We start from the raw sequence: 56623 nt of genomic DNA on the forward strand, positions 1-56623 counted from the left end.
GCCCAGATCGCGGCGGATCATGTGCAGGCACAGGTCGAGCCCGGCGGCGGCGCCCGCCGAGGTGAGCAGCTGCCCGTTGTCGACGTAGAGCACGGCCGGGTCGACATCGACGGCGGGGTGGCGTTCGGCGAGCAGCGCGGCGGCGGCCCAGTGGGTGGTGGCGCGGTGGCCGTCGAGCAGTCCGGTGGCGGCGAGGACGAAGGCGCCCGTGCAGATGGAGGCGATCCGGGCGCCCCGGGCGGCGGCCTGGCGCAGGGCGTCGAGGACGTCGTCCGGGACGGGTGCGGCGGGGTCGGCGCAGCCCGGCAGGACGATGGTGTCCGCCCCGGCCAGCGCGTCGAGGCGCCAGGGGGCCCGCAGGGTGAACGCCCCGGCGTCGACCTCCTCGACGGGCGCGCACACCTGGACGCGGTAGGCGGAGCGGCCGTCGGGCAGCCGGGTGCGCTGGAACACCTCGATCGGCGTGGACAGGTCGAAGGGGATGACTCCGTCGAGGGCGAGGACGGCCACGGTGTGCATGCCTCAACCTTAGAAGAGCGCCCAGATCCGGGTCGGCCGCCTTCGATCGGAACGTCACGGGCCGACGCGCCCCGCAAAAATCATTGTTTTCGGCCACTGAGACCGGTGGATGTGCGGCCAACTTTGCGATTCGCGCTCCGATGTTCCATCATCGTGACCGCGCGTCAGTTCTTGGCGCGCCCTCAAGGAGTCAGGGGCACGGGGAACCCCCTGTACACCGACCGATCCCGCAGGCGGCGAAGCACTTGGCCTCGCCATGCCGCGGTGATTCCCGCCCTGTTCCGTACACCTAGGCAAAGGCCGCATGTCCGCCCAGCAGCTTTCGGACCTCATCCGGTTCGCCCGTCACAACTCGCCCTTCTACCAGGACCTTTACGCGTCCCTTCCGCCGGACGCCGACCGGCTCACCGACCTGCCGGTCGTGGACCAGGAGAAGTTCTGGGCGGCCAACACCCTCGACGACAACCGCGTCCTGACCGGCCCCCTCAGTGAGGCGACCGTCTACAAGACCGGCGGCACCACCGGGGCGCCCAAGTTCTCCGTCTACACCCGCGACGAGTGGCGCACCTTCGTGACCGCCTTCGGCCAGGGCCTGGTGGACACCGGGCTGCGCCCGGGCCACCGCGTCGCGGACCTCTTCTACGCGGGCGAGCTCTACGCCAGCTTCCTCTTCATCCTCGACTCGCTCGCCCACGCCCCCGTCGACAACGTACGGCTGCCCATCGGCGGCGCCGCGCCGCTTGAGTCGACGGTCCCGACCCTGCGCGACTTCGCGGCGCAGGTCGTGGCGGGCACCTCCACCACGCTGTGCCGCCTCGCCGAGCACATCCTGGCGGCGGGCCTGCGGCTCGACGCGGTGGAGCTGGTCCTCTTCGGCGGCGAGGCCCTCTTCGCCGACCAGCGGCGGCTGCTGGCCGCCGCGTTCCCCAACGCGGCGATCCGTTCGGTCGGTTACGCCAGCGTCGACGCGGGGCTGCTCGGCCGCCCCGTGCCCGGCCCCGACACCCGGGTGCACCGCGCCTTCACCCCGCACTCCATCGTCGAGATCCTCGACGACACCACGGGGGAGCCCATCACCGAGCCCGGACGGCCCGGCAGGGTCGTGGTGACCAGCCTGTTCCGCCGTCTGATGCCCGTCATCCGCTATCCCGCGGGCGACCGCGCCGAGTGGAGCGACACCGAGTCCGGCCACTTCCGTATCCTCGGCCGCGCCGAGGAGGGCGTCCGGGTGGGGCCGGTCTCCCTGTACTCGCAGGACGCCCAGGACGCCGTCGCCCAGGCGGACACCGGGGGCCGCATCGTCGGCATGCAACTGGTCGTGCGCCGCTGGGAGGGCCGCGACGGGCTGGTGCTGCGGCTCGCCACCGCCCCGGGCGACGACGACCCGGCCGCCCTCGAACTGCTCGCCAAGGCCGTCGTCACCGAGCTGGAGAGCGCCCGGCCGCTGTATCCGGACAGTGTGAGCACCGGATTCGTGCACCCGCTCTCCGTCGAGTGGGCGCGCCACCGCGACCTCGCCGTCAACCCGCGCTCGGGCAAGCTCTTCCGCGTCCTGGACGAGAGGCCGACCGCATGAGCGCCACCCTCGTGGAGGAGGGCCGCCGGCCGCTCGTCCTGCGCAACCGCGCCTTCGGCGCCGTGTGGCTGAGCCAGGTCCTGACCCAGGCCGCGGTCCGTATGTTCCAAGTCGGCGTCTCCTGGTGGCTGGTGGCCTACGCGGTCGACGGCGGCCGGGGCCTGGCCTCCGGTCTCTTCATGGCCGTGAGCACCCTGCCCGCCGTGGCCCTCGCCCCGGTGGTGGCCCGCGTCGTCGCCCGCACCGCCCACCGCTCCGTGCTGCGCACGGCCGCCGCGGTGGCCGGGGCCGTCGCCGTCGCCCTGGCCGTCTGGGCGTGGACGAGCGGTCTGCCACTGCCCGCCGTCTATGGCGCGACCCTCGCCCTGGCCACCTGCCAGGCCTTCTTCGACCCCTGTCTGACCACCTCGGTGCCCGAACTCGTCGACGACGAGGACATCGAGACGGCCACCGGCTTCGAGCTGTCCACCCAGTCCCTGGCCGGTCTCGGCGGGGCGCTGCTCGGGGCCGTGACCGTCGACCGCGCGGGCGTGGCCGGGCTCGGCGCGGGCTGCGGGGCCGCCTACCTCGCCGCGGCGCTGCTCGTCGCGGGCGTCCGCTTCCGTACCGCCGCACCCGGCGCCGAGGGCGAAGGGGACACGACGGCCGCGCCCGAGCGGCGCACGCTCCGCGACATCCTCGGCGGACTCCCGTACGTACGGCGGATCCTGATCTGCTTCACCGCGGCCAACCTGTTCACCACCGCCGTCTTCGTCGTCATCCCGCTCTACACCCGGACCGTCCTCGGCGACGGCGGCTCCACCGTGGCCCTCCTGGAGGCGTCCCTGGGGTGCGGCACGCTCATCGGCTCGTTCACCGGCGCCCGGGTGCCGGGGCGGCCCACCGTCACCGGCGCCTACTGCCTGGCGCTGATGGCGTTCGCCCTCGCGCTGCCGGGCCTCGTCGCGGGGCGACTGGTCTTCGCGGGGTGCCTGGTCGTGGCCGGCTGGAGCGTGGGGGTGATCGGGGTCCGCTTCGTGGCCCTGTTCCAGCGGCTGGTGCCCGCCGCCGACAAGCCCGGCTTCTTCGCGGTGATGCAGGCCGTCCTGGGCGCCTCCTTCCCGGTGGCCTCGCTGCTGTTCGGCCTGGCGGGGGACCACCTCTCGGCGCAGACGCTGTGCCTGGTGCAGGCCGCCGGTCTGCTGCCGGCCGCCGCTGCCCTGGCCCTGCTGGGCTCCCGTAACTCGCGGGAAAGCGGGGCGAGTTCGGCCGGTACCGCCGACCGCACCCCCGAGCCCGTCGGGGGCGAGCGATGAGCGCCCGTGTCGCACCGGCCACCGGCGCCGACATCGCCGAGCTGCGCCAGCTCTACTACGCCGTCTACGGACCCCACTACCCGGCCGGGCTCGGCACCGACCCGGCCGAGATGGCCCGGCTCATCCAGGACCCCGACTCCCTGTGGCTGGTGGCCCGCTGCCCGGACACCGGCGCCCTGGCCGCGTCGGCCGCCATCCACGGCGAGCCGGGCAGCCGGATCGGCCGCCTCGAAGGCCTCGCCGTGCACCCCGAGCACCGCTCCGGCGGCCTGGCCGCCACACTCACCGAGGCGCTGTGCGCCGGGATGCTGGACAGCGGGCGGCTGGACTCGGTGTACGCGACGGTCCGTACGGTCAGCGCCGGACCCCAGCGCGTCGTCGCCCGCAACGGCTTCCGCCCGTTGGGCGTCCTGCCCAACGCCGTGGATCTGAGCAGCCGCGAGAGCCTCGCACTCTACGCGCGTCACTCGGCCGGTGTGCTGGAGCGCCGCGTGCCGGTGACCGAGGTGCCCGCCCCGCTGCTGCCGCTTCTGAAGGCCGTGGAGAGCTGTCTGGGCGTCAGCTACGGGGACGTCCGCGCCACCGGACCGCTCCCGGCGGCCGGGCGCGGGCCCGTCGAGCGCCTTGAGATGATCGAGGCGCCCGCCTTCGTGCGCCGCCGCTTCCGCGAGCGCTTCCCCGGCACGGCCGGCTGGTTCTACCCGCTGCACACGCCCAACGTGCTGCTCACCCCCGACGACGGCCGGTTCGAGGTCTACGCGTACTTCAACCGCACCGGCGGCTACTGCTCGCTCCTGACCGCCCACCCCGACCCCGCCGCTGCCGCCGCCCACCTCGAACCCGTCACCCGGACCCTGACCCGGGCCGGGGCGGGCTATGTGGAGGCGCTGGTGCCGCTCGCACACCACCAGGCGCTCTCGGCGTTCCTGGCCCAGGGGTTCGTCGCGGGCGCGCTCTACCCGGCGATGCGCGCGGACGGCGACGGCTTCCACGACTACGTCGTGCTCTCGCGCACCACCGAGCAGATCGACTTCCGCGGCGTCGTCGTCGAGCCGCCCCTCCAGCCCTATCTCGACTGTTACCTGTCGGCCTGGGCGTCGACCTACCTGCCCACACTAGAGGTTGCCTCATGAACCCCCATCTCGCCCCGGTCGGCGTCCCCGACCCCGCCCTCCTGCCCCATGTGCAGGAACTGTGCGACCTGACCGACCCGTACGCCTGCGGGCCCGCCGAGGACGAGCTGTTCGCCGCGGCCATGGCGGAGACCAACGCCTGGCACGCCGAACGCTCCCCGTTCTTCCGCTCGCTGTACGAGGCGGCGCCGCCCGCGCAGCCGTACCGCGCCCCGCTGGTGCACGCCAACTTCTTCAAGCGCCACGAAGTGCTTTCCATCCCGCGCGAGGACGTCGACCTGCACCTGACCTCCTCCGGCACCACCGGCCAGAAGTCGCAGATGTTCTTCGACCGCTGGACCATCCGCTCCGCCCAGCGCATGGTCGCCCGCATCTTCCAGCGCAACGGCTGGATCACCCCCGACCAGGAGGTCAACTACCTCCTCTACAGCTACGAACCGGCACCCTCCCTCAACCTCGGCACCGCCTTCACCGACAACTACCTCTGCGACTTCGCCCCGGCCCGCACCGTCGAGTACGCGCTGCGCAACACCGGCAACGGCCACGAGTTCGACCCGTTCGGCTGCGTCGCCGCGCTGCGCCGCTTCGAGAACGACGGCGCTCCCGTCCGCATCCTCGGCTTCCCCGCCTTCCTCTACTTCACCCTGGAGCGGATGCGCGCCATGGGGCTGCCGCCCCTGCGCCTGCCCGAGGGCTCCCTGGTCGTCCTGGGCGGCGGCTGGAAGGGGCACGCCGACCGGCGCATCGGCAAGGACGAGCTGTACGCCCGCGTCACCGAGCAGCTCGGCATCCCCGGCGACCGCATCCGCGACACCTTCGGCTCCGTCGAGCACTGCATCCCGTACATCGAGTGCGACCACCACCGGCTGCACGCCCCCGTCTGGTCCCGCGTCGCCATCCTCTCCACCAGCACCCTGGAGCCCCTGCCGTACGGCGAGACCGGCTATCTGCACCTCGTCTCCCCGTACATCACCTCCGTACCGGCGCAGAGCGTCGTCATGGGCGACCTCGCCTCGCTGCACCCCGGCGACGAGTGCGCGTGCGAGCTGGGCACCGACTGGTTCACCGTCCACGGACGCGCCGGAGTGAGCCGCAACAAGAGCTGCGCGGTGGCCGCCGCCGAACTGATGAAGGGCATGTCGTGACCGTGCAGACCATGGACCGGGCAGACCAACACCACTACTGGCAGGGCGCGTTCATCGGGGACGAGGAGGCCGGGCGGCGCCTCGCCGCGCTGCCCGCCGCCGTCGAGGAGGCGCTCGCGAGCCCGCTGGAGACCGAGACGGTCCTTGCCGCCTGCGACGCGCTCGCCACGGCCCTGCGCGATGAGCGGAACCCGGTACGGAACCGGCTCGCGGGGCATCTGCCCGAGGGCGAGGACCCCGCCGTCCTCGGCGAGCTGGGCACCTACCTCAGCCGGACCGAGCTCACCCGCAAGCTGCGCCGCGAACTCGGCGGCACCGCTCCGGGACGGCTGAACCGGCCCGACGCCCGCGAGACGGTGTACGAGGCCTGGGCGCCGGTCGGCCTGGTCGCCCATATCGCGCCGGGCAACGCGGCCACCGTCGCCCCGCTCAGCATCGTCGAGGGCCTGCTCGCGGGGAACGTCAACATCCTCAAGACCAGCAGCGGCGACACCCTGCTCACCCAGCACCTGCTGGCCGAGCTCGCCGCGCTCGACACCACCGGCGCCCTCGCCGCCCGCGTCATCGTGCTGCGCTTCTCCTCCTCCCGCGAGGAGTGGCTGGAGCTGATGTGCGCGCCCGCCGACGCGGTCGCCGTCTGGGGCGGCGAGAGCGCGGTGGAAGGGGTCGCCGCCCATGTGCCGCCCGGCTGCCGCCTGGTGGAGTGGGGACACCGCATCTCCTTCGCCTACCTCACCCGCGACGCCTGGCACGAGCCCGCGACGCTGGAGGCGCTGGCGGCCGACGTGTGCCTGTACGAGCAGCAGGCCTGCTCCAGCCCCCAGGTGGTCTACCTCGACACCGAGGACGAGCAGGACGTCTTCACCTTCGCCGAGCGCTTCGCCGACGTACTGGCAGCCCGGCCCGCCGCCGTGCCCGGCCCCGACGGCCCCGGCATCGCCGAGCAGGCCGAGCTGACCACCACCGAGCTCGTCGCCCGCCTTGAGGAACACCTCGGTCTGACCCGGGTGTTCGCCGCCCCCGACGGCTCCTGGCGGGTCATGGCCGACACCCGGTCCGCCCTCACCGCCTCGCCGCTGCACCGCAGTGTGTGGGTCAAGCCGCTGCCGCGCGAGAAGCTGATCGGCGCCCTGCGCCCCATGCGCCGGTACCTGCAGACCGCGGGCATCGCGGCGAGCCCGACCGACACCGCCGAACTCTCCCGCGCCGCCTTCGCCGCGGGCGTCACCCGCGTCACCCCCGTCGGCGCCATGCTCAGCGGCTACTCGGGCGAGCCGCACGACGGCGTGTACGCGCTCCAGCGCTACAGCCGCCGCGTCGCGGTCCAGGCCGACGCCCGGTTCGCCACCACCGCCTGTCTGGACGACCTGGCCCGGCCGGTCGTCCTGCCGCCGCCCAGCGGCCCGCTGACCGGCAAGGAGGAGGCCCAGGAGCTCAACCGCCATGTCGCCAGGGCCGATGCCGAGCTGTACTTCCGCAGCGGCGGCAGCACCGGCGCCCCGGCGCTCTCCCTGTTCAGCTACGACGACTACGACACCCAGATGCACGCCGCCGCCCGCGGTCTGCTCGCCGCGGGCTACGACCCGATGGGGGACCGCACCGCCAACCTCTTCTACTGCGGCGGTATGTACGGCAGCTTCATCAGCTTCTTCTCCATCCTGGAGCGCCTCGGCGGCGTCCAACTGCCGCTCTCGGCCGGCCCCGACCACCGGGCCACGGCCCAGGCGCTGATCGACCACAAGGCGGACACCCTCTTCGGTATGCCCTCCTACCTGTGGCAGCTGCTGCACGAGGAGGCGGACGCGCTGCGCGAGTACGGCGGCATCCGCAAGGTGTTCTACGGTGGCGAGCACTTCACCGACGCACAGCGGCGCACCCTGCGGGACACCTTCGGCATCGAGGTCGTCCGGTCCATCACGTACGGCAGCACCGACCTGGGCCCGCTCGGCTACCAGTGCACCGAGAGCACCGGCGGCGTGCACCACCTCCACGCCGATCTGCACACCATGGAGATACTCGACCTCGCCGCCGACCGGCCGGTGGCGCCGGGCGAGACGGGCCGTCTGGTCTTCACCACGCACGCCCGGCGCGGCCAGCACCTCGGGCGTTATGTGATCGGCGACCTCGGCCGCGCGGTCGACGGCCGCTGCCCCTGCGGCAGCCACGCACCCCGCTTCGAGCTGCGCGGCAGGACCGGGGACGTGATGCGGGTGGCCACGTACTTCCTCAACCACCGCCGCTTCGCGGCCATCGCGCAGGAACGGACCGGCTACAGCGGCGAACTCCAGACCGTCCTCGCCCGGCAGGACGCCCGCGAACGGCTCACCGTCCGCGTGGAACGCTCCGGCGCGGTGGACACCGAGCTGCTGCGCGAGGCCTTCCTGGCCGACTACCCCGAGCTGCGCTCGGCCGTGACCGAGCGGCTCCTCGACCTCACGGTCGAGGCGGTGGACGGCGCGTCCCTGGACCGCAGCCCCACCAGCGGAAAACTGCGCTCGGTGGTGGACCTGCGCGTGTAGGTCTTCGCCTGTCGGCCCGGGCGCACCTCCCGGGCCGACAGGGACTCCGGGGGACCTGTCAGCGGTGCCCCAGCACGTTCACCACCCGGCCGTTGGGATCGCGTACGAAGAACCGGCGCACGCCCCACTCCTCGTCCTGCAGCGGATACACGATCTCCGCGCCGCTCTCCCGCACGGCCGCGTACGCCGCGTCCACGTCGTCCACCTCGACGCTCAGGTCGGGCACGACCGGCGCGGTCTTGTCCTCGGACATGAAGCTGACCTGCGCCGCCGGGGCGGACGGCGAGGCGAGCGTCATGATCCAGCCGTGGTTCATCACCTCCTCGAAGCCCAACAGGCCGTAGAACTCCCGGCTTCGAGGCACGGCTTGCGCCCCTTCCGACCGGATGTTGGGCACTACGCGGCGAACGGCCATCGCGATCTCCAAGTGGGAACAGGGGCGTCTCCGTCGCCCCAGGAGTATCAGAGGCGGCGCCCGCGCCCCGGGCACACGGGGCACCACCGTGACGGCTCACAGGACCCGGACGTGAGCCGGTCATGATCCCGGTGCGCTCTTCGCGTGCTCCTTGCCGCCCCTATCCGCCGCGACAGAGCGCCGACCATGCTCATACCTACCTTCCCGACGGCACCCGGCCCGGCTCTGTCCGCTGCTGCCGCACGTGTTCCCACGCCGCACCCTGGGCCGCTTGCCCGGTCGCGACAGTCCGCGACGTTCCTTCCCTCCACCGACAGAACGGAACGCCATGACCACACGTCCAGCGCCGGCCCGTGTGCTGCGCACCGACATCGCCGCGTCCCTCGTCGTCTTCCTCGTCGCGCTGCCGCTGTGCGTGGGCGTGGCGGTCGCCTCCGGCGTCCCCGCCGAACTCGGCCTGATCACCGGCATAGTCGGCGGACTGGTCGCCGGACTGCTGCCCGGGAGCAGTCTGCAGGTGTCCGGTCCCGCGGCCGGTCTGACCGTCCTCGTCTACACCGCCGTCACCGAATACGGCCTCGCCGCGCTGGGCGTCGTCGTCCTGATGGCAGGACTCATCCAACTCGCGCTCGGGGCCCTGCGGATGGGCCGCTGGTTCCGTGCCATCTCGCTTGCCGTGGTGGAGGGCATGCTGGCGGGCATCGGCCTGCTCCTGATCGCCGGTCAGCTCTACATCCTCGCCGACCGCAAGGGCCCCGGCGCGGGCGTGCCGAACATCACGGGCCTGCCGGGCCTGGCCGCGGAGGTCGCGCACTCCGCGACCGCACTCACGGCCCTTGCCGTCGGCGCGGGCACCCTCGTCGTGACGGCGGGCTGGAAGAGGCTGCCCGCCCGCTGCCGACTGCTGCCCGGCGCACTGGCCGCCGTGGGCGGCGCCACCGCCCTGACGGTCCTGCTCGGCCTGCCGGTGGCACGGGTGCGGGTGAGCGGCCTCGCCTCCGCCGTCCAGCCGCCGGGCTCCTCGGAGTTCGCGAAGCTCGCGGACACGGGGCTGCTGGCCACGGTGCTCGCGTTCGCGCTGATCGCCTCCGCCGAGTCCTTGTTCAGCGCGGCGGCGGTCGACCGGCTGCACACCGGGCCGCGCACCGACTACGACAAGGAGCTGATGGCGCAGGGGATGGGAAACACGGTGTGCGGGCTGCTCGGCGCCCTGCCCATGACCGCGGTCATCGTGCGCAGCGCCGCCAATGTGCAGGCAGGTGCCCGCACCAAGGCGTCGCGCGTGCTGCACGGCGTCTGGCTCCTGCTGTTCGCCGCGCTGCTGCCCGGCGCGCTCACCTACGTACCCACCGCGGCGCTCGCCGGTGTCCTCGTCCACGCCGGTTTCAAACTCCTGCCGGTGAAAGGGATGCTGGGGCTGTGGAGGTCCCACAGGGGCGAGGCGGTGGTGCTGGCGGCGACGGCGCTGGCGATCCTCCTCACCAACATGTTCGAGGGAGTCCTCATCGGTCTGCTGCTGGCCGTGGTCAAGGCCGCCTGGGAAACCTCCCACGTCCACATCGAGGTCACGGACGACGGGGCAGGGCTGGTCAGCGCCCAGGTGATCGGCAACGCCACGTTCCTGCGGCTGCCCCGCATCCTGGAAACGCTGGAGAAACTCCCCAAGGACCGGGCCGTACACCTGCATCTGGCCGGACTGCGCCACCTGGACCACGCGTGTCTGAACGCGTTGCAGAACTGGGCGGACGAACACAACCGGGCGAGCGGCGAAGAGGTGCGGCTGGTGCATCCCGCCTGAGAGGCCGGGACCGCCGCGCATGCGGCCACTCCTGCGAGGACATGCTCCTGCGTATGAAACGGAGCCGGACGCGTGCACTGGTGCTTGCGCTGCTGGCCGCCGCCTTCGTCGGCTACGCCCTGCTGTTGTGGCAGGGCCCGTGGTGGCTGGACGGCGACCGGCTGCGCCGGCGGGACCTCCAGCCGGCCGACGGTGTGGTGATCACGGGCTTCCGTACGGCACTGGTCGCCCTCGGCGCCGGGGCGGTCGCCGGGGCGGGCCTCTACTACACCGACCGTACGCTGCGACACACCCGCGACCGGGACCGCGAGCAGGCCGGGATCGCCCGGGACGGGCAGGTGACCGGCCGCTATGTGGAGGCCATCAAGCTGCTCGCGTCGGAGCGTACGGTCGAGCGCCTCGGCGGTATCTACGCGCTGGAGCGGATCATGCGGGACTCCGCCAAGGACCACCTCACGGTGGTCGAGGTCCTGGCGGCGTTCGTCCGGGACCAGGTGACGGTGTCCCCCGACGCGGAGTTGCCCCCTTCCGCGGCGCCGCCCGAGGAGTCCGTGCAGGCCGCCCTGACGGTCCTGGGCAGGCGGCCGCCGCTGGAGGAGCCGTTCCGCATCGACCTGCGGCGTACGGACCTGCGGGGAGCGGACCTCCAGGACGCCCGGCTGGCGCGCGTGCGCCTCGGCGGCGCCCACCTGGAGCGCGCCAATCTGATCGGCGCGCACTTGGAGGAGGCATGGCTGAGGGATACCTTCCTCGGTGGCGCCTGGCTCGGCCGGGCGCATCTGGAAGGCGCCGTCCTGAGGGGTTCCGACCTACGAGGCGCCAGCCTCAAGGAGACACACCTCGCGGGCGCGCGCCTGGTCAACGCGGACCTGTCGACGGCAGTCGGTCTGACACCGGAGCAGGTGGGCGGGGCGGTGCTCGAAGAGGGGACGAAGCTGCCTCCCGCGGTGGAGAGCAAGCTGCGCACAACCCCGTGAACACGGCGCCGGGCGCCGGGCGCCGTCGTCGGCATGCCTGAAACCGCATCAGGGTGGTACGCGTCCTTGTGGTGTGCGGAGCGTCCCGTTCCGTGAGTGGCTGTGTGGAGTACGAGGGTGAGGAGCCCGCTGTGTCGCGTTCCCGATTTCGCCGTCCCGCCGTCGCCGTCGTGGCCGCCGGTCTGACGCTGAGCGGTTGCGGTGGCGACCACTCGGGGGAGGCGGCGGCCACCAGCGGCGTTCCGAGTGCGTCCGCCACCGGGACCGTGCCGGACGGCGGGGGCAGCACAGGGCCGACGCCGTCGGGATCGGGCGGCGCCGCCTCCGGCGGGCGCTGCCGGACCGCCGGCCTCGGCTTCGCGATCGTGCCGACCAGCCGCGCCAAGAACCCCAACATCCAGTACGCGCTGACCATCACGCTTACCAACAAGGGCGCCAAGTCCTGTGTGATGACCGGGTATCCGGGCGTGGACCTCGCCGGGCCCCTGACGTGGTCGCTGGTCCGGCAGACCGCCGTACAGCCGCATCGGGTCACGGTGCGGCCGGGCGCCACCACCACCTTCAACATCTTCTACCTGCCCTATATCCAGGGCAGCGGCAACGAGTTCAAGCCCACTCGCATCGTGGTCACCCCGCCGGGAGAGACGCACTCCCACACCCTGCCGTGGCCGGTCGGATCGATCCTGCTCCAGGACGCGGCCACGCACCCCGGTACGTATGTGAGTCCGGTCGGCGCCAAGTAGGGCGGATGCGGGGGTCTCAGGAGAACGGGCGTTGGTCCGGGGGGATCTGGACGATGATCGTGGCGCGCTTCTCCGCCGGGGTCGCACCCTGGCGGCTGGCCCACGGTTCGTCGGAGCGCATCCACGCCGGGAGCCCCGGCGGGAGGTCCACCGAAGGGATGGTGGCGAGGTCGGCCGGGGTCAGGGTGCTGCCGTAGAGAGCGAGCGGGCGGCTCGTGTCGGGCGTGACCGTGCCGTGCAGCGCGTTGAGGGCGTCGTTCCAGTTCGTCAGCAGCTTGGCCATGGCCGCCGCCGGGTCGGTCCCGGAGCCCGCCGCGCTGTCGGGGAAGGTGGGATGGATGATGTGCTGGTAGGCGCCGGTGAACGCGGCGCCCGAGGGGGTCTTCCGCCAGGTCTGGTACGCGGTGTCCGCGAGGCCGCCCAGCGCGATCACGGCCTCGATGGGCTGGTGGGCGACGAGGGCGTCCAGCCAGCCGTGCCGGTACGCGGCGATGTTCTCGTCGTTGGCGTGGGCGTTGCCGCCGTGCTGCCCGAACACGCTGTACACATACGTGTTGACCATGACGTAACTCGTGTCGATGCCGAGTTTGGCCAGGAAGCCCTGGAAGCGGCGGCCCGCGGTGCCGACGAGGATCCGGCGGGTGATGGCCTCGTGGGAGGCCGGGTCCTGCCCGATGACCAGCACCCGGGCCGTGCCGTCGAGGCGCCCGCGGTGGAAGACCGGGCCCCACTCCACGCGGAAGTCGGCGGCCGGGTAGACGTCGGCGCCGGGGTAGTCGCGCACGAGCGTGGCGTACGGATCCTGTGCGTAACCGGGGTCGAAGGGGTGCATGCGCTGCTCCTACTCCATGCGGGCGATCAGGCATGACAGAAGGTGATCGCTGGATGACATTACGGCATGTTGTCTATTAAGTGATGTTCATCCGATATGCGGTGTTCATCCGTGCCTCTCGGGGGTGGCGAGAAGGGACCCGCATGTCGCCTGGAGCAGATGCCCCGGATACCGGCCGGTTCGCCCTGCGCGGACGGATCGTCACCCTCGACGCGGCAGGCACCGTGATCGAGGACGGCACCCTCTATGTGTCCGGCACACACATCGAGGCGGCGCTCCCGGCCACCGCGCCCGCCCCACCGGGCTTCGAGGCGGTGGTGCCCGTGGACACCCGGGGCTCGGTCTACCCGGGGCTGATCGAGCTGCACAACCACCTGCCGTACGACGTGCTGCCGCTGTGGCAGGTGCCGAAGAAGTACGGCAACCGCTCGCAGTGGGGCGGCAGCGGCAACCCCGCCTACCGCACCCTGGTCACCGGACCGATGAAGGTGCTCGGCCAGGACCCCCGCCTGATGCCCGCCGTCGTGCGGTACGTCGAGGCCAAGGCCCTGGTCAACGGCACCACCACCAGCCAGGGCATCGCCCTGTTCAGCAACGCGGGCGCCCGCCGTATGTACCGGGGCATCGTCCGCAACGTCGAGCAGACCGACGCGCCGGACCTGCCCGAGGCGGCCTCGCGCATCGCCGACGTGGAGGCCGGCGACGCCGAGAAGTTCCTGGCCCGGCTCAAGCAGCCGCACCGGCTGCTCCTCCATCTGGCGGAGGGCACCGACGCGGCCGCCCGGGCGCACTTCCAGGCCCTCCAGTTCAAGCCCGGCACCTGGGCGATCACCGAGAACCTGGTGGGTATCCACTGCACCGGCCTGACGGCCGACGACTTCACCGTCTTCGCCGCACACGGCGGCTCCATGGTGTGGTCGCCGCTCTCCAACCTCCTGCTGTACGGAAAGACCGCGGACATCGCCGCCGCCAAAGCGGCCGGTGTGCTGATGGGGCTGGGCTCGGACTGGTCGGTGTCGGGGAGCAAGGGGCTGCTCGGCGAGCTCAAGGCCGCCCGGCTGGCCTCCACCGCCGCCGGATCCGTGTTCAGCGACCACGAGCTGGTCGCCATGGCCACCCGCGACGCGGCCCGGATCCTGCGCTGGGACACGGCCCTGGGATCGCTGAGCGCCGGAATGCGCGCGGACTTCATCGTCGTCGACGGCGCCGGCGGCGACCCGTACACCTCGCTCATCGACGCCCGCGACAAGGACATCCGCCTGGTCGCCGTCGACGGTGTCGCCCGATACGGATCCCGTCGGCTCATGCACGCCCTGGCCCCGGGCGAAGTCCTGGAGCAGGTCCCCGGTATGTCGGCGGATCACGTACTGCATCTGCACGACGGCACGGCCGACACCATCGTGGCCGGGCTGACCATCGGCGACGCCACCGACCGGCTCACCGACGCGCTGGCCGACCTCCCGGCCCTCGCCGACGCCCCCGTCCCGCCGATCACCGCGTCGCCCGACGGGAGGGTGCGGTGGCGGTTGGCCCTGGACGAGATCGAGCCCACCGGCGCCGAGCTGCGACCCCGACTGCCGGTGCGGAGCGCGAGCGGCGCGACGCACCTGTCCGGGCCCGGCATCGGCGTGCTCACCGCCGCACCGGCCGAGCTCGAACCGGTGGTGCTCGACGCTCTGACCGCCTCCGGCGACCGCACCTTCCTGCACACCCTGGCCGACGAGGCGAACCTGCCCGCCGAGTACGCCGGCGCGCTGTCCCGACTGCTGACCTGACCACCCCGTGCCCGTGGAAACCCGTTTCCGGCCGACAAGGAGCCCCGCATGCTGGTCACCCAGCTCGCCCTCGTATCAGAGACCGATGAGATCACCTCCTCACAGCTCACCCGTGTGGCCGCCGCCCTCCAGAAGCAGGCCATCCGGGACTTCGCGCCGCTGTGGCAGATCCCCGCGTCCGTCGACGCCTTCGACAGCCTCCACGACGTGCCCGTCGGCTATTGGCCGATGATCGTCCGCGACGACATCGGTGAACCCGGTGCGGCCGGTGTCCACATGGACAAGAACGGTCAGCCGTTCTCCCTGATCCAGTACAGCGACAGCTGGTCGCTGACCGCCAGCCACGAAATGCTGGAGATGCTCTGCGACCCCTTCGGCAGCCGGGTGGTGGCGGGGCAGTCGCCGAAGAAGGACCAGGGAGTGGTGGAGTTCCTCGTCGAGGTCGCCGACCCGTCCGAGGCGCCCGAGAACGGCTACACCATCAACGGATTTCTGGTCTCGGACTTCTTCACCCCGCACTTCTACGACCCCGTCACCGCTCCCGGTGTGCGCTACAGCTTCACCGGCAAGCTCGACGCCCCGCGCAAGATCCTCGAAGGCGGATACCTGAGCTGGCGCGAACCGGTCAGCGACCACTGGTGGCAGCAGATCTGGTTCGATACGGAGAAACCCACCTTCCGCGACCTGGGCAAGCTGACCGCCCGTGGAGGCAGCCTCCGCTCCGCCATCGACGCGCATACGAAGACCAACGCGCGGATCGCCGCCAGCGGCCCGGAGTCCGAACGCTTCTCCGCCGCGAGGACACTCACGGCCGCCGTCCAGGCGACCACCGCCTCCCGCGCCGACCTCTGGCGCAGCCAGATCGACGAGCTGAAGGCCGGGCAGGTCACCGAGGGCACTTGGCAGGGCGGCAAGCACGACAATGGATAGCGCTCCGCGTACCGGCCCGCCCGGCAAGGAGGGGTTGAGATGGCTGAGAAGGACAAGCGCCGCCCGTCCGGTCTGAACGAGGGCGACACGTCCGGCCAGGACGCGACCGACCGAGAAGGCCAGGAGGACGGCCCGGCCGGGACCCCGGTGGAAGCGACCCGCTCGACACCGCCGGCACCCGGCAAGGAGAGCCTGCGCGAGGCCGTCCACCGCCGTATGCGCGAACTGGACGACCGCAGTGCCGAGGAGTCCGCCCCGGACGGCGGACTCGGACCGGAGGACGAACCTCCGGACTAGACCCGCGCGCCGTCCCGATGGTCCACGGCCGGGGGACCGTGGACCACCGGGACGGCACGCACCACGACCGACCTCACGAGGTGACCCGATGCCTCACTCCTCGCCGCCGTCCCCGACGGCTGCCCGGCCCGCCCGGCCCGTCACGGCCAAGCAGGGGTTCCTGCGGGCCTGGGCAGCGCTCGTTCCGGCGGCACTCGGAGGCGCCTACTTCCTGTGGCGCGCCCCGGACGTCGACATCGCCCGGCTCCAGCTCGCCGGTACGGCCACGGCGGCCAAGCAGGTGTACGACGGGCACGCCCCGGCCTTCCAGGACGCGCTGGTGGCCCATATGGTGTGGCTCGCCTGCGGCACCGCGACGCTGCTGCTCGTGTTCCTGATCGGGCACCACGCGTACTCCGGGCTGCGCGGCCGTCAGGTCTCCCACTGGGCGATGATCGCCACGTTCGCCGGTGCGGTGTTCGGTCTGGTCGAAAACGGTCTGCTCGTCGGCGCGTTGAGGGTGCACGGCGCCGTCGGTGACTGGCCGTTCGCCACGGCCACGGCGCTGGAGACCGTCAAGTGGCCGCTGCTCGGGGCCTCCACGGTCATCGGCGCGATGGTGTGGGCCACCACGGCGAGCCGCGCGGGCAGGGGGACATGGAAGGAGGTCGCGCGCGGGCGCGAGCAACCCGCGAACGCGGACGCGGACGACGAGCACCCCCACGTGGACGCGGACGACGAGCACCCCCACGTGGACGCGGACGACGAGCACCCCCACGTGGACGCGGACGACGAGCACCCCCACGTGGACGCCGACGCGCCCACCCCGTCGCCCCGCCACGAACACCCCACCTCCACCCCCGAGGTGGTTCCCCCGTGGCCCGTCGCGGAGGCCGACGGGCGGGTCTGGCCGACCGGGGTCACCCACCCGCACGCCGAGCCGGGCATCCCCTCGGCGCACTGGCGCTACCAGAGCACGACGGCCCCCGGCCGACAGCACGCGAAGCTGGGCTTCTGCGTCTCCGGGGGCGGCATCCGCTCGGCCACCGTCACCCTCGGCGCCCTCCAGGCGCTGCGCCGGTCGCTGTGCGAGGCCCGGTACCTGGTCTCCGTCTCCGGCGGCGGATACACGGTCGGCGCGATGCAACTCGCCCTGAACGACACCCTCACCTCCAGGGACGTGTTCGCCCCCGGCTCGCCCGAGGAGGACCATCTGCGGCGGCACTCCAAGTACGTCGCCGACGGCACCGGACAGTGGATGGTCGCCCTCGGAGTGCTGCTGCGCGGTCTGCTCGCGTCCCTGTTCCTGCTGGCCGCCGCGACCGGCACCATCGGGCTGGTGCTGAGCTGGGCGTACCACGAGGTGCCGGTGACCGACCTGACCCACCTCGCCAAGCCCGGCATCCGCTTCTGCGCCCACTGCACAGCCACGCCACCGCGCCCGTCGTTCCGCGACCCGGCGGTGTGGACGGTCGCGTACACGCTCGTCGCCGCCGCCGGGATCTGGCTGCTGTGGCTCGCCGCGTACGTCTGGGACCGCGCCGACCAGGTGGCCCGCTGGCTGGCCCGGGCCTTCCAGGCGTTCGTGGTGCTGACGCTCGCGCTGACCGCGGTGGTCGTCGTGCTCCCGCTGCTCGCCTGGTCGACGGTCTACCTCCAGACCCGGCACCAGATCAGCCGCCCCGACGTCACGGTGGGCGCGGGCCTGACCGTACTGGTCACCTATGTCGCGGCGCTGGTGGGCACCCTGTGGCGGCGGCGCCAGACCGTGCGCTCGGGGCTGTCCAAGGTGATGGAGGTCGTGCGGGGACGGTCGGGCCTGAGCCGTGCCGTGCCCAACGGCCTGCTGCAGTATCTGATGGTGTGGGTCGTGCTGGTCGTGCTCGCGGTCGTCTTCCTGTTCGTCCTCGGCTGGACGACGGCGACCGGCTGGGCCTGGCCGCTGTGGATGCGGATCTGCGTCCCGGCCGTGCTGCTGTTCATCGGCTCGCTCCTGGACCAGACGTGGATGAGCCTGCACCCCTTCTACCGCCGCCGGCTCGCCTCCGCGTTCGCCGTACGCCGGGAGATCCTGCCCGGCACGCACGGTACGCAGGTGGCCCGGCCGTACGACTTCGCCACCGAGACCACCACACTCAGCGAGTACGGCGCGCGCAAGGAGCACTTCCCCCAGGTCATCTTCGCCGGCGCGGCGAACCTCTCCGGCAGCGACCGCACACCGCCCGGCCGCCGGGCGGTCTCCTACACGCTCTCCCACGACTACGTCGGCGGACCCGATGTGGGCTACGCCTGCACCGCCTGTCTGGAGCAGCGCTCCAAGCGGCACATCGCGCGGGACCTGACCGTCCAGTCGGCCGTCGCGATCTCGGGTGCGGCCTTCGCCTCGGCCATGGGGGCCCAGGCCCGCACCTTCCAGACGCTGTTCGCCCTCTCCAACGCACGGCTGGGCAGCTGGCTGCCCAACCCCGGCGCGCTTGCCGAGCAGTGGAACACCCCGCGCTGGCCGTTGCCCCCGGCGCCGCTGATCCGCCGACTGCCGTATCTGCTGCGCGAGGTGTTCGGCCGCTACCCGATGGACGACCGGCTGCTGCTGGTGACCGACGGCGGCCACTACGAGAACCTCGGGCTGGTCGAGCTCCTGCGGCAGGGTGTACGGACGGCGGTCTGCATCGACGCGAGCGGAGACATCCCGCCCTTCGCCACCACCCTGGCCCAGGCGATCGCGCTCGCCCACGAGGAACTGGGCATCACCATCACCCTGCACGAGCCGACCGGCCTGGTCCCCGGCAGCAGCGACCCGCTCCAGCCCCCCAGTGTCCTCTCCGAGCTCAACGCCCGTCTGTCCCGTACGTCGGTGGTCACCGGCGACATCACCTACCCCGAGGACCTGGACATCGACGGCCACCGGGACCGCCGCGGCACCCTGATCGTGGCCCGCACCACGCTGACGAAGGACCTGCCGTACGAACTGCTCTCGTACGCGGCGGCCAACCCGGTCTTCCCGCACGACAGCACCAGTGACCAGTGGTTCGACCACCGGCAGTTCGACGCGTACCAGGCCCTCGGGCGCTGTATGGGGGAGCGGGTGCAGGAACTGATCGACGGGGCGGAGGCGTCCTGAGGGGGAGCGGCTCCAAGACGGGGGAACGACGTCGGCGGGCACGGCCGAACAGCAGGGCGAGTGACGTGGCACCGCGTGGCCGAGGTTGCGGGCGGAACACGTGGTGGGCGTGGGCGCGCTGCTGAGCCTCGCCGCCCTCGCCGAGCGCATACCGAGAGTCGTGCCCGCACGTCAGTACGTCCTGTGCCACGCCTCACCGACGCTCGACCACCTGACCCTCACGGCGCCGGCCCTGGTACTGGCGGCCGGGGTCGCCGCGGTGGCGGGCGGCATCGTGATGCAGTCCCGGCGGACTCCGGGCAGGGTCCTCCCCGTCGTATGGCTGGTGATCATCGCCGCCCTCCTGATCACGGCGGACGGAGTCGACGCCCACGGCGAGGCGTTGGCCGCGAAGCAGGCGGCGACGGGGTTCAGGGAAGGCGGGTGCGACTACGTACCGCAGGATTACACCGCGACGCCGGGATGGTCCTTCCGGTGATCCACCGGGCCGCGTGGGCCGTCCCGACTCACCGACGGCGGGCTGGAGCCGCACCTTGGCGGGTGAGGCCGAGGGGCTGTCCGTCGCGGCGGCGCTGCCCCGCGTGGAAGACGGTGGCGATGGTGAGCAGCAGCAGGCCCAGGGTGATGGCCACGGTGATCTCCGTGGTGTCCTCCTGGTCCGGGCTGTCAGGCAGCCTTGGCTTGAGCAGGCCGAGCGGGTCCTTGCGGATCTCGACGCGGTCGCCGACCTTGGCCTGGCCGAAGCAGTTCTGCTGCTGGGACACCTTGTGCACGGTGTGGTCGCCGCCGGTCTCGGTGACCGTGCAGAACATGGCCGGGCCGCGCCGGTTGTGCGTGTCGACGACCTGAGTGACCACCGCGGGGACCGGGTCCCCGGCCGTCTTCATATACACCTCGTACATCGCGGGCCCGGCGAACAGCATGAGCGCGAAGCAGCTGACGGAGGCGAGCGTCGCGGCCCGGGCGCGGTGCCAGAAGCCGCCGATCAGACAGGCGGCGACGGCGGTGAAGCCGAGCATGACGATCACGCCCACCCAGACCGTGTGCTGCGCGATCGCGGCGCCCAGCGCTGTGCCACCGGGTATGAGAAGCGCCCACATCGCGGAGTTGAGCGCCCTGCGACCGCGGACGCCTTCCTGCGACCGCTCCACCTCTACGACACTCATGCCGCCCTGCCCCCGTCTGCCCCGCCGATCAACGGGGACAGCCTAGTCAGGGTCGCATGAGGATCTTGACGGCGCCGTCGGCCCCGCGGTCGAAGATGTCGTACGCGTGCGGCGCCTGCTCCAGCGGGAGGTGGTGGGTGGCGAAGTCGTCCAGGCCGAGCGGGTCGTCGTCGGCGAGGAACGACATGATGTCGTCGCTCCAGCGGTGGACGTTGGTCCGGCCCGTGCGCAGCTGGACGTGCTTGTCGGACAGCGTCATCAGCGGCAGGGGGTCGGCCGTCCCGCCGTAGTCGCCGCCCAGCGAGATGGTGCCGCCCCGGCGGACCAGGGCGATCGCCAGATGGAGCGCAGCCGGCCGGTCGGCGCCGGTCGTGGCGGTACGCCGCGCGGCCCGGCCCTGCGGCGGGGCGGACCCCGGCACCTGCTGGGCCCGGGCCAGCCGGCCGAGCAGGCCGTCGTGGGCCTCGGTGCCGACGGCGTCGATCACCGCGTCGGGCCCCCGGCCGAACGTATGGGTGCCGATCGCGGCGATCAGCTCGTCCTGGCTTTCGTAGTCACCCGGATCGAACACCTCCACGCCCCGCTTGCGCGCCCGCGCCAGCCGCTCGGGCACCACGTCGACGCCGATGGCGTGCGCGGCGCCGCGTTGCAGGGCGATGCGGCAGGCCATGTCGCCGAGGGGGCCGAGGCCGAGCACGGCGACCGTACCGGCCGGCGGAATGTCCGCGTACTGGACCGCCTGCCAGGCGCTCGGCAGTACGTCGGAGAGGTAGATGAAACGGTCGTCCGGCGGGCCCTCGGGCACCCGGATCGGCCCGAACTGGGCCTGCGGCACGCGCAGATACTCCGCCTGCGCGCCTGGTACGGAGCCGTACCGCTCGCCGTGGCCGAAGAGCGCGGCTCCGGTGTCGTGGTCCGGGTCGTGGGTCGTCCGGCACTGCGCGGGCAGCCCCGCCGAGCAGATCCAGCAGTGTCCGCAGGCGATGTGGAACGGCACGACGACCCGGTCGCCGGGCTTGAGGTCCGGCACCTCGGAGCCGGTCTCCTCGACGATCCCGATGGCCTCGTGGCCGAGGATCTCTCCCGGTTCGACGAACGGGGCGAGGGTGTCGTGCCGCTCGTACAGACGGAGGTCGAAGTCGCACAGTCCGGTCGAGGTGACGCGCACGATCGCGTCGGTGCGCTCCTGGATCACCGGGTCCGGCACGGTCTCCACCCGGACAGTCCGCTTGCCCTGCCACGTCACAGCCCTCATCGGCGGTCCCTCCCCATCCTCGCTCGTGCGTCGCGGGACCGCCCGGGTACCCGTACCCCGCCGCGGGCAACGGTGGGTTCACGCCATTGCCGCGACGCCACGGCCCGGCAGGGTCACCCGGGCTGTGGCGGCTGCCGCATGGCGGGGCGCCGTGGGCCGGGTACGTCCGAAGCCGCGCCTGTGGCCGTGGCCGCGCGGCTCTGGGTGCAGGTCAGTACCCGGGTCGTACTGCCGTCGTCCTCCGTGATGTCCCGTACGTGCCCGAACCCCATCTTGGCCAGCACCGCCAGTGACGCCGTGTTCGGCGCGGCCACGGTGGCGTGCACCTCGGTCAGCCCGAGGGTGTCGAAGCCGTGGGCGACGATGGCCCGGGCCACCTCCAGGCCGAGGCCGGAACCCCACGCGTCGGGGGCCAGCGCATAGATGATCTCGTGCCCGTCGACCACGTCGGTCGGCTTGATCTCGGCATGCCCGACCAGCCGCCCGTTCCGGCGAACGGCCCAGACGTCGAACCGCTCCTCGGCGTAGACCTTGGTGAAGATCCGCCCGAACAGGGCCCGGTCGTCCGCTTCGGACGCAGGCCCGTCCCCCATCCACCGGGACACCCTGGTGTCCTGGAACAAGGCGACGAAACTCTCCTCGTCCTCGGGGGTGTACCGCTCAAGGAGCAGACGTTCGGTACGCAGCGTGGGCGTGGAAGCCGGAGTGGAAGTCACGAGCGTTGACGCTACGCACGCCGCCCCCGGACCGCCAAACGTTTTTCCCAGCGGGGGAGCTGGGGAAGCTGGGGGAGCGGTTGAGGAAGGAGGCGGGGCGGCGGGCGGGCGCCGCGAAACTCCGTCACTTGGCCGGCCGACACGATCGAGGCGTGCGTTCCCCGAAACCCTGCCCGGACTGCGCGCCTCGCCCATCCTCGACGGCTGCGGCCAGGATCCGGCAGGAGCGCCCCGACGAGGTCAACCGGCACCCGACCGACTGCCTCGCCACGCTGCCCGCTTGATTTTGCCCGGTCATGACCCTGCCCGGTCACATGTGGGCGGCGGTCATCGCCATGGCGAGCACGATGGTCACCAGCGCCAGGCTCATCATGGCCGCCCGCGCGTGACTCATCCGGTCGCTCTCCCACCCCGTGCCGGAGGCGCCGGCCGGCCTTGAGGCCCGCCGGTCCGCCTCCCGCAGCCGGGTGCACCATTCGCAGTCGAATCCCGGGCGGGCTGGTGTGGACAGCCAGTAGGCCCCGGTCAGTTCGGCCCGGTGCGCGGTTTCCGGGCCCTGTGCAGCGTCCCTGTCCATGCCCGGTTCAACGCCGGAGCGCGGGCGCGGGAATGCTCGCGTCCGGTTTCGCGATCAAATCGTTGCCACCGCGACCGATGGAGCGTGCGTACGCGAGACCGTTCTCCGCCCCTTTGTGCGCCACCGGGGGAGCGATTGTGGCTGGCGGTTCACTGTCGGCGGGCGGGGCACGCCTGCGATGGTGGTGGCAGGGCTTCGAAGTGGCCGCGCCTGTCCGTCGGTACGGCCGCTCGCGTGCCGGGGACGCAGGGTTCCCCTCCCCGTGCGTCCCCGGCACCCGGTGCCCGCTCCGCGGTCCGCGGAGCGGGCACCGACGGCTTGCCCGTAGGCGTCAGTCCAGGAACGCGCCGACGGTCGTCACGAACCGCTCGGCGTCGTCGAGCCAGGGGAAATGCCCGGCCCCCGGCTGAACGACCAGCTCGGCGTGCGGGAACACCTCGACCAGCTCGGCCATCGCGCGCGGCGGCGAATTGAGATCGACCTCCCCGGCCAGCAGCAGGACGTGCGAGGCGAGCCGCGCGAGCGCGGCCCGCGTGGCCTCGGGGTCGAACGCGCCCTCGCCTCCGAAGGCCGCCGCGGCCTCCCCGTTCTTCTGCCCGTCCTCGGCAGCCTTGTGGGCCCGGGCCGCCTCGTCCCAGCGGCCGTACCAGAACGGCGCGACGGCAGGCCACGAGTCAGCCGTCGCCTTCCCGGCGAAGATCGCCTCCAGAGCCGCGAACGCCTCCGGGAACCACGGCTCCTCCCGGCGCAGCAGCGCCGTCTCGCGCCGGACCTCACCCGACACCGCGATGCCGAGAGCCGCCACACTCGGCGTGATCAGGGCGAGCCTGCCGACGCGCTCCGGATGACGCTCCGCGTACCGCAGGGCCAGATTCGTACCCGCGGAATGCGCGAGCAGTTCCACCCGGTCGAGGCCCAAGTGCTCGCGCAGCGCCTCGACATCGCCGACGAGCCGGTCGCAGCGGTACGAGGCGGTGTCCTCCGGAGCAGATGAATCACCGGTTCCCCGAAGGTCCAGCATGATCAGCCGCCGGTGCGCGGAGAGACCACCGAGCTCCCCGAGGTACATGGAGGCCTGCATCGGCCCGCCGGGCAGGCAGATCAGCGCGGGCCCGTCCCCGAATACGTGGTAGGCAAGCTTGGTTCCGTCGTATGCGGAGAAGGTAGGCATGGCGGAGACTCTGTCAGGGGCGCTGGGGCCGGGCAACCGGGTTCCTCGTCCACGGCCGCCGCCCCTGCTGTCCGGGCCGCCGCGCCGGTGGTGATCTCGCCCGGGCGGTACAGGCGCTCGTGCGCCTTGCCCGCGAAGCCCAGCATCTGGGCCGAGGGACGGGCCGCCGTCGCGGACGGCCCGCTCGCCGGACCGTCCCTAGTTGTCCTCCTTGGCATCCGTGTCCGCGGCCGCCGCTGCCGACTCCGCCGCGCCGACCTTCTGCTCCATCTGCTGCTCCGTGCCCGAGGGCGAGTCCGACCGGGCGTGGGAGTGGGAGCAGGCCGTGGCGAGCGCGGCGGTCAGAGCCACCGCAGCCACGGCGTGCAGGACCGCGCGGACACGCATCACTTCGTCCCGTTGTTGTTGGCCTTGCACCAGGCGGCCACGTCCTTGAGGTCCTTCTGGCGTTGCTGAAGGGTCGTCACCAATCCCTTCCGGTGCGTGAGTTTGTCGCCGAGGTAGGTCTCGATCGCCGTGTGGCCCTCCTTCCTCGCGTTGTCGACCCGCTGTTGCAGCCGGGCCACCGAACCCACCGTGTTCACACCGCCGTTGAGCCGGTCGAGCGAGCGGTCCAGGCGCGCCGCGACCTTGGGTGCGCGCTTGCAGACAGCCTTGGCCCCGTCGCTCTTGGGTGCCTCGGCCGTGGTGCGCGGGGTCTTGGAGGGGGTCGCGTCCGCGAAGGCGCTCGGCGCGGTGACGGTCAGTACGGCCGTCGCGGCCAGCGCGACCGCGGCCACCCGGCGGCGGGGCGAGAAGGGTTTGTTCATGGTTGCTGCCTCCCGTTCCACAGGATTGGTTCTAACAACGGGAGGCTAGGAAGGCTCTTTGTGGAAACTCTGTGACCGGGCGGCCGTGAGCGTCAGCCAGTCCCGCTGGAGGGGGAGTGCGCCGCCCTGGGACGGGGCCCGCGCGGGCAGCCGTACCGTGCAGCGGGTGCCCCCGTTGCCCGGCCCCTCGCCCAGTTCGATGGTCCCGCCGTGCAGCGCCGCCTGCTGGGCGGCCAGCGTGAGGCCGAGCCCGGAGCCGGTGCTGCCGGGACCCCGGTGGAAGCGCCGGAACACCTCCTGGCGGGCGTCGGGCGGGATGCCCGGGCCCCGGTCGTCCACGGTGATCAGCACGTGCGCGTCCTCCCGGCGGACGGCCACGGCGATCTCGGCCCGGCCCTGTGCGTCCCTGCCGTGCGCGAGCGCGTTGCCGACGAGGTTGTCGAGCAGGATCCGGATGCCGGGCTCCCAGCAGTGCACCGGCGCGGGCTCCGCGTCCAGGGTGATCCGGGCGTCCGGCGCCCGCCGCCGTGCCTCGGCCACCGCCGCGTCCGCGGTCTCCGCGACGTCGAGCAGGCGGAACGCGTCCGGCTCCACCAGATCGCCGCGCCCCAGCTCCCGCAGCGCGACCAGCATGCCGAGCAGTCGCGCGTGCTCCGCCCGCAGCTCGTCGACGACCGCCGCGCGTTCGGCCCCCGGCAGTCCGGGAAGGGCCAGGACGTCGAGGTTGGTGCCCATGCTCATCAGCGGATTGCGCAGCTCGTGCGAGGCGGCCGCCGAGAAGGAGCGGGCCGTGTCGAGGGCCTGAGCGGTGCGGGCGGCCTGTTCGTCGTAGCGGGCCAGCACGGTCTGGAGGGTGGCGGCCAGGTCGTCGACCTCGGTGACCCGGGTCGGCCGGTGTTCGAGCCGTACCGCGCTCGTACGGGGGTCGAGGCCCGCCGCCTGTCGGCGCAACCGGCGCAGCGGGCGGGTCGCACCGCTCGCGACGGCCCAGGCGAGCAGCGCGGAGAGCGGGGCGGCGAGCAGGGCGGTGGTCACCGTCCGCCTTCGTACGAGGCCGAGTTGGGCCCGGTTCGCGGTGTCCGGCGCGAACACCCACAGGGTGCCGGACACCTGCGGCCCCTTGACCGGCAGAGCGTACGCCCGCCAGCTGCGGCCCGCGCCCCGCATGGTCACCGGCCCCTTTCCGGCGTCCGGCAGGGGAACCGACGCGTCGGGCTGCGGACCGCCGCTGAACGTCCCGTCGGGCCCGGTCAGCCGTACGCCCACGTCGAGTGCCGCGTTGAAGAGCTTGCGCTGACGGTTCTCCTCGGCGGTGGGCTGGTCATTGGCCGCGGCGCGCAGCAGCGTGCGGGCGTCGTGGGCGATCGCGGTGGCCCGGGTCCGCAGATGGCTGTCCTCCTCGCGGTGCAGATCGCGGGCGACGAGCGTGAGCAGCAGCCAGCCGCAGGCCAGGACGAGTACCGGTACGGCCACGCCTACCGCCAGGGCGATCCGGGTGGACAGTTTCACGGCTGCTCCCGCAGGACGAAACCCACCCCGCGCACGGTGTGGAGGAGACGGGGAGCACCGTCCGCCTCCAGCTTGCGGCGCAGATAGCTGACGAAGGTGTCCACCGCGTCGGTGCGTACGTCGACGTCGTACCCCCAGACCCGTTCGAGCAGCTGGTCGCGGGTGAGGACGAGGCCGGTGTTGCGGGCGAGGACTTCGAGGAGTTCGTACTCGCGCCGGGTGAGGTCGAGGAGGCGTCCGTCGCGGTGTGCGGTACGGGCCGCCGGGTCGACGACGAGACCGCAGGCCCGGACCACGTCGTGCTCGGCGGGCGGGCGGCGGCGCAGCAGCGCGCGCAGCCGCAGCACCAGCTCCTGGAGCGCGAACGGCTTGACCAGATAGTCGTCGCCGCCCGCCTGGAGCCCGGCGATGCGGTCGGCGGTCTCGTCGAGCGCCGACAGCATCAGCACGGGCAGGTCGTGCCCGGCGCTCCGCAGGGCCGTACACACCTCGATGCCGCTCATGCCCGGCATGGAGACGTCGAGCACCAGCACATCGGGGGGCACCTGCCCGACGGCGGCGAGCGCGGCCCGGCCGCCGTCGGCGGTGCGCACCCGGAAGCCGCTGAGCCGCAGCCCCCGCTCCAGCGAGCGGCGCACCGCGTCGTCATCGTCGACGACCAGAACGTCCCCGGGACGGTTCGGACCGCTCATCCGCCTCACCTCACTGCACGCTGTCGCGGGTGAGTCAGGGTACGGCGGCTTGCTGTGAGTCCCGGGCCGGAAGGCTCGCCTACAGGTCGAGCTGGTACTCGTGGGCGGCGTGCGTCGGCAGATAGCCGAGCGTGTCGTTGATGTGACGCATGTGCGGGTTGTTGTCCGCGGTGTCGGTCAGCAGCCCCGCGAGGTGGGGGTGGCTCTCGCGGGCCTGGTGGATGGAGGCGGCCTTCATCCAGTGGGCGAGACCGTGGCCGCGGTGTTCGGGCAGCACGGCGGTGCCGTAGTGCTGGGCGTCGCCGGTGCCGTCGCCCGGGACCACGAGTTCGGTGAATCCGACGATCGAGCCGTCCGACTCGTCGACGGCCGCGACGGTGTGCAGGATCTCGCCGCGCTTGGCGATGGCCGCGGCCGCCGCCTTCACGCGGTCGAGGTCCCAGACCACGGTGCCGAAGTCGGTGGCGCCCATCGGCATGTCGTCCATGGCCCGGCGCGACGCCACGAAGGTGTCGGCGAGCTCTTCGGGCACCGTCCCGTCCCAGGACGTCAGCCGGTAGCCGGGGTGCGGCGTCCCGATGGCCTTGGTGAGGGACGGGAGGTCCGCGTCGGCCAGCGGCAGCCGGGTGTAGGTCAGGGTCAGTACCTTGCCGAAGCCGCGGGCGGCGAGGAACGCGTCGCCGGGGGAGTCCGCCGGCGCCTGCGCGATCACGCTGCGCCGGCCGTCCTGGCGCGCCGCCTCGACGGCCGCTCCGAGCAGCCGCGAGCCCACGCCCCCGCGCCGCTCGGCCGGGTGGACCTGGACGTCCAGTTCGGCGAGGTGGTCCTGCCCGGGCCGGGCGAACAGCCGCAGGAAGGCGGACCCGACGGGCGCGCCCTCGGCGCCGGACGCCAGCCAGGCGAGCCGGCGGCCGGCGGTGTCCTCGTCGGGGTCGGTCAGAGCGGTGATGCGCAGCGACAAGGTGTCTCCATGGCGAGAAGGGTGGAAGGGGGCGCGGTCGGGGGTGCGTTGCTCGGCAGCGGGCAGGGCTCGGTCGTCCCCGTCGGTCGTCCCGGTCCCTTAACTGCCGTGCGTGCGAGTAATTGCCGTGCGTGCGAGGCGTTCCGCGGCCTACGCTCGCGGCCATGACATCACAAGATCAGCGGGAAGGCTCCTCAGTTGCCTCCCCAGTTACCACCGGCGACGCTGAGTTGGTGATCCGTCACGAGACGGACGCGGATCGCCCGGCGGTACGCGAGGTGCACACGCGCGCGTTCGGGGACGGGCGGGTGCCCGGCCTGGTGGAGGCGCTGCGCACGGCACCGGCGCCGCTGGCCCCGATGTCCTTCGTCGCCACCCTCGCCGGCCGGGTGGTCGGGCACGTCCTGCTGAGCGCGGCGCGTCTGGACGCCCCGCGCCGGATCGTGGACGTCATGTCCCTCTCGCCGCTCGGCGTGCACCCCGACGCCCAAGGCCGGGGCATCGGCGCCCGCCTCATCGAGCACGCCCTTTCGGCGGCCGACGGGCAGGGGGTGCCGTTGGTGTTCCTGGAGGGATCGCCGGTGTACTACCGCACGCGAGGCTTCGAGGCGGCGAGCCCGCTGGGCTTCCGCTCGCCGTCGCTGCGCATCCCCGACCCCGCGTTCCAGGTCGCCCGACTGTCCGCGCACGAGCCGTGGATGACGGGCACCTTCGTCTACTCGGAGACCTTCTGGGCCTTCGACTGCGTCGGCCTGCGCGACCCCGACGCCTGACGGCGGCTGCTGGAGGCCGTGCGCCAGCGGTCGGAGCAGCTCGCCGCACCACGTACACCCGGGGGGCCCGCCGGCCGGCGGGCCCTTTCGCGTGCCCGCGCCCGTACGACGATCCGCACAAAGTCCCACACAACTACCGAGGCACGTCTGGGACCTTGACGCCTCACCGTGGCCTTCCTAGTGTTTGCTGCTGCTTACTTGAGTTCGCTTGTGATCGAAAATGTGCGTGCATGTAGTTGTTTCCCTGTCAGAGAGGGTCGCACCACGATGAGATCCCTTCCCCGTACCCTGCTCGCAGTCCTTCTGCTGTGTCTGTCGTTGACCACCGTCCCGCAGGCGGCCGGCGCCGCTCCCGAGGCCGCCGCCAACACCGACATCACCGTCGACGGCGCGTCCCCCGGCCGTATCTTCGACGGCGTCGGGGCGATCAGCGGAGGCGGTGGCAACACGCGGCTGCTGCTCGACTACCCCGAGCAGCAGCGCAGCCAGATCCTCGACTACCTCTTCAAGCCCGGCTTCGGCGCCGCCCTGCAGATCCTCAAGGTCGAGGTCGGCGGCGACACCAACTCCACGGACGGCGCCGAATCCTCCATCGAGCACACCCGGTCCACCGTCAACTGCTCCAACGGGTACGAGTGGTGGCTGATGGAGCAGGCCAAGGCCCGTAACCCCGGTATCAAACTCGCCGCACTCTCCTGGGGAGCGCCCGGCTGGGTGGGCAACGGCAACTTCTGGTCCCAGGACATGATCGACTACCTGGTGTCCTGGCTCGGCTGCGCCAAGCAGCACAACCTCACCATCGACTACCTCGGCGGCTGGAACGAACGCGGCTTCAACGCCGCCTGGTACAAGAACCTGCACGCGACCCTCGCCGCGAAGGGGTATGCCACCAAGGTCGTCGGCGCCGACGACGGCTGGCAGATCGCGACCGCCATGCGGGGCGACAGCGCGCTCAACGACGCCGTGGACATCGTCGGCGCCCACTACCCGTGCGGCTACATGTCCGCCATGACCAGCTGCTCGACCACCCCGGACGCGCTGGCCACCGGCAAGCAGCTCTGGGCGAGCGAGAACGGCTCCGAGGACGCGGCGACCGGTGCCGCCCCGATGGCCCGTGCCATCAACCGCGGATACCTGGACGCGAAGATGACCGCCTTCATCAACTGGCCGGTGGTGGCCGCGCTCTACCCCAACCTCTCGTTCAACAGCATGGGCCTGGTGACGGCCAACCAGCCCTGGTCGGGCGCGTACAGCGTGGACCGCAGTGCCTGGGCGACCGCACAGACCACCCAGTTCACCGCCCCCGGCTGGCAGTACCTCGACACCGCCTCCGGCTACCTCGGCGGCAACCGCACCAACGGCAGCTACGTGAGCTATGCCGCGCCGGGCAAGGCCGCCTGGTCCACCGTGTTCGAGACGATGGACGCGACCGCCGCCCAGACCGTCACCCTGAAGGTCGCGGGCGGACTGCCGGCCGGCGCCCTGCACGTCTGGTCCACCGACTTCTCCAGCAACGGCGCCACCGCACACCTGGTGCCCGAACCCGACCTCACCGCCACCTCGGGGACGTACCGGCTCACCCTCCAGCCCGGTCACCTCTACACCGTCACCACCACGACCGGACAGGGCGCGGGCACCGTCGCCTCGCCGCAGCGCACCCCGCTCGCCCTGCCGTACGCGGACTCGCTGGCCGGGACCGCCACCGGGCAGGAGGCGCGGTACGTCGCCGCGATGAACGGCTCCTTCGAGACCGCGCCGTGCGCCGGCGGCCGCACCGGCCGCTGCCTGCGCCAGCAGGCACCGACCACACCCATCCGCTGGACCAACGAGTCCACGCCGCAGCCCTACGCGCTGATGGGTGACGTGAACTGGACCAACTACACCGTCCGTTCGGACGCCCTGCTCGAACAGCCCGGCGCGGTGGAACTGCTCGGCCGGGTCGGCACCCAGGGCCGCAACAACAACGGCCTCAACGCCTACCACCTCCGCGTCGCGGACACCGGCGCCTGGTCGCTGCTGCGCACCGACACGGCCTGGTCCTCCACCACCCTGGCCAGCGGTACGGCCACGGCACCGGGCCTGAAGACCTGGCACACCCTGGCCCTCACCTTCCAGGGCGCCACCATCACCGCGAAGCTCGACGCGACCACCCTCGCCACCGTCACCGACAGTAGCTACGGCGCGGGCCAGATCGGGCTCGGCACCACCGGCTACTACGGCGCGCAGTTCGCCAACCTGAGCATCACCCCGGGCACCACGGCGCCGCTCGACGGCACGTACCACCTGGTCAACACCAACAGCGGCCAGCTCCTGGACGCGTCCGGGCAGGGCACCGCCGACGGAACCCCGATCATCCAGTGGACGGGCAACCAAGGCACCAACCAGCAGTGGAAGCTCGCCTCGACCGGGGACGGCTACTACACCGTCACCGGCGTGGCCAGCGGAAAACACCTCGACGTCCCCGGCCGGAGCGTCGTGCCGGGCACCCAGCTGAACCTGTGGGCCGCCAACGGCGGGACCAACCAGCAGTGGCGGGTGACCCCGGGCGTACGCGACTGCTACGTCCTGGAGTCCCGGCTCGACGGCCATCTGATGGACGTCAGCGGAGGCTCGCTCGTCCTGGGCGCCCAGGTGATCCAATGGCCCGCGAACGGGGGTGCGAACCAGTGCTGGCGGCTGGTCAAGGTGGGCTGATTCGGTGGAACGCTTGACCTCGACTTAACTAGAGGTCGTACGTTTCTCGTATGAGTATGGAAGCCACCGCGTGGACACAGCTCCACAACGTCATCACCGCGCAGCAGGACCGACGTCCGTTCAACCGAGCCACCCTGCGACGCATCGCTGTGTTCGCGCGGCCCCACCGCCGCCGCATCGCCCTGTTCCTCCTGCTGAGCATCGCCACAGCGCTCCTGGCGGTGGCCACCCCGCTCCTCGCCGGACGCGTCGTCAACGCGATCGTCGGCGGCGAGGAGACGGGGACCGTCACCCGTCTCGCCCTGCTCATCGCCGCGATCGCCCTCGCCGAGGCGGCCCTGGGCCTGGTCGGCCGATGGCTGTCGTCGACGCTCGGCGAGGGGCTCATCCTCGACCTGCGCACCGCGGTCTTCGACCACGTCCAGCGCATGCCGGTCGCCTTCTTCACCCGGACCCGCACCGGGGCCCTCGTCAGCCGCCTCAACAACGATGTCATCGGCGCACAGCGAGCGTTCAGCAACACCCTCTCCGGCGTCGTCAGCAACCTCGTCACGCTCCTGCTCACCCTCGTCGTGATGCTCAGCATCTCCTGGCAGATCACCCTGCTCGCGCTGGTGCTGCTGCCCGTGTTCGTCCTGCCCGCGCGCCGCATGGGTACCCGGATGGCGCGGCTGCAGCGTGAGGCCGCCGAGCACAACGCCGCGATGGGCACCCGGATGACCGAGCGGTTCTCGGCGCCCGGCGCGACCCTGATCAAGCTGTTCGGGCGGCCAGCCGACGAGTCCGCCGAGTTCGCGGCCCGGGCCGGACGGGTGCGCGACATCGGCGTCCGTACGGCGATGGCGCAGTCCGCCTTCATCACCGCCCTCACCCTCGTCTCGGCCCTCGCGCTCGCCCTCGTCTACGGGCTCGGCGGCTACTACGCCCTGCACGGCAAGCTCGAAGCGGGCGCGGTCGTCTCCCTCGCCCTGCTCCTCACCCGCCTGTACGCGCCGCTCACCGCGCTCGCCGGGGCGCGCGTCGAGGTCATGAGCGCGCTGGTCAGCTTCGAGCGGGTCTTCGAGGTCCTCGACCTCAAGCCGCTGATCGCCGAGAAGCCGCAGGCCAAGGCGGTGCCGGACGGGCCGGTCGCGGTGGAGTTCGACGACGTACGGTTCGGCTACCCCTCCGCCGACAAGGTCTCCCTCGCCTCCCTCGAAGAGGTCGCGAGCCTCGACACCCGGGGCGGCGCCGACGTACTGCACGGCGTCTCCTTCCGCGCCGAGCCCGGCCAGATGGTGGCCCTCGTGGGGTCCTCCGGCGCGGGCAAGTCGACGGTCGCCCAGCTGCTGCCCCGGCTGTACGACGCGGACGAGGGCGCGGTACGCCTCGGCGGCGTCGACGTACGGGACCTGACCGCCGACTCGATCCGCGACACGATCGGCATGGTCACCCAGGACGGCCACCTCTTCCACGAGTCGGTCCGCGCCAACCTGCTGCTCGCCCGCCCGGACGCCGGGGAGGAGGACCTCTGGGACGCCCTGCGCAGAGCCCGCCTGGACGGACTGGTCGCCTCCCTGCCCGACGGGCTCGACACCGTCGTCGGCGAACGCGGCTACCGGCTCTCCGGCGGCGAACGCCAGCGCCTGACCATCGCCCGCCTGCTCCTGGCCCGCCAGCGCGTCGTCATCCTCGACGAGGCCACCGCGCACCTCGACAACACCTCCGAGGCAGCCGTCCAGGAGGCCCTCAGTGAGGCCCTGGAGGGACGCACCGCGGTCGTCATCGCCCACCGCCTCTCCACGATCCGGTCCGCCGACCTCATCCTCGTGGTGGAGAACGGCCGCATCGTGGAACGCGGCACCCACGACGAACTGCTGGCACTGGACGGCCGCTACCAGGAGCTGTACCGCACCCAGTTCGCACGGCCGGGGGGTGCGCCCGCGGGGCTCGGCTGACGGATCATGGGCGAACGCCGCCATGCACTTTCGGCGAGGAGGAACTCGCCACCTTGGTGTGCGCCAATCTCCCTGATCAACGCCTTCAACCGCGCGAACGTCATCATCCAGCGGCCCGCAGGCGACTACCGGCCGGGCCAGTTCGCCTGGCCAGCGGGAGAAGCGCCCGTCGGCACCCTTCCGAGAGGGGTGCCGACGGGCGCGACCGGTGGCGACACCCGGCCCGGTCACCGATGACCCCGCCACGCTGTCCGGTCGTGCGACAAGCGATCCGGGCGCAGACTGGAGGTGTCCTCTCGGGACTGCTCACGGCATGCTGGGAGCCCGTCATGTCCGCCGCGCTGAGAATGCTCACGGTCGGAGTTGCGGCCGCTTCCCTGCCGCTGTCGCTGGTGATACCGGCCACCCCTGCGGCGGCCGCTGGCTGCGAGAGCAACTACCGGGTGCAGGTCGCGGACGGGTACGTGGGTCGGTACATGGAGTTCAGTCAGTTCCCTGAGCGGCCCACCTGCTCGGTGGTCACCAATACGTCACAGGACGGGACGGTTCTGCTGATCCGGAGCACGGACGGCGCCGTCGAACCGGTGATCTCCCCGGACGACACTCCCAGTCAGTGGGTCATCGAGGGCGCCAGGCAAGTGGCGCAGAACATCGTGGCGCGAAACGGGACGGTCGTCCTGCCGAACGAGTCGGTCGTCGTCCACTACTCCCTGACGAACACGTTCACGGTCTCGATAGCCCGCGTCCGAACCAGCGCGGCGAGCAAGTTGGTGGACGGCATCTTCACGTACGGCCTCAACAAGGCGCGTGCCGCCGGTCTCACGCGCATCGAGAACCGGATCAACCTCCAGGCCAACATCGTGGACTGCGCTCAAAGGGCGAGCGAAGCGTGGGATCGCGTTGACCAGAGCCGGACGCTCCCCGATCTCGCAACGGTGCTCCAAGAGACCGCACAGGCGGCGTCCGGCCCGTGCAAGACGGTCTACGACACGATCAAGGACTTCGAAACCCGGGCCCCTGAGCCCCGTCCCGAGCCCCGCATCGGACCGTGGCAGCAAACCATGGAATGGGCGCGGGTCTTCGATCGCCCCTACTGGGAGAACGTCGCGCACGACTTCGCGAGGGTGCCGCTCAGCGAGCTGATCCTCCGGATCCGCCCCCGCTGAACTTCCTCGGCCCCTGCCCAGCCCCCCAGTCGAACCACTGGTAGGAAACCTTCCAGTCCGCTACGCTCCCCCGCGGCGGCTTGGCGCGGTGCCCGCCCCCTGTGGGCATGACGCGCTCAGCGAGAGCTCTGACCCGGCTGCCGTGGCGCTGCCCCCTGCCCGTGCGGGCGGGGCGGGGCCGCGCACCGGTGTCCAGCTCTCGCCGTCACCAAGCCCCCACGGAGTCCAGGTATGCGCCTGAACACCTCAGCCCAACTCCCCTTCCCGCGCGGCAGAAGCCGCCCCCTCACCCTCGTCCTCGCCGCCGTGCTCGCGCTCCTCGGCGGGCTGCTGCTCGCCTGGCCCGGGCGGGCCGGGGCCGCCGCCGACCCCCTCATCTCGCGCGGGAAACCCGCCACCGCCTCCTCCGCCGAGACCTCCTCGCTCGGCGCCGAGAACGCCTTCGACGGCGCCGCCGCCACCCGCTGGGCCAGCGCCGAGGGCAGGGACCCGCAGTGGATCCGCGTCGACCTCGGCGCGACGGCCACCATCAGCCGGGTCAAGCTCAGTTGGGAGGCCGCCTACGCCAAGACGTACCGCGTCGAGGTGTCGCAGGACGGGGCGTCCTGGACCACGGTCGCCGAGGAGAAGGCGGGCAACGGCGGCACCGACGACTGGACCGCGCTCACCGGCAAGGGCAGATACCTGCGCGTCTACGGCACCGCGCGCGCCACTTCGTACGGCTACTCGCTCTACGAGGCCGAGGTGTACGGCACCCTCGACGGCGGTCCGCCGCCCGGCGGTGCCTTCACCGTGGTCGCGGCCGGTGACATCGCCGCCCAGTGCACCGCCGCGGACAGCGGCTGCGCGCACCCCAAGACCGCCGCGCTCGCCCGGCAGATCGATCCGAGGTTCTATCTGACGATGGGCGACAACCAGTACGACGACGCCCGGATCTCGGACTTCCGCGCCTACTACGACAAGACGTGGGGGGCCTTCAAGGCCAGGACCCGTCCGGTCCCGGGCAACCACGAGACGTACGACCCGGCCGGGGTCCTCGCCGGGTACAAGGCGTACTTCGGGAACATCGCCTACCCGCAGGGCAAGAGCTACTACAGCTACGACGAGGGCAACTGGCACTTCATCGCCCTCGACTCCAACTCCTTCGACCAGTCCGCCCAGATCGCCTGGCTCAAGGCCGACCTCGCCGCCAACGGCAAGCAGTGCGTAGCGGCCTACTGGCACCACCCGCTCTACTCGTCCGGCGGCCACGGCAACGACCCGGTCTCCAAGCCCGTGTGGAGGATCCTGTACGGCGCGAAGGCCGACCTCGTCCTCAACGGACACGACCACCACTACGAGCGGTTCGCCCCGCAGGACCCCGACGGCAAGGCGACCGCGGACGGCATCGTGGAGATCGTCGGCGGCATGGGAGGCGCCGAGCCGTACCCCATCGAGCAGGTCCAGCCCAACAGCCAGAAGCGGATCAGCGGCCAGTACGGCGTGCTGAAGCTGGAGTTCACCGACTCCGGCTACGGGTGGACCTACGTCGGCACCGACGGGCAGGTCAAGGACACGAGCCCGAAGTACGGCTGCCACTGATGTATCTGGCCACCACCGGCCGTACGGACGCGCCGCCCCGCACCTCCGGGGCCGGGCGGCGCGTCCCCGGCACCGTCCTCGCGCTCGGCGCGGTCAGCCTGGTCACCGATGTCTCCTCGGAGATGGTCACGGCGGTGCTGCCGCTCTACCTCGTCCTGGGCCTCGGTCTCTCCCCGCTCCAATTCGGCTTCCTGGACGGCATGTTCAACGGGGCCACCGCACTCGTACGGCTGCTCGGCGGGCGGCTCGCCGACCGCGGCGGCCGGCACAAGCGGGTCGCCGGGGCCGGCTATCTGCTCTCCGCGCTCTCCCGGCTCGGGCTGCTGCTCGCCGGGGGCGCCACCGCGGGCATCGCCGCCGCGCTCGCCGCCGACCGGCTCGGCAAGGGCATCCGCACGGCCCCGCGCGACGCCCTCATCTCGCTCAGCGGCCCGCCGGAGACGCTCGGCCGCTCCTTCGGAGTGCACCGCGCCATGGACACCACGGGGGCGCTCCTCGGGCCGCTCGCCGCGTTCGCCGTGCTCCGGGCGACCACCGACGCCTACGACGCGGTGTTCGTCGTCAGCTTCTGTACCGGGCTGCTGGGCGTGCTCCTGCTCGCGGTGTACGTACCGCCCGCGTCCGGGACAGCGCGCGTGCCCGTAACTCCCCGTCCGCGCACGGCACTTCGCGACCCCGCCTTCCGTCGCATCCTGTATGCGACCGCCCTGCTCGGCGCCGCCACGATCGGCGACTCCTTCCTCTATCTGCTGCTCCAGCGCGGCCTGGACCTGCCGGCCGCCCTGTTCCCGCTGCTGCCGCTCGGCCCCGCCGCGGGCTATCTGCTGCTCGCCGTTCCGGTGGGCCGGATCGCCGACCGGACCGGGCGGCGGCTGCCGTTCCTGCTCGGGCACGCGGCCCTGCTCGGCGCGTACGCCCTGCTGCTCGCTCCGCTCGCCTGGCCGACCGCCGCTGCCGTACTCGTGCTGCTCGGCATCTTCTACGCCGCCACGGACGGGGTGCTGATGGCGCTCGCCGGGCCCCTGCTGCCCGCGCGCGGACGAGCGGGCGGGCTCGCGGTGCTCCAGACCGGTCAGGCCCTGGCCCGGCTCCTCGGCGCCGCCGGGTTCGGGGCGGCCTGGACCCTCTGGGGGCAGCGGCCCGCCCTGTGGATGGCGGCGCTCGCACTGGCCGGTGCGCTCGCGGCCGCCGGGCGCGTCCTGCCCGCCACGGTCCCGGAGGCGTCGTGAAGACCGCCCCTCACCACCTCCGGCTCGCCGTCGTCGTGATCGCCGTGCTCCTGCTGGCGGGCGGCTCCCTCGGCTACGTCCTGCACGCCCGCCACCGCGAACGCCCGCCCCAGCAAGCCGACGCCGACGGCTCGTTCGGCCTCGACGGGCCCGGCCTGTACTTCCGGGACTCGGCCACCGGACGGGTCGCGCGCCTGCCCGCAGGAGGTGCGCCGCGCGTCGGCGGCGGCCCGTCCTGCGACCGCTTCTACGCGGCGGGGGAGCGCGCCCTGTGCCTGCGGAAACTGCCGGGCCTCCCGGCCCGCACCCAGGCCCTCGTACTCGACCGGCGGCTGCGCGAAGTGCGCCGCGTGACCGTCCCCGGCATCCCCAACCGGGCCCGCGTCTCCGCCTCGGGAAACCTGCTGTCCTGGACGGCGTTCGCCGTCGGCGACTCGTACGCCGCCTCCGGCTTCTCCACCCGGACCTCGGTCCTGGACCTGCGCACCGGCTATCTGATCAAGTCGATCGAAGGGATCCCGCTGACCGTCGACGGCGCCCGCCACCACGCACCGGACGTCAACTACTGGGGCGTCACCTTCGCCCGCGACGACAACCGCTTCTACGCCACCGTCTCGTCCAGGGGCCGCACCCACCTCGTCGAGGGCGACCTGCGGAACTGGTCGGCGAAGGCGCTGCGCGAGAACGCCGAATGTCCGTCGCTGTCGCCGGACAACACCCGGATCGCCTTCAAGAAGAAGGTCTCCGGCGATCCCCGGGCGCCCTGGCGGCTGTACGTACTTGACCTGGCGGGGATGCGCGAGCACCCGCTGGCCGAGCGGCACAGCGTCGACGACCAGGCCGCCTGGCTGGACGACTCGACCGTCGGCTACGCGCTGCCGGGGCGCGGCGGGCGGGCGAGCGACATCTGGTCGGTTCCGGCCGACGGCACGGGCGAACCCCGCCTGGCGGTGCCGGGCGGCTCCTCGCCGGTGGCCGTGCGGTGACCGGCACCGCAGGGGTCACGTGCCGGTGGGCGTGTACGGGGTGCCGTCGGCGGAGGTGACCGCGATGGTGGTGGTGCGGCCGTTCGGCTCGATGCGGATGACCGGGATGGCCTTGTCCCGGGGGCCGCCGTCGCCGTTGATCGTGATCCAGCCGCTCGCGCCCGGCACCCCCGTGCCCTCGCGCAGCGCGGCGAGGGTCCGGTGGACGTCGGTGGCCGTGGGACCGGAGGACGTGGGGGCGCCGCGCAGCGCCCTGGTGGCGATCAGCAGCGTGTCGTACATCATGATCGCCCGTCCGTCGTCGAGGCCCGAATGAGGGAACGCGGTGGTGAACGTGCCGTCGCGGAACGGGGCGATGGCCTGCGGGGCGAACGCCCTCGGTGCCACGTCCCAGGCCCCGGGGTGGGCGAGGCCGGTGTAGACGAGGTCGACGCGGCCGGTGCGCAGCGCCGCGGCCAGGTCCCGCGGGCCGAAGCCGTCGGTGCGGGTGACCTGGGTGGCATCGTCTCCGGAGACGATGGTCAGCGGGCGGTCCCGGCACGGCCGCTCGGCGAGTGCGGTCAGGAACGCGGGCAGCGAGGTGCCACGGCCCGCGAAGTAGACGACGTCCGGCCGGGCGGCGCAGAGCTCGCCGACCTGGTGGCGGAAGGTGGCGACCTGGCCGTCCGCCTTGGAGTCGAACAGCACGGCGCCCGCCAGGCGGCCGGTGGGCATCCGGGCGCGGAACTGCGTGGCGAGCGTGCTGGTGTACTGGTCGCCCGCGGCGACGTCCTCGACGAGCAGGACACGGGCGCGGGTGCGCGCGCCCGCCGACAGGAACCGTACGGCGGCCGAGGCCTGGTCGGCGTTGGGGGGCGCGACCCGGACCAGACCGGGCGTGCCCGCCCAGGAGTCGGCGGTGAGCACCGAGCCGAACGCGGGCAGGCCCCCGGCGGTCAGCTCGCCGACCATGTCCTGGCTGGAGGCCGTACTGCCGCCGAGGCCGACCGCGGCCACGATGTGCTCGGCGCCTCGCCGGTGGAGCACCTGCCCGACCGTGTACGCGCGCTGCTCGGCGCTGCCGCCGGTCTGGGCGATCAGCACTCTGATCCGCGGCCCGGAGGCGGCGGCGGAGTGGCGATTGGCCCTGCGCTGCGCGAGATACGCGCCCTCCAGGTCGTGCCGGACGCTCGCCATCATGCTGGTGCCGTCGTACTCGGCGGTGATCGGCGTGAGGTAGACGACGGAGGCGTACGGCCGCCCGCCGGGCCCGGCGGATGCCTGGACGACCTGACGGTTCTCCGCGTAGATCAGCTTGAGGACCGGTGCGAGGTCGGTGTCGGAGGAGCCGCCCGGGGGGCCCGGATCGCCAGGGGAGTCGGGGGAACGGGCGGGGGTGCCCGTCGGGAGCGAGGGTCCGGTCAGCAGGCCGACGCAGGTGCGCTTCGCGCCCTCACCGATGGCGCGCTGGCCGTCGGCGCAGCCGGTGTGGCCCGACAGTACGGCGGAGGGCGGCACATCGCCCCGGACGAGGAGGGCGGCGAGTACGGCGAGGGCGACGGCCGGCGCCACAACGCGCCACCGGCCGCGCACCCGGCACGGCGGCCCGCTGTCGCACCCGGCCTCCCCGGCCCGGGCGGCCAGGCACAGCACCTCGTCCAAGCGGGGCCGCCGGCCGGGCTCCTTGGCCAGGCAGCGGGTGATGAGAGCGCGTAGCGGGCGGGGTACGCCGGTCAGGTCCGGCTCCTCGTGGACCACGGCGAAGGCGGCGGCGATCGGCTCCGCACCCGCCGCGTCGGCGTCCTCGAACGGGCTGCGGCCGATCGCCGCGAACGCCAGCACGGAGCCCAGCGCGAACACATCGGTCGCGGGGGAGACGCGGTGCGGCCCGCTCAGCTGCTCGGGCGCCATGAACGCCGGAGTGCCGACCATGCCGCCGGTGTGGGTCAGCGCGCGGCTCTCCGTCACCGCTTTGGCGATGCCGAAGTCGATCACCCGGGCGCCGTCCTCCGCGAGCAGGACATTGCCGGGCTTGAGGTCCCGGTGCACGATGCCCTGACGGTGGATGTCGCGCAGGGCCTCCGCGAGCTGGCCCGCGAGACGTGCGATGTCCGCCGCCGGCAGCGGGCCGCCCGAGCGCACGCGCGCGGCCAGCGACTCGGCGGGTACGTACTGGGTGGCCAGCCAGGGCGGATCGCCGTCCGGGGCCGCGTCGACCACCGAGGCGGTGAACGCGCCGCTGACCTTGCGGGCCGCCGCCACCTCGCGCCGGAAGCGGGCCCGGAAGTGCGGGTCGTCGGCGTACTCGGGCCGGATCACCTTCAGCGCGACCTGCCGTCCGGTCGGGCTGCACGCGAGGTACACCACGCCCATCCCGCCGGCCCCCAGCCGCCGTTCCAGGGTGAACTCCCCGATCTGCCGCACGAGGACAACATAGCGAAGCGGACGCCCGCGCCGGCCGGAGTCGCGGCGAGAGGGCTACACCTCGCGCCCCGCGCCCGACTCCCTGGGCGGCGCGGTCATCGCGTCGTCGTCAGCTCGCGGAAGCGCGAGGCGTGATGGCCAGGACGGTGCGGTTCCATGAGCTCGGAGGACCCGAGGTGCTGCGGCTGGAGGACGTGGAGGCCGGCGCACCCGGGTCGGGCGAACTGCTGATCCGGGTGGACGCGATCGGCCTCAACCGTGCCGAGGCGCTGTTCCGCAGCGGCAACTGCATCGAGCAGGTCAAGGAGTTTTCCGCCCGGCCGGGCGCCGAGGCCGCGGGAGTGGTCGAGGCCGTCGGTGCGGTCGGCGGCGCGGCGGTGTGGATGCCGTATCTGACCGCGTACGGGGCGCTGGTGGAGGTCGGCGGGATGCGGGCCGGGGACACGGTCGTGCTCACCGCCGCGTCCAGCAGCGTGGGCCTGGCCGCGATCCAGGTCGCCCACCGCGTCGGGGCGGTGCCGGACTGACGGGTTTCGAGCCCGGTCAGGCGGTGAGCGTGGTGCCCGCCTTCTCGATGAACGCGTACGGGGTCTACGCCGAACGTGCGATCGTCCCGGCGGCCGCGGTGGTGCACCGGCCGCCTCACTGGACGTGCCCATCGCGATGACCCGGACCGGCGCCAAGCGGGACGCGCTGCTCAAGGCCGGGGCGGCCGAGGTGCTCGCCACGGATGAGGAGGACGTCGTGGAGCGCGTGCTCGGCCTGACGGCGGGCCGGGGTGCCGAGTTCGTCTTCGACGCCGTCGCGGGACCCGGTGTGCTGGACCTGGCCAGGGCGGTCGCGCCCGGTGGCACGCTCATCGAGTACGGGGCGCTGAGCGGCGTGACCTCCGGTCTGCGGACCGGTGCCTTCGCACCCGCCGTGGACCGTGTCTTCGGGCTGGACGAGATCGTCGAGGCCCACCGCTACATGGAGGCGGGCGGCCGGGTGGGCAAGATCGTGGTCACGGTCGACCACTGACGGGCTCACCGCTTCTCCGCCCACGGCCGAACGGGGGAAAAGTCGGAAAAGATGGTCGGTGGGTGCGGGGGCGGTCAATCCCTCAAGGGGGTGCGTCGGCACCAGAACGCCATGCCACCGAAGGAGATCCCCATGCGCTCGTACAGGCGACCGGTCCTCACCTCCGCTCTGCTCGTCGCGGCACTTCCGGCAGTGTTGCTCCCCGTGGCCGCCCAGGCCGCGTCCCCGCCGTCGCCGCCCTCGCGGCCGGAGGGCGGCCAGGCGCGGAGCGCGGCGCTCAACTTCGACGAGCTCGACTGCGAAGGCCCGGAGGAGGACCGGCTGCCGTCGACCGACTCGGGTCAGGGGGCGGTGCACGTACCCGGCACCGCCGCGTTCGTCCCCGCCCCCCTCCCCGCCGGTCTTCCTCCCGCGACGGTCAAGTGGCCCAAGAACCTCCCCGACCTGGAGGACGCCAGGCGCATGCTCTCCGAGCTGGACGTCGGGCCCTTCGACAGCAAGGGATTCCAGCGGACCGCGTTCGGCGGCAAGAGCTGCTGGGTCCTGCACGGCGCCGAGAAGTGCTCCACGCGCGAACTCGCCCTGAAGGCCCTGTCCGACATCCCCGCGACCATCAAGGACGGCTGCAAGGTGGTGGGCGGCCGCTGGCGCAGCGCGTACGACGGTCTGACGGTCACCAACCCCCTGCGCGTCGACATCGACCACATCGTGCCGCTCAGGGCGGCGTGGGGCTCGGGCGCCCGGGACTGGCCCGAGTACAAGCGCCGCGCGTTCGCCAACGACCTCAGCGGTTCGCCGCAGCTCATCGCGGTCTCCACCTGGAGCAACCGCGACAAGGGCGACAAGAGCCCGGAAAAGTGGCTGCCCAAGGGCTACGAGTGCACGTACAGCCGTGCCTGGATCGGTGTGAAGGATTATTACGGGCTGCGGGTCACGGCGGGGGAGCGGAGCAGGCTGGAGGAGGTGCTGGGTGACTGCCAGGAGTAGTCCCCTGGCGCCGGGCGGGCGCGGTGCCCTCCGCGCGGAGGGCAGGCCACCCCCTGGAGGGAATACGCTTCCGTGGTGAACGAGAACCTGCCCCCTTGCCCCGAGTGCTCCGGCGCGTACACCTACGAGATGGGCGCGCTGCTGGTCTGCCCGGAGTGCGGGCACGAGTGGTCGCCCGCGGGAACCGTGTCCGCGGAGGGCGAGGCCGGCGGTGACGGGGTGATCAGGGACGCCGTCGGCAATGTGCTCGCCGACGGCGACACGGTGACCGTGATCAAGACCCTGAAGGTCAAGGGCAGTCCGACCGGCATCAAGGCGGGCACCAAGGTGCGCAACATCCGCCTCGTCGACGGCGTCGACGGCCACGACATCGACTGCAAGGTCGAGGGCTTCGGCTCGATGCAGCTCAAGTCCAGTGTGGTCAAGAAGGCCTGACCGGGCGGACAGGTCTCCCGCGCAGTGGCCCGCGCTCAGCCGTGGGAGACCGTGAGTTCGTGGAAGCCGACGCGGGCGCCCTCGGTGGTGCTGTCGGAGGGCCGGGTGACGTGCTTCCCGACCAGGAGCGCCGAGCCCCTCTCACACAGGCGAGCCCTCGCCCGTCACGCGCGGCAGCATGCGCCGTGAGTCCCGGTGGCGCGGCAACGCACTTGCAGTCCACGGGCCCCGGCGCAAGGTGGTGTTTCCGGTCTTTTCGCGGCCGGTTGGGTGCTTCGGTGCTTTCCGGCGGGTCGGGGGTTCTACCCTGCGGCTGTTCGTGACCGTCCGATGGGCGGTGGGGGTGGTTGGCCGGTGCGAGGGGGGATCGGTGTCCGACGGGGGAGTGGGGGCGGGGGAGGCCCCGGCCGTGTCCGTGGCAGGGCCGGGACTTGTGCCGGGGAGTGCGCCGTGGCGGGGTGCCGCGGTGGAGTGCGCCCTGACCGCGGTGATGATGTTTCTCGTGGTGACGATGGTGCGCTGGCTGCTCGATCCGGCCTCGCCCGTCTTCATCGCCGATCTGCAGCTCGCGCTGGGCGTCGTCGGGGCGCTGGTCGCGGTCCTGCTGGTGGGGCTGATCCTGAGCCCGCCGGGCCGAGGGTCGGGCGCGCACCTCAACCCGGCCGTCAGCGTGGCCCTGTGGCTGATGCGGGCGTTCCCGGGGCGGGCTGTGGTTCCGTACGCCATAGGGCAGTTGCTCGGAGGGCTGGCCGGGACCGCGCTGGCCCGGCTGGTGTGGGGGCCGGTGCTTCAGTCGGCGGCTCTCAGCGACGGACTGGCCCGACCGGCTCCCGGCCGGTCCTCCGTGGCGGTGTTCGCCCTGGAGGCGGCGAGCTTCGCGGCGGTGGCCCTGCTCATCGGCTTCTTCGTCGCCCACCCCGGCCTTGCACGGCCGATGCCCTATGCCGTGGGGCTGGTGGTCGGCCTGATCATCGCGCTGCTGGGACCGGTGAGCGGCGGGGCGGCCAACCCCGCCCGCCAGCTGGGCCCGGCGGCCCTCTCCGGCACCACCACCGCACTGTGGGCCTATCTGACGGCGCCGCTGCTCGGTGCCGCACTGGGGGCCGTCGTGCACTACTGGTTCGTGTCGAAGCGCGCGAAGTCGGGTGCGTACAGGCATGGTTGACCGGCCCAGACCCCGGATCCGGGCAGTCGTCGACGTTACCGGCGTCCGTTCAGCGGCAGCACGGGAATGGTGTGGTCCTGCCAGATCAGGCGGGAAGTCTCCTCCGGGTACGCGGTGACGGCCGACCGGGTGTCGAAGAGCTGCACGAGGCGCTGCCCGGCGTCGTACGCGGGCCAGCCGGGGTCGCCCCGGGCGGCGAACGCCGTCCATGCCGCGCGCATACGGGCGGACAGCTCCTCCGCCTCCGGGGAAGGGCTGTCGCCGATCAGCATGGCGGGCCGGCCAGAGCGCGACCACAGGGGTACGCGCCGGCCCGGACACTTCGGATGATCCCGCTGTGCGAGGGTGCGCGCCACCGATATTACGGACGGCCCGGCGAGCCCTGATCGTCAACGCCGGGCGGCCTGCGCGGAGAGCAGGATGTCCGCCGCCAAGGACGCGAGTTCGAGGGCCTGGGTGCGGTTCAGGCGGGGGTCGCAGGCGGTGGTGTAGTGGTGGGGGAGGTCTGTGGTGGAGATGTGCTGGGGGCCGCCGAGGCACTCCGTCACGTCGGCGCCCGTGAGCTCCACGTGCAGGCCGCCGGGGTGGGTGCCCAGAGCGCGGTGCACCTCTACGAAGCCGCGCACCTCGTCGAGGACGCGGTCGAAGTGGCGGGTCTTGTATCCGCTGCGGGACTGCACCGTGTTGCCGTGCATCGGGTCGCACTGCCAGACGACCGTGTGCCCGGACGCGGTGACCTTCTCCACGATCGGCGGCAGCAGGCGCCGCACCTCCGTGCTGCCCATCCGGCTGATCAGGGTCAGTCGGCCGGGCTCGTCGTACGGGTCGAGGCGTTCGACGTACTCGACGGCCTGCTCCGGGGTGGTCGTCGGGCCGAACTTGACGCCGATCGGGTTGGCCAGGAGCTCGGCGAACGCGAGGTGCGCGCCGTCCAGTTGGCGGGTGCGTTCGCCGATCCAGAGGAAGTGCGACGACAGGTTGTACGGCTGCTGCCCGCCCCGGTCGCGGCCGTCCGCCACCCGTAGCATCGACCGCTCGTAGTCGAGGAGCAGGGCCTCGTGGCTGGTGAAGAACCCGCCCCCGTCCATCGGTCCGACCGCCCCGGTGGCGTGTAGGGCGCGTACCGCTGCCATCGCGGCCGCCGCGTTGACGTAGGCGCGGAGCATGCGGTGCGGGTCGGGGACGCGGGCCTCGGCGGTCGCCTCGCGGCCGTTGACGATGTCGCCCCGGTACGTGGGGAGGCCCAGCACGTCCACCGGTGAGGAGCGGGGTTTGGCGTACTGGCCGGCGAGCCTGCCGACGGTCACCACCGGCAGCCCGGCCGTGGAGGTGAGTACCGATGCCATCCGGTACACGGTGTCGACGGTGGCCGCGATCGAGTGCTCGGTGGTCCCGGCGAAGGTTTCCGCGCAGTCGCCGCCCTGGAGCAGGAACGCCTCGCCAGCCGCCACCGCGGCCAGACGAGTCCGCAGCCGGTCGACCTCCTCGGCACTCACGACCGGTGCCACCGTCTCAAGGACGGCTCGCACCTCGCGTACGGCCTCGGGGTCGGGCCACTGCGGCTGCTGGGCCGCGGGGCGGGCGAGTGCGCGGTCCACGGCGGCGCGGAGGCGGTCCGGCAACGGCCGGTCGGGGAAGGGCTGGTCCGGTAACGGCCGTGCGGGGCCGAACCGGGGAGCCGTAGGCGCTTGTCCGTTCAACGATCCCCCTCGTACGGCTCGGCACGACTGGGTGCGAGCCGATGGCGTCATTACGGATTCGGGCGAGATGCGAGATGCGAGATGCGAGGTGCGAGGTGCGAGGTGCGAGGTGCGCGATGCGCGGCGCGGGCGAGGAACAGTGGTGGGGTGTCGTTTCCGATCTTATCGCCTCCGCCTCGCACGACAAACGCCGTAAGGCCAGGCCGAGTTGGCCCACCTGGACACGGTGAACAATGGCGTCCGCTTCGCTAGCGTGGGGCAGATCGGACCCGTTGTGAACCCTGGTGAAGCCTGTCGGGAAAGGACTTGTACGTGAGTGGACTGATGCGGGGCAAGGTTGTTCTGGTGACCGGCGCGGCCCGTGGCCAGGGCCGTGAGCACGTCGTGCGGATGGCGGGTGAGGGCGCCGACGTCATCGCCGTCGACCTGTGCGCGACCCTGCCCGGCGTTGCCTACGCCTCATCGGAACCGACCGACCTCGACACGACCGTCGCCCTGGCGGAGGAGTCCGGGCAGCGGGTCGTACCCCTGGTGGCGGACGTTCGCGACCTGGCCGGGCTGCGCGGGGCCGTCGACGGGGCCGTGGACACACTGGGGCGACTCGACGCCGTCGTGGCCAACGCGGGCATCTGCATACCCCGTGCCTGGGACGAGGTCACCGAAGAGATCTTCCGCGACACCATGGACGTCAACGTCACCGGCACGTGGAACACGGTGATGGCGACCGCGCCCCACCTCGTGACGGCGGGCGGCGGCTCCATCGTGCTGATGAGCTCCTCGGCCGGGCTGAAGGTGCAGCCGTTCATGATTCCGTACACGACCAGCAAGTTCGCGGTGCGCGGTATGGCGAAGGCCTTCGCCGCCGAGCTCGCGCGGTTCGGGATCCGGGTGAACAGCGTGCACCCGACCGGCGTCGACACCGCGATGGGCAGCCGTGCCATGCTCACCCAGGTCGCCAAGGCGAGCATGGCCGACCCGCGGCTGCGGGGCATGCTGGTCAACATGCAGCCGGTGGAGGGTATTTCGGTCGAGGACGTGGCCAATGCCGTGCTGTTCCTGGTGTCCGACGCCTCCCGCCATGTCACCGCGCACGCCATGGCCGTCGATGCCGGGGTCAGTGAGTTCTGAGGAGGGGGTTGTTCAGCTCCTCGCCGACGGCACCAGGTTCTCGACGGTCTCCCGTAGGTGGCCGCGCAGCACCTCGGGACTGCTGACGTGCAGGGTGCGCATACCCAGGTCTCGCGCGACCGCGATGACGGTTGTCCGGTCGTCGATCATCAGTGCCTCGTGCGCATCGACCCCGCAGCGGTCCAGTGTTGCGGCGAAGTACTCGGCAGAGGGTTTGACCTGGCCGACTCGCCATGAGGAGCAGAGGTGGTCGAACAGCCGGTAGTGGTCGTGGCGTTGGTTCTTGAGGTGGTCCCAGTGCTCGGCCTCGTTGTTGGCCAGGACCAGGGCGAGCTCCGGACGGGCGCGGGCCACCTCGGCCAGTTCCACGACGTTGGAGTGGTAGCAGCGGACGTGGGCGGCGTACAGGCGGTCCACCCACTGTCCGTCGAACCACTCCCCGTCGGCGGCGTCCGCGAAGGGGCTGCCGGCTTCCTCCAGGAGACCGCGCAGCACATCGTGCGCATGGCAGGCGCCGCTCTCGTACGCATGAGCCGATGACAGCACGGCACCCGACAGGCGGCTCTCGTCGACGGCATAGCGGCGTGCGATGTCCGGCAGGAAAGAGGTCTCCTCATTGATGTTGTTGTACAGAACTCCGCCTGCGTCGACCAGGAGTGCTCGAATCATTTTCTCAATCCCTTCTCGATGGTTTCGGCCGTGCGTAATTTTTCAGCCATGTGTGTGTGGTGCCGACTATTTCAGAAGTGGTGGAAAGGAGCGGAGCGATGGCGCTCTATCGCGATCTCGTCGGGCGGACCTGGGATTCCGGAACCCGGCTGTGGACATTCTCGGACACCTCCCTCTATGCGCTCGGAGTGGGCGCGGGCGGCGAGGACCCGGCGCGCGAGCTGGAGTTCACCACCGAGAATTCCGGGGGAGTCCTGCCCTCGGTGCTGCCGACCTTCGCGGCGACCCTCGTCTCCCGGCAGACCCAGCCCGTACTCGGGGACTTCGATGTGTCGCAGCTGCTGCACACCCAGCAGTCCCTGACGCTGTACGGCCCGCTCCCCGTCGAGGGCACGGCGGCCACGACCTCGCGGTTGACCGCGCTGAGGGACCGGGGAGACAGCGCGCTCGCGGTCATCGAATCCTCCTGCGTGGACCCCGCCACAGGTCGGCCGCTCGCCGACATCCGCACCGGACTGACCATCAGGCGCGAAGGCGGCTTCGGCGGCGACCCGGGCGAGGACGAGCCGTGGCAGCGCCCCGAGGGGGAGTCCGACCACACCGTGGACTACCGCACCGCGCCCAACCAGGCTCTTCTGTACCGGCTCAGCGGCGACCCGAACCCGCTGCACTCCGACCCCGCGATCGCCGCGCGTCTCGGCTTCCGCCGACCGCTGCTGCACGGGCTCTGCACGTTCGGCTTCGCGGGCCGGGCGCTGCTGCACGCGCTCTGCGGGGGTGACCCGGCCCGGTTCGGGACGATGTCGGCGTGCTTCACCGCACCCGTGTTCCCGGGCCAGGACCTCACCGTACGGATCTGGGAGCGCGGCGAGTCGGCGCTCTTCGAGGTCCGCTCCCGGGGCAGGGCCGTCCTGGACCGCGGCACGTTCGTGCGGCGCGGCAACGGCCCGGCGGCGGGCTGAGCCGGGTGGCACCCCGGCAGGTCAGCGGCCATCGGGAGGCCCGCCTGATCCGGCCAGGGTGTCGGCGTACCAGCGAACCGTGCTCCGTACGCCCTCCGCCAGCCCGATCCGCGGCCTCCAGCCCGTGGCGAGCAGCCGGGAGACGTCGAGCAGCTTGCGGGGTGTGCCGTCGGGCCTGCTCGCGTCCCAGGTGATCCGGCCGGTGAAACCGGTCGCCCCGGCCACGAGGCCGACGAGGTCCGCGATCGTCAGGTCCTCGCCGACACCGATGTTGACCGGCGACGGGTCGTCGTAGTGCGCCAGCAGGTGCAGACAGGCCGCCGCCAGGTCGTCGACGTGGATGAACTCCCGCCGTGGCGTACCGCTGCCCCAGACGACGACCTCCTCGGCGCCGGAGTGGACCGCTTCGTGGAAGCGCCGGATCAGCGCGGGCAGGACGTGCGACCGGGTCGGGTGGAAGTTGTCGCCGGGGCCGTACACATTGGTCGGCATGGCGGAGATCCACCGGCGGCCGTACTGCCTGCGGTACGACTTCACCGCGATCACCCCCGCGATCTTCGCTATCGCGTAGGCGTCGTTGGTCTCCTCCAACGGGCCGGTGAGCAGCGCGGACTCGGGGATCGGCTGGGGGCTGTGCTTCGGGTAGATGCAGGAGGAGCCGAGGAACAGCAGCCGGTCCACGTCCGCCGCGTGTGCCGCCGCGAACAGGTTGGTCTGGATCCGGAGGTTGTCGCCCAGGAACTCCACGGGCTCGGCGTCGTTGGCGGCGATGCCGCCGACCCGCGCGGCCGCGTCGATCACCACGGCGGGCCGCAGCGAGGTGACGTGGTCGAGCGTCGCCCGGGCGTCGGTGAGGTCCACGTCGGAGGAGTGGATCCCGACGACGGAGGTGAACCCCTCGGCTCGGAGGCGGCGCACGACGGCGGAGCCCACGAGCCCGGACGAGCCCGCCACGAGCACGGTCGCCGACGGGTCAAGGGCGCGGGAAGCTGCGGGCATGGGCCTACTCATCCTCGGTCGGCTCGGGCTCGGGCTCGGGCTCGGGCTCGGTCGGTTCGGTCGGTTCGGTCGGTGGGCGGGGTGCGGCCGGTGGCCGGGGTGGCGCCGCCGAGTGCGTGGTCGTGGAGCGCCGGGATCTCAAGGCCCCGGCAGTGCAGCGCCCCCAGCAGGCGCAGCAGCGAGACCGGCTCGGGGGTCACCCGGTGGCCGGAGGCGATCACCAGCGGATCGTCGACCCCCTCTGCGCGCAGCGTCTCGCGGATCGGCGGGATCAGGACCGGGTGCGGCCCGATCTCCACGTAAGCGCGGATGCCCCGGCGGGCCAGCGCCGACACCGCCTGGGTGAAGCGGACCGGGCGGCGCAGGTTGCGCGCCCAGTAGTCCGCGGTGGCGAGCCCGACCGGGTCCGGGTCCGCGTCGACCGTCGAGATCCACGGGATGCGGGGCGTCGCGGGCGCGAGATCGGCCAGCTCGGCGCGCAGTTGGGGCAGCACGCTGTCGACGAACGGGCTGTGCGAGGCCGCGTTGATACGGATCAGCCGGCACCGCACCCCCTCGGCCTCCAGCGCGTTCACGAGCGCCCGCGTCGCCTCGCTCTCGCCGGTGACCACTGTCTGCCTGGGGGCGCTGTGGGCGGCGACGACCACCGTCCCCGGGATCTGCTCGCACCGGCGCGCGACCGTGTGCCGGTCGAGGTTGACCGTCGCCATCGCCCCGCCGCCCGCGGCCTTCGCGAGGAGGCCGGAGCGTACGGCGACGACCCGCGCCGCCTCTTCGAGGGTGAGGGCGCCCGCGACATGGGCGGCGGCGACCTCGCCGAGGCTGTGCCCGACGACCGCCTCCGGCCGCAGGCCCAGTGACCACAGCCAGTGGGCGGTGGCGACCTGGACGGCGAAGATCAGCGGCTGTGTCGTGTCCGGCGGGCCGAGCTCCCCGTCGGCCGCGTTCATCAGCGGTTCGATCACTCCGTTGGGCAGCAGCGTGTCGAGTTCGGTCAGTACCCTCGCAGCCTCGGGCGCCCAGCTCAGCAGGGCGCGCCCCATGCCCGGCCACTGACTGCCGTGGCCGCCGAAGCACCAGACGACCCGGGAAGCGGCGCCGTCGGGCCGCCCCGACGTCCAGCGCGGGCTGGCCAGTCCGTCGGCGAAGAAGGACAACCCCTCGGCCAGGCCCGCCGGATCGGCGGCCGCGACCGCCAGGCGCTCGGTGTCGTGTTCGCCCGAAAGGAGGCGCGCGGGCAGCACCGCCTCGGGCCGGGCGCCATCGGCCAGTAATTCGGCGGCCGTTCGAGCCGTATCCGTCAGCGCGGCCCGGTCGGCGGCGGAAAACATCAGCAGCCATGGCGGGGGCGGCGGCACCGCATTGGTGAGGGGCATGGGAACTCCCTGGTTCCGGAATAGGGGATCGGACAGGTCGTCGGTACTTGCTACGATCGCAGCGCTGGCAATATCGGACCGTGAACGGGCCGTTGGCCGATAACGCGATAAAGGAGTAGAGGAAGCATGCCGGAAACCTCCTTCCAGGGCCAGATCGTTGACACCGAACCCGCCTCCGACGTATTTCTCGTCATCGGCATTCCAGGATCCGGGAAGAGTTCGGTGTCGGCGGCTCTGGCCCGTCGTTTCCCCCTCGGCGCGCACATCGAGGGCGACCACCTCCAGGACCTCATCGTCGCGGGCGGGCATCTGCCCTCGCCGGAGGAGGACCTGGAGGCGGATCGCCAACTGCTGCTGCGGGCCCGCAACGCGTCGGTGCTGGCGCGCAGTTTCCACGCCGCTGGTGTCGTTGCGGTCATCGACGACGTGGTGGTCCGGCGCGCCCATCTGGATTTCTATCTGGAGCAGTTGAAGGACCTGCCGCTGCGGCTGATCGTGCTGGCCCCGGCGGCGGACGTCGTCTCCCGGCGGGTCGCCGAGCGGGACAAGGTGCTGGCCGACGACTGGTCGTTCCTGGACGACGCGCTGCGCAGCGAACTCGACGGTGAGGGAACGTGGTTCGACAGCTCCGACCTGACCCTGGCGGAGACGGTCGACGCCATTCTGGCGAAGGGCTGAGCAGCTGAAGGAGTCCGGCGCGGGCGGTCCCGGAGGATCCCCGCGCCGGACTCCTGTCTCTCAGCCGCCGTTGCCATGGCCGTCGATGCGGCGCACCGCGCTCAGCCAGGTGCGCATGAGGTAGGCGCTGCGGTGCAGGAAGGCCCGCGCCTCCTGCGACCAGGCCCCGCCCCGCGCCTGTTCGGCGAAGTCCTCCAGGCCGTGGCTGAGGGACTCGTACGCCTCGCGGTAGTCGCTGCCCTGGAGTTGGAACTCCCGCAGCCAGTCGAGGAGTTCGTCCATGAAGCGGATCGCGGGCAGCTCGATGGTGAGGTCGTTGAGCAGGTCGTGTTCGTTGCGCTCGTGGTTGACCAGGGGGCCGCCGAACCGGACCGCGTGGCTGAGGTGTTTGGCGCACGCGGCGACGAAGTAGCCGCTGAAGATGTCACCGAACCGTTCGACGGCGGCTCCGCCGATGGGCTGGCCCATCCGCAGGAAGTAGTAGGCGGGCAGGGCGTCGTGGTGCACGGCGGTGTTCTGCGAGTTGACCGGGCACCAGGTGTCCCTGGCCAGTACGGCGGGTTTGCCGTTGTAGGCGGTCACCCTGGGCCGGACCGCGAGCCGGGTCACCGCGTCCACATCGGGGTCGTCCAGCCACAGACCGGCGTTGACGCGCACATCGGCCACCTCTTCGGTGCTGGTGACCTCGGTGGGAGTCTCCCGGGGGCCGTACGGGAATCCGCGCGGGAAGACCCGGCAGGGGCTTACTTCGAGCAGGTCGCACGCGTTGAACCAACCGTTGCCGGCCGACACCACGCGGTGCGGTACCGGGCCTTGCAGCACCACCCGGTGTTCGTCGAGGAAGGGGCTGTCGATCGGCAGGTTGTCGTCGTCCATGGAGACCGCCATCGCGCTGCCGTTGAGATAGGACAACAGATACCCGATGTTGCGGCGGTTGTCGGAGTCGTACGGGATCAGGTCGGGTACACCGAGTTTGGTCAGCAGCCGGTCCTGCTCCTCGACATCGGGGGAGACGATGGAGGCGCCGCGGCCGCGGGCCTTCTCGCAGGCTTCGTAGAACGCCTTGGGGGTTTTCCTGTCGGGGATGACGACGAGCCGGGCGCCGGATTCGGCGAGGGTGTCGGCGTAGTGCTCCAGGAACGACCCGGAACCGATGGTTGTGATGACGATGTCGATCGTCTCAGACATGTGGTCACTCCACAGTAGGAATGTCCCGCCAGTACCGTAAGCGAGAGGACGCGGTGATGAGCGGGGCACTGAGCCAGAGGAACATCACGATGGCCAGCCCGACCCGTGGGCCGAACAGGGTGCCCAGGCCGCCGCCGACGAGGCCGCCGAAGAAGAGCATGCCCCGGCTGATGAACCGGACGCAGGCGACGGTCCGTTGCAGCAGATCGGGCGGGGTCAGCAGTTGTACGAGGGTGGCCTGGCCGACCGTGAACACGGAGAAGCCGGCGTGGAAGAGCAGCGCGCCGCTGAAGAAGAGGAGCAGCCCCGAGCCCGGCCGGGTCATCGGCAGGAGCAGTCCCGCCGGTGCGAGGACGGCGGCGGGGATCCACACGGCGCGCGCGGTGCCAAGGCGGCGGCTGACGCGGCCCGCGCTGAACGCCCCGATCAGACCGCCGATGCCCACCGACCCGAGCAGCATGCCCAGGGTGCCCGGGGCCACCCCGACGTCGTCGGCCAGGAAGATGACGACGAGGGCCTCGTACGCGGCGAAGCAGCAGTTCCCGACGGCCGAGCCCGCGATCGAGGCCAGGATGACCGGCCGCCGTGTGACGAACCGTACGGCCTCCGACAGTTCGGCCCACATGCCCTTCGCGCCGGATGTTGAAGAGGTGGCCTCGATGCGGGAGCGCATGAGGAGGTTGCACGTCACGGACGCGGCGAAGCCCGCCGAGTTGAGCAGAGGAGCGTGCTCGGGGCCGAGCAACTGCACCGTGAAGCCCGCCAGTGTCGGCCCGAAGGCGAGCGAGACGGCGCGGGCGATCTGGAGGCGGATGTTGCCGTGGACGAGTTTGTCCTTCGGCAGCATCCGCGGGGGCATGGACAGGTACACGATCTCGTAGAACACCGTCGCGCAACTGACCAGCACGTTGGACATGTACAGGTGCCACAGGGCCAGGTGCCCGGTCGCGGCGAGGACCGGCACCATGGTGACGATCAGCGCGCGGCCGAGGTCGGCCAGGAGCATCATGGTTCTGGGGGGCAGCCGCCCGCTGTACACCCCGGCGGGCAGGGTGAGGATCAGCCAGGGCAGATATCCGGCCGCCGTGATCAGACCGACCTCGCCGACCGACGCCCCGAGGGTCTGGGCGGCGAGCAGCGGGAAGGCGACCACTGTCGACATCCCGCACAGCTGGCTGATGCCGCTGCCGATCCACAGCAGACGGAAGTCCCGCTCGCGCACGGACTCGGTCGCCAGGGTGGCGGGACCGGACATGACTGGTGCCCTCTTCTTCCTCGGTCCGCGTAGGGTCCCGCTCCGGGAGCCCTCGGTGGGTCACGGATGTGCTTGTTCGTCAGGGGACGCGGCGATGAACGCCTCGACGGCGTCGAAGGCCTCCGAGTCGCGGTACTGCCGGGGCGGTGACTTCATGAAGTACGACGACGGCGCGAGCAGCGGACCGCCGATCCCCCGGTCCAGCGCGATCTTCGCCGCGCGCACGGCGTCGATGATGACGCCTGCCGAGTTCGGCGAGTCCCAGACTTCGAGCTTGTACTCCAGGGACAGCGGTACGTCACCGAAGGCGCGTCCCTCCAGGCGTACATACGCCCACTTGCGGTCGTCGAGCCACGGCACGTGGTCCGACGGCCCGATGTGGACGTCGTCCTTGCCCAGGGTGTGGTCGATCTGGGAGGTCACTGCCTGGGTCTTCGACGTCTTCTTCGACACCAGTCGCTTGCGTTCGAGCATGTTGCGGAAGTCCATGTTGCCACCGACGTTGAGCTGCATGGTGCGTTCGAGGTGGACGCCGCGGTCTTCGAAGAGGCGGGCCAGCACCCGGTGCGTGATGGTGGCGCCGACCTGCGACTTGATGTCGTCGCCGATGATCGGCACCCCCGCCTCGGTGAACTTCGCCGCCCACCGCGGATCGGAGGCGATGAACACGGGGAGCGCGTTGATGAAGGCCACCCCCGCGTCGAGGGCGCACTGGGCGTAGAACCGGTCGGCCTCCTCGCTGCCGACGGGCAGATAGGAGATGAGGACGTCGGCCTCGGTGGCGCGGAGTACGGCGACGACGTAGGCCGGGTCCTCGGCGGCCTCCGTGATGGTCTCGCGGTAGTAGTGGCCGAGCCCGTCCAGGGTGGGCCCCCGCCGCACCGTGACGCCGGTGGGCGGGACGTCGCAGATGCGGATGGTGTTGTTCTCGGACTGGGAGATCGCGGAGGAGAGGTCCTGGCCGACCTTCTTGGCGTCCACGTCGAACGCCGCGACGAACTCCAGGTCGCGTACGTGGTACCCGCCGAACTCGACGTGCATCAGGCCGGGGACGCGGAGTGCGGGGTCCGCGTCGGCGTAGTAGTGCACTCCCTGGACGAGCGAGGCGGCGCAGTTGCCGATGCCGGCGATGGCCACGCGGATCTTGCTCATGGTTTTCCCTTCGCAGAGTCGCCGTATCAAGGTTCAAGGTGGCAATGGGGGTTGGTGACTTGGCCGGGCTCACGGCCGCGGCCGTGTTCGGAGCGTCACCGGTACCGAACCCGTTCTGGCCGACCGTTCCGCCGCCAGCGCGCAGCGCAGCGCCTCGTACGAGTCGCGCCAGCCGCCCGCCGCCGGGGTGGAGGGGCCGCCCGCGGCCATGGTCAGGAACGCCCGTACCTGTTCGCGGTAGGCGGTGGAGAACCGGTCCCAGTACCCCCGGAACCGCGAGGTCTCCACGCTGCCCGTGCCGGGTGTCTCCGCGCGGGTCAGCCCGGCCTGCAAGTTGCCCTTCGCGCCCAGGACTTCGGCCCGTACGTCATAGCCCACCGGCTGCCACCGGCCCGCCGAGAGCGCGGCCAGCGTGCCGTCGTCGAGGCGGACCGTCGCCGTGACCGTGTCGAAGTCACCGATGTCCGCGAGGCCCGGGCCGGACAGTGCCGAGCCGTCCGCGACGACCTGGACGATCCGGCGCCCGGTGAGCCACCGCACCATGTCGAAGTCGTGGAGCATGAGGTCGGTGAAGATCGAACCGCTCTCGCGCAGCCGCGCGATGGGCGGCATGGACACATCGTGCGAGACGAGCCGGAGCAACTGCACAGGCCCCAGCTCCCCGCCCGCCGTACGGGCCCGCAGATCGGCGAAGCCCGGGTCGAAGTGGCGCTGGAAGCCCACCCACAACGGCACACCGCGCTGCTCGGCCCGTGTGCCCAGCGCCTCCGTGCGGGTGAGGTCGATGGTCAGGGGTTTCTCGCACAGGGTCGGTATACCGGCGTCGATCAGCGCGCCCACCAGCTCCGGGTGGCTGGTGGTGGCGGACGTCACCAGCGCCGCGTCACAGCCGCCGGACACCAACTCCTCGACCGAGTCCGCGACGGTCCGCGAAGGCGCGTCCTGCGCCAGTTTCCCGGCGCGGGCGGGGTCCGCGTCCACGCAGACCACCCGGTACGAGCCCAGCGCGTCGAGGTGTTCGGCGTACATCGCGCCGATCTGACCGCAGCCCACGATGCCCACGACCATCCCGGCGCTCATCGGCCCGCCCCCGTCACCGGCGAGAGGGCGGAGTGAGCCAGCGCGACCAGGTCCGTCGCCTCACGGCACTCGCGCAGACGGGCGCCCCAGTGTGCGGCGCGTTGGGTGAACGCGGGGTCGCCGAGCACCTCGGCGATGCCCTTGCGGACG

At 72.0% G+C, this 56623-nt stretch carries 51 protein-coding genes and 2 pseudogenes (2 of these 53 running past the window's edge); 29 read left to right on the forward strand and 24 right to left on the reverse strand.

What is annotated here, in order from left to right:
* Window positions 1-519 carry the 5' portion of a GlxA family transcriptional regulator gene (locus tag ACFWA7_RS00505; protein WP_385819915.1) on the reverse strand. 426 nt of this gene lie to the left of the window's left edge, so 519 of the gene's 945 nt are visible here — the first part of the coding sequence; it begins with the start codon at window positions 517-519; its stop codon lies beyond the left edge, outside the window.
* A gap of 304 nt (window positions 520-823) precedes the next feature.
* Between ACFWA7_RS00505 and ACFWA7_RS00510 the strand changes: the two genes are divergently transcribed.
* Genes ACFWA7_RS00510 through ACFWA7_RS00530 form a run of 5 tightly spaced genes read left to right on the forward strand, consistent with a single transcriptional unit; the run spans window position 824 to window position 8187 of the window.
* On the forward strand, window positions 824-2095 hold the full coding sequence (locus ACFWA7_RS00510; RefSeq protein WP_385819917.1) for a phenylacetate--CoA ligase family protein: 1272 nt from the start codon (window positions 824-826) through the stop codon (window positions 2093-2095).
* Window positions 2092-3390: an MFS transporter gene (locus ACFWA7_RS00515; protein ID WP_385819919.1), complete on the forward strand. Its 1299-nt coding sequence runs from the start codon at window positions 2092-2094 to the stop codon at window positions 3388-3390. Before ACFWA7_RS00510 ends, ACFWA7_RS00515 begins: the two co-directional genes overlap by 4 nt.
* The gene (locus ACFWA7_RS00520) at window positions 3387-4523 is read left to right on the forward strand and encodes a GNAT family N-acetyltransferase (protein WP_385536322.1); all 1137 of its coding nucleotides are present in this window, start codon (window positions 3387-3389) and stop codon (window positions 4521-4523) included. Before ACFWA7_RS00515 ends, ACFWA7_RS00520 begins: the two co-directional genes overlap by 4 nt.
* Window positions 4520-5668: an acyl-protein synthase gene (locus ACFWA7_RS00525; protein WP_385536320.1), complete on the forward strand. Its 1149-nt coding sequence runs from the start codon at window positions 4520-4522 to the stop codon at window positions 5666-5668. The genes ACFWA7_RS00520 and ACFWA7_RS00525 overlap by 4 nt, the downstream gene beginning before the upstream one ends.
* The gene (locus ACFWA7_RS00530; RefSeq protein WP_385536318.1) at window positions 5665-8187 is read left to right on the forward strand and encodes an acyl-CoA reductase; all 2523 of its coding nucleotides are present in this window, start codon (window positions 5665-5667) and stop codon (window positions 8185-8187) included. The genes ACFWA7_RS00525 and ACFWA7_RS00530 overlap by 4 nt, the downstream gene beginning before the upstream one ends.
* Window positions 8188-8245: 58 nt before the next feature.
* On the opposite strand, the gene ACFWA7_RS00535 is transcribed toward ACFWA7_RS00530, so the two are convergent.
* The gene (locus ACFWA7_RS00535; protein ID WP_385536317.1) at window positions 8246-8602 is read right to left on the reverse strand and encodes a VOC family protein; all 357 of its coding nucleotides are present in this window, start codon (window positions 8600-8602) and stop codon (window positions 8246-8248) included.
* 328 nt (window positions 8603-8930) lie between these two features.
* On the opposite strand from ACFWA7_RS00535, the gene ACFWA7_RS00540 reads away from it, so the two are divergent.
* The 3 genes from ACFWA7_RS00540 to ACFWA7_RS00550 all read left to right on the forward strand — a co-directional run bounded on the left by ACFWA7_RS00540 (window position 8931) and on the right by ACFWA7_RS00550 (window position 12120).
* Entirely contained in the window at window positions 8931-10400 is a 1470-nt protein-coding gene (locus ACFWA7_RS00540; RefSeq protein WP_385536315.1) for a SulP family inorganic anion transporter, read from the forward strand.
* Window positions 10401-10453: 53 nt separating this feature from the next.
* Window positions 10454-11377 carry a pentapeptide repeat-containing protein gene (locus tag ACFWA7_RS00545; protein ID WP_385819921.1) on the forward strand — a complete coding sequence of 308 codons (924 nt, stop codon included), beginning with the start codon at window positions 10454-10456 and terminating at the stop codon, window positions 11375-11377.
* Window positions 11378-11508: 131 nt separating this feature from the next.
* On the forward strand, window positions 11509-12120 hold the full coding sequence (locus tag ACFWA7_RS00550; protein WP_385819924.1) for a DUF4232 domain-containing protein: 612 nt from the start codon (window positions 11509-11511) through the stop codon (window positions 12118-12120).
* A 16-nt stretch (window positions 12121-12136) separates the two neighbouring features.
* On the opposite strand, the gene ACFWA7_RS00555 is transcribed toward ACFWA7_RS00550, so the two are convergent.
* Entirely contained in the window at window positions 12137-12952 is an 816-nt protein-coding gene (locus ACFWA7_RS00555; RefSeq protein WP_385819926.1) for a uracil-DNA glycosylase family protein, read from the reverse strand.
* A gap of 143 nt (window positions 12953-13095) precedes the next feature.
* On the opposite strand from ACFWA7_RS00555, the gene ACFWA7_RS00560 reads away from it, so the two are divergent.
* The 5 genes from ACFWA7_RS00560 to ACFWA7_RS00580 all read left to right on the forward strand — a co-directional run bounded on the left by ACFWA7_RS00560 (window position 13096) and on the right by ACFWA7_RS00580 (window position 19532).
* Window positions 13096-14727, forward strand: a complete 1632-nt coding sequence (locus ACFWA7_RS00560; protein ID WP_385819928.1) for an amidohydrolase family protein — start codon at window positions 13096-13098, stop codon at window positions 14725-14727.
* Between the two features lie 48 nt (window positions 14728-14775).
* Window positions 14776-15657 (forward strand): hypothetical protein, encoded by an 882-nt coding sequence (locus ACFWA7_RS00565; protein ID WP_385819930.1) that lies wholly within the window; start codon window positions 14776-14778, stop codon window positions 15655-15657.
* Between the two features lie 39 nt (window positions 15658-15696).
* Window positions 15697-15954: a hypothetical protein gene (locus ACFWA7_RS00570; protein ID WP_385819932.1), complete on the forward strand. Its 258-nt coding sequence runs from the start codon at window positions 15697-15699 to the stop codon at window positions 15952-15954.
* Between the two features lie 88 nt (window positions 15955-16042).
* Window positions 16043-19054, forward strand: coding sequence for a hypothetical protein (locus ACFWA7_RS00575; protein WP_385819934.1), 3012 nt, complete (start codon window positions 16043-16045; stop codon window positions 19052-19054).
* Between the two features lie 103 nt (window positions 19055-19157).
* Entirely contained in the window at window positions 19158-19532 is a 375-nt protein-coding gene (locus ACFWA7_RS00580; RefSeq protein WP_385819936.1) for a hypothetical protein, read from the forward strand.
* A gap of 28 nt (window positions 19533-19560) precedes the next feature.
* On the opposite strand, the gene ACFWA7_RS00585 is transcribed toward ACFWA7_RS00580, so the two are convergent.
* The 10 genes from ACFWA7_RS00585 to ACFWA7_RS00630 all read right to left on the reverse strand — a co-directional run bounded on the left by ACFWA7_RS00585 (window position 19561) and on the right by ACFWA7_RS00630 (window position 27910).
* Window positions 19561-20220, reverse strand: a complete 660-nt coding sequence (locus tag ACFWA7_RS00585; protein ID WP_385819938.1) for a hypothetical protein — start codon at window positions 20218-20220, stop codon at window positions 19561-19563.
* 46 nt (window positions 20221-20266) lie between these two features.
* Entirely contained in the window at window positions 20267-21475 is a 1209-nt protein-coding gene (locus ACFWA7_RS00590; RefSeq protein WP_385819940.1) for an alcohol dehydrogenase catalytic domain-containing protein, read from the reverse strand.
* Window positions 21476-21588: 113 nt separating this feature from the next.
* The gene (locus ACFWA7_RS00595) at window positions 21589-22191 is read right to left on the reverse strand and encodes a GNAT family N-acetyltransferase (RefSeq protein ID WP_385536293.1); all 603 of its coding nucleotides are present in this window, start codon (window positions 22189-22191) and stop codon (window positions 21589-21591) included.
* A 310-nt stretch (window positions 22192-22501) separates the two neighbouring features.
* A complete protein-coding gene (locus tag ACFWA7_RS00600; RefSeq protein WP_385536291.1) occupies window positions 22502-22768 on the reverse strand; it encodes a hypothetical protein in 267 nt (88 codons plus the stop codon).
* Between the two features lie 331 nt (window positions 22769-23099).
* Window positions 23100-23939 carry an alpha/beta fold hydrolase gene (locus ACFWA7_RS00605; RefSeq protein ID WP_385819942.1) on the reverse strand — a complete coding sequence of 280 codons (840 nt, stop codon included), beginning with the start codon at window positions 23937-23939 and terminating at the stop codon, window positions 23100-23102.
* Window positions 23940-24137: 198 nt separating this feature from the next.
* A complete protein-coding gene (locus ACFWA7_RS00610) occupies window positions 24138-24326 on the reverse strand; it encodes a hypothetical protein (protein ID WP_385819944.1) in 189 nt (62 codons plus the stop codon).
* The gene (locus ACFWA7_RS00615; protein ID WP_385819946.1) at window positions 24326-24748 is read right to left on the reverse strand and encodes a hypothetical protein; all 423 of its coding nucleotides are present in this window, start codon (window positions 24746-24748) and stop codon (window positions 24326-24328) included. Before ACFWA7_RS00615 ends, ACFWA7_RS00610 begins: the two co-directional genes overlap by 1 nt.
* A gap of 45 nt (window positions 24749-24793) precedes the next feature.
* Window positions 24794-26257 (reverse strand): sensor histidine kinase, encoded by a 1464-nt coding sequence (locus ACFWA7_RS00620; RefSeq protein ID WP_385819948.1) that lies wholly within the window; start codon window positions 26255-26257, stop codon window positions 24794-24796.
* The gene (locus ACFWA7_RS00625) at window positions 26254-26949 is read right to left on the reverse strand and encodes a response regulator transcription factor (RefSeq protein ID WP_385536083.1); all 696 of its coding nucleotides are present in this window, start codon (window positions 26947-26949) and stop codon (window positions 26254-26256) included. The genes ACFWA7_RS00620 and ACFWA7_RS00625 overlap by 4 nt, the downstream gene beginning before the upstream one ends.
* A 79-nt stretch (window positions 26950-27028) precedes the next feature.
* The gene (locus ACFWA7_RS00630; protein WP_385536081.1) at window positions 27029-27910 is read right to left on the reverse strand and encodes a GNAT family N-acetyltransferase; all 882 of its coding nucleotides are present in this window, start codon (window positions 27908-27910) and stop codon (window positions 27029-27031) included.
* A gap of 233 nt (window positions 27911-28143) precedes the next feature.
* On the opposite strand from ACFWA7_RS00630, the gene ACFWA7_RS00635 reads away from it, so the two are divergent.
* From ACFWA7_RS00635 to ACFWA7_RS00670, 8 genes and pseudogenes are all read left to right on the forward strand, one after another.
* On the forward strand, window positions 28144-28683 hold the full coding sequence (locus ACFWA7_RS00635) for a GNAT family N-acetyltransferase (protein ID WP_385819950.1): 540 nt from the start codon (window positions 28144-28146) through the stop codon (window positions 28681-28683).
* 267 nt (window positions 28684-28950) lie between these two features.
* Complete coding sequence (locus ACFWA7_RS00640) at window positions 28951-31377, forward strand: RICIN domain-containing protein (RefSeq protein ID WP_385536077.1); 2427 nt, start codon at window positions 28951-28953, stop codon at window positions 31375-31377.
* Window positions 31378-31427: 50 nt separating this feature from the next.
* Window positions 31428-33314: an ABC transporter ATP-binding protein gene (locus ACFWA7_RS00645; protein ID WP_385819952.1), complete on the forward strand. Its 1887-nt coding sequence runs from the start codon at window positions 31428-31430 to the stop codon at window positions 33312-33314.
* Window positions 33313-33458, forward strand: a pseudogene (locus tag ACFWA7_RS00650) (carboxymuconolactone decarboxylase family protein); the annotation flags it as partial. The gene ACFWA7_RS00645 and the pseudogene ACFWA7_RS00650, both read left to right, overlap by 2 nt.
* A gap of 185 nt (window positions 33459-33643) precedes the next feature.
* Entirely contained in the window at window positions 33644-34480 is an 837-nt protein-coding gene (locus ACFWA7_RS00655) for a hypothetical protein (protein ID WP_385819954.1), read from the forward strand.
* A 231-nt stretch (window positions 34481-34711) separates the two neighbouring features.
* On the forward strand, window positions 34712-36061 hold the full coding sequence (locus tag ACFWA7_RS00660; protein ID WP_385536071.1) for a discoidin domain-containing protein: 1350 nt from the start codon (window positions 34712-34714) through the stop codon (window positions 36059-36061).
* Window positions 36061-37290, forward strand: a complete 1230-nt coding sequence (locus ACFWA7_RS00665) for an MFS transporter (RefSeq protein WP_385819956.1) — start codon at window positions 36061-36063, stop codon at window positions 37288-37290. Before ACFWA7_RS00660 ends, ACFWA7_RS00665 begins: the two co-directional genes overlap by 1 nt.
* Window positions 37287-38276: a TolB family protein gene (locus tag ACFWA7_RS00670; RefSeq protein WP_385536067.1), complete on the forward strand. Its 990-nt coding sequence runs from the start codon at window positions 37287-37289 to the stop codon at window positions 38274-38276. The genes ACFWA7_RS00665 and ACFWA7_RS00670 overlap by 4 nt, the downstream gene beginning before the upstream one ends.
* 15 nt (window positions 38277-38291) lie before the next feature.
* Here the strand turns inward: ACFWA7_RS00670 and ACFWA7_RS00675 are convergent, their stop codons facing one another.
* The gene (locus tag ACFWA7_RS00675) at window positions 38292-40679 is read right to left on the reverse strand and encodes a protein kinase (protein WP_385819958.1); all 2388 of its coding nucleotides are present in this window, start codon (window positions 40677-40679) and stop codon (window positions 38292-38294) included.
* 134 nt (window positions 40680-40813) lie between these two features.
* Here ACFWA7_RS00675 and ACFWA7_RS00680 point away from each other — a divergent pair.
* From ACFWA7_RS00680 to ACFWA7_RS00700, 5 genes and pseudogenes are all read left to right on the forward strand, one after another.
* Window positions 40814-41194, forward strand: a pseudogene (locus ACFWA7_RS00680) (alcohol dehydrogenase catalytic domain-containing protein); the annotation flags it as partial.
* 136 nt (window positions 41195-41330) lie between these two features.
* On the forward strand, window positions 41331-41699 hold the full coding sequence (locus ACFWA7_RS00685; RefSeq protein WP_385819960.1) for a zinc-binding dehydrogenase: 369 nt from the start codon (window positions 41331-41333) through the stop codon (window positions 41697-41699).
* A gap of 132 nt (window positions 41700-41831) precedes the next feature.
* Window positions 41832-42686, forward strand: a complete 855-nt coding sequence (locus ACFWA7_RS00690; RefSeq protein ID WP_385819962.1) for an HNH endonuclease family protein — start codon at window positions 41832-41834, stop codon at window positions 42684-42686.
* 75 nt (window positions 42687-42761) lie between these two features.
* Window positions 42762-43121, forward strand: a complete 360-nt coding sequence (locus tag ACFWA7_RS00695) for a zinc ribbon domain-containing protein YjdM (protein ID WP_385536057.1) — start codon at window positions 42762-42764, stop codon at window positions 43119-43121.
* Between the two features lie 178 nt (window positions 43122-43299).
* Complete coding sequence (locus tag ACFWA7_RS00700; RefSeq protein ID WP_385819964.1) at window positions 43300-44286, forward strand: MIP/aquaporin family protein; 987 nt, start codon at window positions 43300-43302, stop codon at window positions 44284-44286.
* Window positions 44287-44321: 35 nt separating this feature from the next.
* Here ACFWA7_RS00700 and ACFWA7_RS00705 read toward each other — a convergent pair whose 3' ends face one another.
* Window positions 44322-44558 (reverse strand): hypothetical protein, encoded by a 237-nt coding sequence (locus tag ACFWA7_RS00705; RefSeq protein WP_385536055.1) that lies wholly within the window; start codon window positions 44556-44558, stop codon window positions 44322-44324.
* Window positions 44559-44675: 117 nt separating this feature from the next.
* Window positions 44676-45908 (reverse strand): 3-deoxy-7-phosphoheptulonate synthase, encoded by a 1233-nt coding sequence (locus ACFWA7_RS00710; RefSeq protein ID WP_385819966.1) that lies wholly within the window; start codon window positions 45906-45908, stop codon window positions 44676-44678.
* A 390-nt stretch (window positions 45909-46298) separates the two neighbouring features.
* On the opposite strand from ACFWA7_RS00710, the gene ACFWA7_RS00715 reads away from it, so the two are divergent.
* Window positions 46299-47114, forward strand: a complete 816-nt coding sequence (locus ACFWA7_RS00715; protein ID WP_385536051.1) for a mycofactocin-coupled SDR family oxidoreductase — start codon at window positions 46299-46301, stop codon at window positions 47112-47114.
* A 12-nt stretch (window positions 47115-47126) separates the two neighbouring features.
* Here the strand turns inward: ACFWA7_RS00715 and ACFWA7_RS00720 are convergent, their stop codons facing one another.
* Window positions 47127-47783 (reverse strand): HAD family hydrolase, encoded by a 657-nt coding sequence (locus tag ACFWA7_RS00720; protein ID WP_385536049.1) that lies wholly within the window; start codon window positions 47781-47783, stop codon window positions 47127-47129.
* A 98-nt stretch (window positions 47784-47881) separates the two neighbouring features.
* Here ACFWA7_RS00720 and ACFWA7_RS00725 point away from each other — a divergent pair, with 98 nt between their 5' ends.
* Window positions 47882-48745, forward strand: a complete 864-nt coding sequence (locus ACFWA7_RS00725; protein ID WP_385819968.1) for a MaoC/PaaZ C-terminal domain-containing protein — start codon at window positions 47882-47884, stop codon at window positions 48743-48745.
* A 21-nt stretch (window positions 48746-48766) separates the two neighbouring features.
* Here the strand turns inward: ACFWA7_RS00725 and ACFWA7_RS00730 are convergent, their stop codons facing one another.
* A complete protein-coding gene (locus ACFWA7_RS00730; RefSeq protein WP_385536045.1) occupies window positions 48767-49744 on the reverse strand; it encodes a GDP-L-fucose synthase family protein in 978 nt (325 codons plus the stop codon).
* Between the two features lie 8 nt (window positions 49745-49752).
* Entirely contained in the window at window positions 49753-51120 is a 1368-nt protein-coding gene (locus ACFWA7_RS00735; protein ID WP_385819970.1) for an acyltransferase domain-containing protein, read from the reverse strand.
* A gap of 126 nt (window positions 51121-51246) precedes the next feature.
* Here ACFWA7_RS00735 and ACFWA7_RS00740 point away from each other — a divergent pair, with 126 nt between their 5' ends.
* The gene (locus tag ACFWA7_RS00740; RefSeq protein ID WP_385819972.1) at window positions 51247-51798 is read left to right on the forward strand and encodes an AAA family ATPase; all 552 of its coding nucleotides are present in this window, start codon (window positions 51247-51249) and stop codon (window positions 51796-51798) included.
* A 60-nt stretch (window positions 51799-51858) separates the two neighbouring features.
* Here the strand turns inward: ACFWA7_RS00740 and ACFWA7_RS00745 are convergent, their stop codons facing one another.
* From ACFWA7_RS00745 to ACFWA7_RS00765, 5 genes are all read right to left on the reverse strand, one after another.
* Window positions 51859-52986, reverse strand: coding sequence for a hypothetical protein (locus tag ACFWA7_RS00745; protein ID WP_385819974.1), 1128 nt, complete (start codon window positions 52984-52986; stop codon window positions 51859-51861).
* Window positions 52987-52990: 4 nt separating this feature from the next.
* The gene (locus tag ACFWA7_RS00750; RefSeq protein WP_385819976.1) at window positions 52991-54241 is read right to left on the reverse strand and encodes an MFS transporter; all 1251 of its coding nucleotides are present in this window, start codon (window positions 54239-54241) and stop codon (window positions 52991-52993) included.
* Window positions 54242-54301: 60 nt separating this feature from the next.
* Entirely contained in the window at window positions 54302-55393 is a 1092-nt protein-coding gene (locus tag ACFWA7_RS00755) for an inositol-3-phosphate synthase (RefSeq protein ID WP_385819978.1), read from the reverse strand.
* 69 nt (window positions 55394-55462) lie between these two features.
* Window positions 55463-56473: a Gfo/Idh/MocA family oxidoreductase gene (locus tag ACFWA7_RS00760; protein WP_385536033.1), complete on the reverse strand. Its 1011-nt coding sequence runs from the start codon at window positions 56471-56473 to the stop codon at window positions 55463-55465.
* Window positions 56470-56623, reverse strand: partial view of a glycosyltransferase gene (locus tag ACFWA7_RS00765; RefSeq protein WP_385819980.1) — the end only. It continues 1142 nt past the right edge of the window; the window shows 154 of its 1296 coding nt (coding positions 1143-1296); the start codon falls outside the window, past its right edge; the stop codon is at window positions 56470-56472. Before ACFWA7_RS00765 ends, ACFWA7_RS00760 begins: the two co-directional genes overlap by 4 nt.

This window comes from Streptomyces sp. NPDC059994 (assembly GCF_042737755.1).
Lineage (GTDB): Bacteria > Actinomycetota > Actinomycetes > Streptomycetales > Streptomycetaceae > Streptomyces.

Coding starts and splice junctions, on each gene's coding strand:
- ACFWA7_RS00510 (WP_385819917.1), top strand. CDS start 824: ATGTCCGCCCAGCAGCTTTCGGACCTCATCCGGTTCGCCCGTCACAAC.
- ACFWA7_RS00515 (WP_385819919.1), top strand. CDS start 2,092: ATGAGCGCCACCCTCGTGGAGGAGGGCCGCCGGCCGCTCGTCCTGCGC.
- ACFWA7_RS00520 (WP_385536322.1), top strand. CDS start 3,387: ATGAGCGCCCGTGTCGCACCGGCCACCGGCGCCGACATCGCCGAGCTG.
- ACFWA7_RS00525 (WP_385536320.1), top strand. CDS start 4,520: ATGAACCCCCATCTCGCCCCGGTCGGCGTCCCCGACCCCGCCCTCCTG.
- ACFWA7_RS00535 (WP_385536317.1), bottom strand. CDS start 8,602: ATGGCCGTTCGCCGCGTAGTGCCCAACATCCGGTCGGAAGGGGCGCAA.
- ACFWA7_RS00540 (WP_385536315.1), top strand. CDS start 8,931: ATGACCACACGTCCAGCGCCGGCCCGTGTGCTGCGCACCGACATCGCC.
- ACFWA7_RS00545 (WP_385819921.1), top strand. CDS start 10,454: ATGAAACGGAGCCGGACGCGTGCACTGGTGCTTGCGCTGCTGGCCGCC.
- ACFWA7_RS00555 (WP_385819926.1), bottom strand. CDS start 12,952: ATGCACCCCTTCGACCCCGGTTACGCACAGGATCCGTACGCCACGCTC.
- ACFWA7_RS00560 (WP_385819928.1), top strand. CDS start 13,096: ATGTCGCCTGGAGCAGATGCCCCGGATACCGGCCGGTTCGCCCTGCGC.
- ACFWA7_RS00565 (WP_385819930.1), top strand. CDS start 14,776: ATGCTGGTCACCCAGCTCGCCCTCGTATCAGAGACCGATGAGATCACC.
- ACFWA7_RS00570 (WP_385819932.1), top strand. CDS start 15,697: ATGGCTGAGAAGGACAAGCGCCGCCCGTCCGGTCTGAACGAGGGCGAC.
- ACFWA7_RS00575 (WP_385819934.1), top strand. CDS start 16,043: ATGCCTCACTCCTCGCCGCCGTCCCCGACGGCTGCCCGGCCCGCCCGG.
- ACFWA7_RS00585 (WP_385819938.1), bottom strand. CDS start 20,220: ATGAGTGTCGTAGAGGTGGAGCGGTCGCAGGAAGGCGTCCGCGGTCGC.
- ACFWA7_RS00590 (WP_385819940.1), bottom strand. CDS start 21,475: ATGAGGGCTGTGACGTGGCAGGGCAAGCGGACTGTCCGGGTGGAGACC.
- ACFWA7_RS00600 (WP_385536291.1), bottom strand. CDS start 22,768: ATGGACAGGGACGCTGCACAGGGCCCGGAAACCGCGCACCGGGCCGAA.
- ACFWA7_RS00605 (WP_385819942.1), bottom strand. CDS start 23,939: ATGCCTACCTTCTCCGCATACGACGGAACCAAGCTTGCCTACCACGTA.
- ACFWA7_RS00610 (WP_385819944.1), bottom strand. CDS start 24,326: ATGCGTGTCCGCGCGGTCCTGCACGCCGTGGCTGCGGTGGCTCTGACC.
- ACFWA7_RS00615 (WP_385819946.1), bottom strand. CDS start 24,748: ATGAACAAACCCTTCTCGCCCCGCCGCCGGGTGGCCGCGGTCGCGCTG.
- ACFWA7_RS00625 (WP_385536083.1), bottom strand. CDS start 26,949: ATGAGCGGTCCGAACCGTCCCGGGGACGTTCTGGTCGTCGACGATGAC.
- ACFWA7_RS00640 (WP_385536077.1), top strand. CDS start 28,951: ATGAGATCCCTTCCCCGTACCCTGCTCGCAGTCCTTCTGCTGTGTCTG.
- ACFWA7_RS00645 (WP_385819952.1), top strand. CDS start 31,428: ATGAGTATGGAAGCCACCGCGTGGACACAGCTCCACAACGTCATCACC.
- ACFWA7_RS00655 (WP_385819954.1), top strand. CDS start 33,644: ATGTCCGCCGCGCTGAGAATGCTCACGGTCGGAGTTGCGGCCGCTTCC.
- ACFWA7_RS00660 (WP_385536071.1), top strand. CDS start 34,712: ATGCGCCTGAACACCTCAGCCCAACTCCCCTTCCCGCGCGGCAGAAGC.
- ACFWA7_RS00665 (WP_385819956.1), top strand. CDS start 36,061: ATGTATCTGGCCACCACCGGCCGTACGGACGCGCCGCCCCGCACCTCC.
- ACFWA7_RS00690 (WP_385819962.1), top strand. CDS start 41,832: ATGCGCTCGTACAGGCGACCGGTCCTCACCTCCGCTCTGCTCGTCGCG.
- ACFWA7_RS00700 (WP_385819964.1), top strand. CDS start 43,300: ATGCGCCGTGAGTCCCGGTGGCGCGGCAACGCACTTGCAGTCCACGGG.
- ACFWA7_RS00705 (WP_385536055.1), bottom strand. CDS start 44,558: ATGCTGATCGGCGACAGCCCTTCCCCGGAGGCGGAGGAGCTGTCCGCC.
- ACFWA7_RS00720 (WP_385536049.1), bottom strand. CDS start 47,783: ATGATTCGAGCACTCCTGGTCGACGCAGGCGGAGTTCTGTACAACAAC.
- ACFWA7_RS00725 (WP_385819968.1), top strand. CDS start 47,882: ATGGCGCTCTATCGCGATCTCGTCGGGCGGACCTGGGATTCCGGAACC.
- ACFWA7_RS00730 (WP_385536045.1), bottom strand. CDS start 49,744: ATGCCCGCAGCTTCCCGCGCCCTTGACCCGTCGGCGACCGTGCTCGTG.
- ACFWA7_RS00735 (WP_385819970.1), bottom strand. CDS start 51,120: ATGCCCCTCACCAATGCGGTGCCGCCGCCCCCGCCATGGCTGCTGATG.
- ACFWA7_RS00740 (WP_385819972.1), top strand. CDS start 51,247: ATGCCGGAAACCTCCTTCCAGGGCCAGATCGTTGACACCGAACCCGCC.
- ACFWA7_RS00745 (WP_385819974.1), bottom strand. CDS start 52,986: ATGTCTGAGACGATCGACATCGTCATCACAACCATCGGTTCCGGGTCG.
- ACFWA7_RS00750 (WP_385819976.1), bottom strand. CDS start 54,241: ATGTCCGGTCCCGCCACCCTGGCGACCGAGTCCGTGCGCGAGCGGGAC.
- ACFWA7_RS00755 (WP_385819978.1), bottom strand. CDS start 55,393: ATGAGCAAGATCCGCGTGGCCATCGCCGGCATCGGCAACTGCGCCGCC.
- ACFWA7_RS00760 (WP_385536033.1), bottom strand. CDS start 56,473: ATGAGCGCCGGGATGGTCGTGGGCATCGTGGGCTGCGGTCAGATCGGC.